Annotated in this window: 57 protein-coding genes and 1 pseudogene (2 of these 58 cut by a window edge); 18 read left to right on the forward strand and 40 right to left on the reverse strand. The window is 64.6% G+C overall.

The genetic code is table 11. The features are described 5' to 3' along the window. Positions 1-925, forward strand: the 3' portion of a protein-coding gene (locus CDQ92_RS04190) for a phytoene desaturase family protein (protein WP_088440100.1). Its footprint begins 695 nt before the window's first position; 925 of the gene's 1,620 nt are visible here — the last part of the coding sequence; the start codon falls outside the window, past its left edge; its stop codon occupies positions 923-925. On the opposite strand, the gene CDQ92_RS04195 is transcribed toward CDQ92_RS04190, so the two are convergent. From CDQ92_RS04195 to CDQ92_RS04220, 6 genes are all read right to left on the reverse strand, one after another. Continuing rightward, the gene (locus tag CDQ92_RS04195; RefSeq protein ID WP_088440101.1) at positions 887-2,221 is read right to left on the reverse strand and encodes an APC family permease; all 1,335 of its coding nucleotides are present in this window, start codon (positions 2,219-2,221) and stop codon (positions 887-889) included. The genes CDQ92_RS04190 and CDQ92_RS04195 overlap by 39 nt on opposite strands. A gap of 16 nt (positions 2,222-2,237) precedes the next feature. Beyond that, the gene (locus CDQ92_RS04200; protein WP_088440102.1) at positions 2,238-4,625 is read right to left on the reverse strand and encodes a TonB-dependent receptor; all 2,388 of its coding nucleotides are present in this window, start codon (positions 4,623-4,625) and stop codon (positions 2,238-2,240) included. A gap of 103 nt (positions 4,626-4,728) precedes the next feature. Then, positions 4,729-6,582 (reverse strand): tetratricopeptide repeat-containing sulfotransferase family protein, encoded by a 1,854-nt coding sequence (locus tag CDQ92_RS04205; protein ID WP_088440559.1) that lies wholly within the window; start codon positions 6,580-6,582, stop codon positions 4,729-4,731. A gap of 10 nt (positions 6,583-6,592) precedes the next feature. Further along, positions 6,593-8,203: a DsbA family protein gene (locus CDQ92_RS04210; RefSeq protein ID WP_088440103.1), complete on the reverse strand. Its 1,611-nt coding sequence runs from the start codon at positions 8,201-8,203 to the stop codon at positions 6,593-6,595. Positions 8,204-8,256: 53 nt separating this feature from the next. Next, complete coding sequence (locus CDQ92_RS04215; RefSeq protein ID WP_188682408.1) at positions 8,257-9,660, reverse strand: M48 family metalloprotease; 1,404 nt, start codon at positions 9,658-9,660, stop codon at positions 8,257-8,259. 160 nt (positions 9,661-9,820) lie between these two features. After that, positions 9,821-12,511, reverse strand: coding sequence for an Rne/Rng family ribonuclease (locus tag CDQ92_RS04220; RefSeq protein ID WP_188682399.1), 2,691 nt, complete (start codon positions 12,509-12,511; stop codon positions 9,821-9,823). Between the two features lie 661 nt (positions 12,512-13,172). On the opposite strand from CDQ92_RS04220, the gene CDQ92_RS04225 reads away from it, so the two are divergent. The 4 genes from CDQ92_RS04225 to CDQ92_RS04240 all read left to right on the forward strand — a co-directional run bounded on the left by CDQ92_RS04225 (position 13,173) and on the right by CDQ92_RS04240 (position 17,504). Further along, entirely contained in the window at positions 13,173-14,381 is a 1,209-nt protein-coding gene (locus CDQ92_RS04225; protein WP_229667471.1) for an N-acetylmuramoyl-L-alanine amidase, read from the forward strand. Positions 14,382-14,452: 71 nt separating this feature from the next. Further along, positions 14,453-15,706, forward strand: a complete 1,254-nt coding sequence (locus CDQ92_RS04230) for a D-arabinono-1,4-lactone oxidase (RefSeq protein WP_088440106.1) — start codon at positions 14,453-14,455, stop codon at positions 15,704-15,706. Next, on the forward strand, positions 15,703-16,851 hold the full coding sequence (locus CDQ92_RS04235; RefSeq protein WP_088440107.1) for a DSD1 family PLP-dependent enzyme: 1,149 nt from the start codon (positions 15,703-15,705) through the stop codon (positions 16,849-16,851). Before CDQ92_RS04230 ends, CDQ92_RS04235 begins: the two co-directional genes overlap by 4 nt. Continuing rightward, entirely contained in the window at positions 16,848-17,504 is a 657-nt protein-coding gene (locus tag CDQ92_RS04240; RefSeq protein ID WP_088440108.1) for a TetR/AcrR family transcriptional regulator, read from the forward strand. The genes CDQ92_RS04235 and CDQ92_RS04240 overlap by 4 nt, the downstream gene beginning before the upstream one ends. Positions 17,505-17,615: 111 nt before the next feature. Here the strand turns inward: CDQ92_RS04240 and CDQ92_RS04245 are convergent, their stop codons facing one another. Continuing rightward, positions 17,616-18,761, reverse strand: a complete 1,146-nt coding sequence (locus CDQ92_RS04245) for an ISAs1 family transposase (protein ID WP_088440109.1) — start codon at positions 18,759-18,761, stop codon at positions 17,616-17,618. A 143-nt stretch (positions 18,762-18,904) separates the two neighbouring features. Between CDQ92_RS04245 and CDQ92_RS04250 the strand changes: the two genes are divergently transcribed. The 3 genes from CDQ92_RS04250 (at position 18,905) to CDQ92_RS04260 (ending at position 23,340) form a co-directional block, all read left to right on the forward strand. After that, complete coding sequence (locus tag CDQ92_RS04250; protein ID WP_088440110.1) at positions 18,905-21,421, forward strand: penicillin-binding protein 1A; 2,517 nt, start codon at positions 18,905-18,907, stop codon at positions 21,419-21,421. Positions 21,422-21,493: 72 nt separating this feature from the next. Next, a complete protein-coding gene (gene prfB, locus CDQ92_RS04255) occupies positions 21,494-22,621 on the forward strand; it encodes a peptide chain release factor 2 (RefSeq protein ID WP_088440111.1) in 1,128 nt (375 codons plus the stop codon). Next, a complete protein-coding gene (locus CDQ92_RS04260; RefSeq protein WP_088440112.1) occupies positions 22,621-23,340 on the forward strand; it encodes a class I SAM-dependent methyltransferase in 720 nt (239 codons plus the stop codon). Before prfB ends, CDQ92_RS04260 begins: the two co-directional genes overlap by 1 nt. A gap of 95 nt (positions 23,341-23,435) precedes the next feature. On the opposite strand, the gene CDQ92_RS04265 is transcribed toward CDQ92_RS04260, so the two are convergent. The 8 genes from CDQ92_RS04265 to CDQ92_RS04300 are packed head-to-tail and all read right to left on the reverse strand — an operon-like array spanning position 23,436 to position 29,197. Next, a complete protein-coding gene (locus tag CDQ92_RS04265) occupies positions 23,436-23,801 on the reverse strand; it encodes a DsrE family protein (protein WP_088440113.1) in 366 nt (121 codons plus the stop codon). Next, positions 23,789-24,538, reverse strand: coding sequence for a HesA/MoeB/ThiF family protein (locus CDQ92_RS04270; protein WP_088440114.1), 750 nt, complete (start codon positions 24,536-24,538; stop codon positions 23,789-23,791). The genes CDQ92_RS04265 and CDQ92_RS04270 overlap by 13 nt, the downstream gene beginning before the upstream one ends. Before the next feature lies 1 nt (position 24,539). Continuing rightward, positions 24,540-25,079, reverse strand: a complete 540-nt coding sequence (gene dut, locus CDQ92_RS04275) for a dUTP diphosphatase (protein ID WP_088440115.1) — start codon at positions 25,077-25,079, stop codon at positions 24,540-24,542. Then, on the reverse strand, positions 25,051-26,313 hold the full coding sequence (coaBC, locus tag CDQ92_RS04280; protein WP_088440116.1) for a bifunctional phosphopantothenoylcysteine decarboxylase/phosphopantothenate--cysteine ligase CoaBC: 1,263 nt from the start codon (positions 26,311-26,313) through the stop codon (positions 25,051-25,053). The genes dut and coaBC overlap by 29 nt, the downstream gene beginning before the upstream one ends. Before the next feature lie 4 nt (positions 26,314-26,317). Continuing rightward, positions 26,318-26,614 carry a CcdB family protein gene (locus CDQ92_RS04285; RefSeq protein ID WP_088440117.1) on the reverse strand — a complete coding sequence of 99 codons (297 nt, stop codon included), beginning with the start codon at positions 26,612-26,614 and terminating at the stop codon, positions 26,318-26,320. Beyond that, on the reverse strand, positions 26,614-26,874 hold the full coding sequence (locus CDQ92_RS04290) for a type II toxin-antitoxin system CcdA family antitoxin (protein ID WP_088440561.1): 261 nt from the start codon (positions 26,872-26,874) through the stop codon (positions 26,614-26,616). The genes CDQ92_RS04285 and CDQ92_RS04290 overlap by 1 nt, the downstream gene beginning before the upstream one ends. Positions 26,875-26,918: 44 nt before the next feature. Beyond that, positions 26,919-28,463 carry a 2-polyprenylphenol 6-hydroxylase gene (gene ubiB, locus CDQ92_RS04295; RefSeq protein ID WP_088440118.1) on the reverse strand — a complete coding sequence of 515 codons (1,545 nt, stop codon included), beginning with the start codon at positions 28,461-28,463 and terminating at the stop codon, positions 26,919-26,921. Continuing rightward, a complete protein-coding gene (locus CDQ92_RS04300; RefSeq protein WP_088440119.1) occupies positions 28,460-29,197 on the reverse strand; it encodes a class I SAM-dependent methyltransferase in 738 nt (245 codons plus the stop codon). Before CDQ92_RS04300 ends, ubiB begins: the two co-directional genes overlap by 4 nt. Positions 29,198-29,291: 94 nt before the next feature. Here CDQ92_RS04300 and mutM point away from each other — a divergent pair, with 94 nt between their 5' ends. The 3 genes from mutM (at position 29,292) to dnaA (ending at position 32,418) form a co-directional block, all read left to right on the forward strand. Continuing rightward, positions 29,292-30,104: a bifunctional DNA-formamidopyrimidine glycosylase/DNA-(apurinic or apyrimidinic site) lyase gene (mutM, locus tag CDQ92_RS04305; RefSeq protein ID WP_088440562.1), complete on the forward strand. Its 813-nt coding sequence runs from the start codon at positions 29,292-29,294 to the stop codon at positions 30,102-30,104. Between the two features lie 188 nt (positions 30,105-30,292). Continuing rightward, positions 30,293-30,556 carry a 30S ribosomal protein S20 gene (gene rpsT / locus CDQ92_RS04310; protein WP_088440120.1) on the forward strand — a complete coding sequence of 88 codons (264 nt, stop codon included), beginning with the start codon at positions 30,293-30,295 and terminating at the stop codon, positions 30,554-30,556. Positions 30,557-31,059: 503 nt separating this feature from the next. Continuing rightward, positions 31,060-32,418, forward strand: coding sequence for a chromosomal replication initiator protein DnaA (dnaA, locus tag CDQ92_RS04315; RefSeq protein WP_088440121.1), 1,359 nt, complete (start codon positions 31,060-31,062; stop codon positions 32,416-32,418). Positions 32,419-32,670: 252 nt separating this feature from the next. Here the strand turns inward: dnaA and CDQ92_RS04320 are convergent, their stop codons facing one another. The 4 genes from CDQ92_RS04320 to secB form a co-directional block, all read right to left on the reverse strand. Further along, positions 32,671-33,366, reverse strand: a complete 696-nt coding sequence (locus CDQ92_RS04320) for a DUF4136 domain-containing protein (protein ID WP_088440563.1) — start codon at positions 33,364-33,366, stop codon at positions 32,671-32,673. A gap of 164 nt (positions 33,367-33,530) precedes the next feature. Next, the gene (trpS, locus tag CDQ92_RS04325; protein ID WP_088440564.1) at positions 33,531-34,529 is read right to left on the reverse strand and encodes a tryptophan--tRNA ligase; all 999 of its coding nucleotides are present in this window, start codon (positions 34,527-34,529) and stop codon (positions 33,531-33,533) included. A 13-nt stretch (positions 34,530-34,542) separates the two neighbouring features. Then, positions 34,543-36,120, reverse strand: coding sequence for a murein biosynthesis integral membrane protein MurJ (gene murJ / locus CDQ92_RS04330; RefSeq protein ID WP_088440122.1), 1,578 nt, complete (start codon positions 36,118-36,120; stop codon positions 34,543-34,545). 27 nt (positions 36,121-36,147) lie between these two features. Continuing rightward, positions 36,148-36,666, reverse strand: a complete 519-nt coding sequence (gene secB, locus CDQ92_RS04335; protein WP_088440123.1) for a protein-export chaperone SecB — start codon at positions 36,664-36,666, stop codon at positions 36,148-36,150. Between the two features lie 274 nt (positions 36,667-36,940). Between secB and CDQ92_RS04340 the strand changes: the two genes are divergently transcribed. The 3 genes from CDQ92_RS04340 to CDQ92_RS04350 are packed head-to-tail and all read left to right on the forward strand — an operon-like array spanning position 36,941 to position 39,496. Next, positions 36,941-37,576, forward strand: a complete 636-nt coding sequence (locus tag CDQ92_RS04340; protein ID WP_088440565.1) for a Tim44/TimA family putative adaptor protein — start codon at positions 36,941-36,943, stop codon at positions 37,574-37,576. 5 nt (positions 37,577-37,581) lie between these two features. After that, positions 37,582-38,910, forward strand: coding sequence for a murein transglycosylase A (gene mltA / locus CDQ92_RS04345; protein WP_229666993.1), 1,329 nt, complete (start codon positions 37,582-37,584; stop codon positions 38,908-38,910). Positions 38,911-38,917: 7 nt separating this feature from the next. Then, complete coding sequence (locus tag CDQ92_RS04350) at positions 38,918-39,496, forward strand: Smr/MutS family protein (RefSeq protein ID WP_088440124.1); 579 nt, start codon at positions 38,918-38,920, stop codon at positions 39,494-39,496. Between the two features lie 215 nt (positions 39,497-39,711). On the opposite strand, the gene dapE is transcribed toward CDQ92_RS04350, so the two are convergent. Beyond that, on the reverse strand, positions 39,712-40,854 hold the full coding sequence (gene dapE / locus CDQ92_RS04355) for a succinyl-diaminopimelate desuccinylase (protein WP_088440125.1): 1,143 nt from the start codon (positions 40,852-40,854) through the stop codon (positions 39,712-39,714). A 258-nt stretch (positions 40,855-41,112) separates the two neighbouring features. Here dapE and CDQ92_RS04360 point away from each other — a divergent pair, with 258 nt between their 5' ends. Next, positions 41,113-41,580 carry a cupin domain-containing protein gene (locus CDQ92_RS04360; protein WP_088440126.1) on the forward strand — a complete coding sequence of 156 codons (468 nt, stop codon included), beginning with the start codon at positions 41,113-41,115 and terminating at the stop codon, positions 41,578-41,580. After that, a complete protein-coding gene (locus CDQ92_RS04365) occupies positions 41,577-42,197 on the forward strand; it encodes a LysE family translocator (protein ID WP_088440127.1) in 621 nt (206 codons plus the stop codon). Before CDQ92_RS04360 ends, CDQ92_RS04365 begins: the two co-directional genes overlap by 4 nt. On the opposite strand, the gene CDQ92_RS04370 is transcribed toward CDQ92_RS04365, so the two are convergent. The 19 genes from CDQ92_RS04370 to CDQ92_RS04455 all read right to left on the reverse strand — a co-directional run bounded on the left by CDQ92_RS04370 (position 42,194) and on the right by CDQ92_RS04455 (position 54,159). Then, positions 42,194-42,865, reverse strand: coding sequence for a glutathione S-transferase family protein (locus CDQ92_RS04370; RefSeq protein WP_088440128.1), 672 nt, complete (start codon positions 42,863-42,865; stop codon positions 42,194-42,196). The two genes, CDQ92_RS04365 and CDQ92_RS04370, sit on opposite strands and share 4 nt — an antisense overlap. 182 nt (positions 42,866-43,047) lie before the next feature. After that, positions 43,048-43,707, reverse strand: coding sequence for a ribosome biogenesis GTP-binding protein YihA/YsxC (gene yihA / locus CDQ92_RS04375; RefSeq protein ID WP_088440567.1), 660 nt, complete (start codon positions 43,705-43,707; stop codon positions 43,048-43,050). Then, positions 43,704-45,458 carry a membrane protein insertase YidC gene (gene yidC / locus CDQ92_RS04380; RefSeq protein WP_088440129.1) on the reverse strand — a complete coding sequence of 585 codons (1,755 nt, stop codon included), beginning with the start codon at positions 45,456-45,458 and terminating at the stop codon, positions 43,704-43,706. The genes yihA and yidC overlap by 4 nt, the downstream gene beginning before the upstream one ends. Positions 45,459-45,503: 45 nt before the next feature. Beyond that, a complete protein-coding gene (gene yidD / locus CDQ92_RS04385) occupies positions 45,504-45,716 on the reverse strand; it encodes a membrane protein insertion efficiency factor YidD (RefSeq protein WP_088440130.1) in 213 nt (70 codons plus the stop codon). Positions 45,717-45,827: 111 nt separating this feature from the next. Next, positions 45,828-46,175: a ribonuclease P protein component gene (gene rnpA / locus CDQ92_RS04390; protein ID WP_308423568.1), complete on the reverse strand. Its 348-nt coding sequence runs from the start codon at positions 46,173-46,175 to the stop codon at positions 45,828-45,830. A gap of 20 nt (positions 46,176-46,195) precedes the next feature. Next, the gene (gene rpmH / locus CDQ92_RS04395) at positions 46,196-46,330 is read right to left on the reverse strand and encodes a 50S ribosomal protein L34 (RefSeq protein WP_039570342.1); all 135 of its coding nucleotides are present in this window, start codon (positions 46,328-46,330) and stop codon (positions 46,196-46,198) included. 101 nt (positions 46,331-46,431) lie between these two features. Then, positions 46,432-46,767, reverse strand: a complete 336-nt coding sequence (locus tag CDQ92_RS04400; protein ID WP_088440131.1) for a hypothetical protein — start codon at positions 46,765-46,767, stop codon at positions 46,432-46,434. Between the two features lie 121 nt (positions 46,768-46,888). Next, a complete protein-coding gene (locus CDQ92_RS04405) occupies positions 46,889-47,668 on the reverse strand; it encodes an alpha/beta hydrolase (protein WP_088440132.1) in 780 nt (259 codons plus the stop codon). 87 nt (positions 47,669-47,755) lie between these two features. After that, positions 47,756-48,409: a glutathione S-transferase family protein gene (locus tag CDQ92_RS04410; RefSeq protein WP_188682200.1), complete on the reverse strand. Its 654-nt coding sequence runs from the start codon at positions 48,407-48,409 to the stop codon at positions 47,756-47,758. A gap of 3 nt (positions 48,410-48,412) precedes the next feature. Beyond that, positions 48,413-48,895, reverse strand: coding sequence for a VOC family protein (locus CDQ92_RS04415; protein ID WP_088440133.1), 483 nt, complete (start codon positions 48,893-48,895; stop codon positions 48,413-48,415). Positions 48,896-48,923: 28 nt separating this feature from the next. Continuing rightward, on the reverse strand, positions 48,924-49,721 hold the full coding sequence (locus CDQ92_RS04420; RefSeq protein WP_088440134.1) for a VOC family protein: 798 nt from the start codon (positions 49,719-49,721) through the stop codon (positions 48,924-48,926). Between the two features lie 34 nt (positions 49,722-49,755). After that, positions 49,756-50,055 carry a DUF6958 family protein gene (locus CDQ92_RS04425; protein WP_201792026.1) on the reverse strand — a complete coding sequence of 100 codons (300 nt, stop codon included), beginning with the start codon at positions 50,053-50,055 and terminating at the stop codon, positions 49,756-49,758. Positions 50,056-50,209: 154 nt separating this feature from the next. Further along, positions 50,210-50,929, reverse strand: coding sequence for a DUF1428 domain-containing protein (locus CDQ92_RS22030; protein ID WP_088440135.1), 720 nt, complete (start codon positions 50,927-50,929; stop codon positions 50,210-50,212). A 29-nt stretch (positions 50,930-50,958) separates the two neighbouring features. Next, entirely contained in the window at positions 50,959-51,627 is a 669-nt protein-coding gene (locus CDQ92_RS04435) for a glutathione S-transferase family protein (RefSeq protein ID WP_088440136.1), read from the reverse strand. 26 nt (positions 51,628-51,653) lie between these two features. Beyond that, positions 51,654-51,797 (reverse strand): hypothetical protein, encoded by a 144-nt coding sequence (locus tag CDQ92_RS21050; protein ID WP_158213761.1) that lies wholly within the window; start codon positions 51,795-51,797, stop codon positions 51,654-51,656. Further along, positions 51,794-52,636, reverse strand: coding sequence for an alpha/beta fold hydrolase (locus CDQ92_RS04440; protein ID WP_088440137.1), 843 nt, complete (start codon positions 52,634-52,636; stop codon positions 51,794-51,796). The genes CDQ92_RS21050 and CDQ92_RS04440 overlap by 4 nt, the downstream gene beginning before the upstream one ends. 28 nt (positions 52,637-52,664) lie before the next feature. After that, on the reverse strand, positions 52,665-52,883 hold the full coding sequence (locus CDQ92_RS04445) for a DUF4287 domain-containing protein (RefSeq protein WP_088440138.1): 219 nt from the start codon (positions 52,881-52,883) through the stop codon (positions 52,665-52,667). Positions 52,884-52,954: 71 nt separating this feature from the next. Continuing rightward, a complete protein-coding gene (locus CDQ92_RS04450; RefSeq protein WP_088440139.1) occupies positions 52,955-53,392 on the reverse strand; it encodes a VOC family protein in 438 nt (145 codons plus the stop codon). A 71-nt stretch (positions 53,393-53,463) separates the two neighbouring features. Next, the gene (locus CDQ92_RS04455) at positions 53,464-54,159 is read right to left on the reverse strand and encodes a TetR/AcrR family transcriptional regulator (protein ID WP_088440140.1); all 696 of its coding nucleotides are present in this window, start codon (positions 54,157-54,159) and stop codon (positions 53,464-53,466) included. A 246-nt stretch (positions 54,160-54,405) separates the two neighbouring features. Here CDQ92_RS04455 and CDQ92_RS04460 point away from each other — a divergent pair. Together CDQ92_RS04460 and CDQ92_RS04465 are read left to right on the forward strand one after the other, a co-directional pair. Beyond that, positions 54,406-54,780, forward strand: a pseudogene (locus CDQ92_RS04460) (magnesium chelatase subunit ChlI family protein); the annotation flags it as partial. Further along, positions 54,780-55,076: a DUF1905 domain-containing protein gene (locus tag CDQ92_RS04465; RefSeq protein WP_088440141.1), complete on the forward strand. Its 297-nt coding sequence runs from the start codon at positions 54,780-54,782 to the stop codon at positions 55,074-55,076. The pseudogene CDQ92_RS04460 and the gene CDQ92_RS04465, both read left to right, overlap by 1 nt. Here the strand turns inward: CDQ92_RS04465 and CDQ92_RS04470 are convergent. Further along, on the reverse strand, positions 55,063-55,133 hold the final stretch of the coding sequence (locus tag CDQ92_RS04470) for a hypervirulence associated TUDOR domain-containing protein (protein ID WP_088440142.1). It continues 151 nt past the right edge of the window; the window shows 71 of its 222 coding nt (coding positions 152-222); the start codon falls outside the window, past its right edge — the gene reads right to left on this strand; the stop codon is at positions 55,063-55,065. The genes CDQ92_RS04465 and CDQ92_RS04470 overlap by 14 nt on opposite strands.

Below are 55,133 nucleotides of genomic sequence, written 5' to 3' on the forward strand. Positions count from 1 at the left end.
GAAAGGCGCGTGGGGCCACAGTATCGGCGGCATGGGCGCGATCACCCAGATGATGGCGAAGGTCTGCACCCAGCTCGGCGTCGAGATCAGCCTCGAAGCCCCGGTGTCGCGGGTGCTCGTCGACGGCGGCAAGGCCGTAGGGGTCAAGCTGGTCAGCGGCGAGGAAATCGCCGCCGCGCGCGTCATCGCCAATGTCGGGCCGAAATTGCTCTATGAACGGATGTTCGACGACGGCGACATCGCGACCGAGTTTAAGCGCCGGATCAAGGCGTTCAAGGCGGGCAGCGGGACGTTCCGGATGAACGTCGCGCTCCGCGAGCTGCCCAAATTCTCCTGCCTTCCGGAACCCGGCGAGCATCATCAGTCGGGGATCATCCTAGCCCCGACGCTCGATTATATGGACCGCGCCTTCCTCGACGCGAAGCAATATGGCTGGTCGAAAAAGCCGATCGTCGAAATGCTGATCCCGTCGACGATCGACGACAGCCTCGCACCCCCGGGACAGCATGTGGCGAGCCTGTTCTGCCAGCAATTCGCGCCCGAGCTTCCCGCCGATCCTGACGGAAGCGCGCGAGATTGGGATGCCGAGGAAGGCGCCGCCGCCGATTGCATCATCGACACCGTTGAAGCGCATGCGCCTGGCTTCCGCGCCTCGATCGTCGGGCGCCAGATCCTCAGCCCCAAGGGGCTCGAACGCAAATTCGGGCTGGTCGGCGGCGACATCATGCACGGTAATATGAGCCTCGACCAATTGTGGTCGGCGCGCCCGGTGCTTGGCAATGGTGCGTATCGCGGACCGCTGAAGGGGCTTTATATGTGCGGCGCGGGCACGCATCCCGGCGGCGGCGTCACCGGCGCGCCGGGACATAACGCGGCGCAGGTGATTCTACGCGACCGCGGCTTCTTCGCGCCCCGCTGGGCCTGATCGCCGCATCGCAAGATAGATTGGCAGCCCGGCGGCCGTCAGCCCGATGCTCCACAGGCTGGCGTCCAACCCGGCGCCGTAAAAGGCCCAGCAGCTGTACAAGAAGCCGACGATGGTCAGCGTCACAAAGGCTGGCGACGCCTTGATCGTACCATCATGCTCGAGCTTGAGCGCCGCGAGCGCGCCGACGATGTAAAAGATGATCGCGGTCGACGTCGTCACCAGCACCATGAATTTGAACAATTCGGCAAGGCCGCGCGAGTAATTGGCATAGACGACCAGGCTGGCGAGCGCACTCGACACGATCTGGGTCACCCATGGCACTGCGAAGCGGTTGTCTTTCGCAAAAGCTGCGGGCAGAAGCCCGCGATGCGCGAGATCGCGCGGGATTTCGCCCTGCAGCAGAACGAAGCCGTTGAGCGCACCGAGCGCGGCAACCGCGGCGAACAGCGCGACCGCTTGCCCCGCCGACGGACTGATCAGCGTGCCGAAAAAGGTCGCATAGGCGGCGTTCGATGCCTCGAGCGTTGCCAGCGGCAGCAGCAAGGTCACCGTCGTGCACGACAGCAGATAGAGCAGCCCGGTCGCCGCCGCAGCGATCAGCGTCGCGCGCGGGACAGTCCGTTCGGGGTCGCGCACCCGGTCGCCAACGACGCAGGCGCTCTCAAAGCCGAGCAGCGCGAACAACGTCAGCGTCGCAGCGGTGCCGATGCTGTCGAAGCTGACCGGCTTTGTGCCGGCCATCGTCGGGGTTGGCGCGTCGCCGGTGCCGAGCAGCCACAGCGCGACGAGCACAGCGCCGACGACGGGAATCAGCTTGAGCCCGAGGGTGAGTAATTGCGCCCCGCCCGCGCGGCGCACCCCCATCAGGTTGACGAGGGTGAAGAGCCAGATGAAAGCGATTGCGATCACCGCCGTCCCTGCCCCGGCATTGCCCAGCGACGGCATCAGGATCGACAAATTGCTGATCGCCGCTACGGCGAGCGTCGCGACGACGGTCCAGCAGCTGATCCAGTAACTCCAGGCGACGATAAAGCCCGTACCGGGGCCAAAGGCCGCGGCGGCATAGGTATAGGTTGCGCTGCCCCCGGGCAGTTTTTTCGCCAGACGCGCGAAAGCGATCGCAAGGCACAAGGTGCCGGCAATCGACACCCCCCAGCCGATGACTGCATTCCAGCCGAGCGGCGCCAGATCGCGCGGGAGCAGGAACACCCCCGACCCGATCATATTGCCCATGCCGAGCGCAACGCACATCAAAAGGCCGAGCTTTTGGCCCGGCCTTTCGTTGTTACTCATCGCGGTTGTCACCCGATCAGAAATCCTTGCTGACCTTGATCCCGATCAGGCGTGGGCGGATGACGGTGTCGTAAAAGACGCCGCCGGTCGCGGTGTCGCCGCCGGCGTCACCGCAGACGGTTTCGACGCATTGCACGCCCGAATTGATCACGCCGTTGCTGTCGAACAAATTGGTCGCGAAGATTTCGGCGCGCCAGCTCTCGGCGGTGATGCCGAAGCTCATGTCGACGGTCGAATAAGACGCGAACTGGCCCTTGATGCCGTTCTGCTCGGTTCGCAAATCGCTACGCCGCTTGCCGACATGATTGGCGGCGAGCTGAAAATGACCGTCATTGCCCATCAGCGGGAATTCATAGCGTGCGACGATATTGCCCTTGAACTTGGGCGTGACGGGCAGGGCGGTTCCGGCAGGCGCAAGCAGCGCGTTGGCCGATCCGTCGGTACCCGGAAGGGCGCAGTCGAACGTCGCATTGGCGATGCGGCAGAAATCTTCGCGGATTTCGGCGTCGTTATAGCTGAAGCCGGCGTTGAGCGAGAAGCCGTCCTGCCGATAGCTGAGGTCCATTTCGACACCACGGATGCGCGCGATCCCCGCGTTGCGGATTTCGGTCAGCCCGTTGGGGCCGAGGAAGGAGAGCTGAATGCCGTTCCAGTCCTCCTGATACACCGCGCCGTTAAAGCGAATCGGCCCGAAGCTGGTTTTCCAGCCGAACTCGTAATTGTCGAGCGTATCGGGTCCGTAGGGTGCGAGCCCGCCGCGCCGGTTAATTCCACCCGGCCGAAATCCGCGCGAGAAGGTACCGTACACGAGCGCATCGTTGCTGATCTTGTACGTCAGGTTCAGCTTGTGGATGAAGTCGCTGTCATTGGTTCGTTCGTCCAGATTGGTACATGGACTGTTCGGCAGCGCGGCGGGAGCGAAGCAGGCGGCTTCGCCGGTCCGGCTGCTGTAACCCGACGAAAAGCCAAAAAAGCCGATGAGGCTGTTGTCGAATTTATAGACGCGCCCGCCACCGGTCAGCGTCAATTTGTCGGTGATGTCGAACGACAGCTCGCCGAACGCGGCATAGTCGCGATCGACGCGCTTTTGCTGGGTCAGCCAGATGTTGCTGTCGGTTCCGGTCACGGTGATCGCGTCGGCAATATCGTCGATGATATAATTTTGTTCGATGTTATGGCTCTGGCGCTGATAAAATACGCCGCCGATAAAGCGGATGCGGGCGTCGGCGGGCGACGCAACGCGCGCTTCGAAGAAATTGCGGCGATAGCGGTCCTTGCCCTGAATATATTGGTTCGGGTTCACCAGATCATCGTTGTTGTCATAGAAATACGAGCCATATCCGGCGATCGCGTCATAGAAATACGCATAGTCCGAATAGTCGCTTTCGGTTACCGTCTGGCGCCGCAAATGGCCGCCGGTAACGGTCAGGTCCCAGTTGCCCAGCTTGCCCTCGATAGTGAGCGCGGCCTGGATCCACTTATCCTCGGCGCTTTCGGGGTTGTATTGCACCGTCTGGAGATCGCCGTTAACCGACGTCGAGCGTTCTTGCGCGAAGCTGCCGTTCGATTTCTGCACCTGGCCCATCACCAGCGGGCGGATCGTCCAGTCATCGTCGAGCTCGATGCCCAGCGCCAAACGCGCGCCATAAGTGTCGACGCCGTTATAATCCTTTTCGACCAGGTCGGCGTTTGACTGGGTGATTCCCGACGAGGCATAGGTGCGGCTGCCCGCAATATTGTCGATATAGCCCGCATCGCGGCGATACCAGCCAACGAGGCGCAGCGCCGCGCGATCGCCGAGCGGGGCGTTGACGAAGCCCTCGGCAATGCCGCCGATGCCGCCATGCGCGACGCTGTTCAGCTGGAAAGACGCCTCGCCATAGGTGCCGCTAGTATCGGGCTTGTTGGTGACGAGTTTCAGCGTTCCCGCCATCGAACTGGCGCCATAAAGCGTACCCTGCGGCCCCGCGAGCGCCTCGACGCGCGCCAGATCATAGGTGTGGATATCGAGTGCGCCCTGGATCGTCGTGACGGGCATTTCATCCAGATAGGTGCCGACGGTCGGCAGCGAGGCCGAGTGGTTGGCGTTTTCGCCCGACGACACGCCGCGGAAATAGACCTGGGCAAAGCCGGGCGCCGCCGACTGGATCGTCACCGAAGGCAGGAATTTGACGACGTCCGAAAACTCGTTGACTTGCAACTGGTCGAGCCGCTCGGTGCCGATCGCGGTGATCGCGAGCGGGACATCCTGCAAATTCTGTTCGCGCTTCGACGCGGTGACGACGATGTCGCGATCGTCGTCGATCGCGGCCTCCTGCGCCAGCGCCGCGCCCGACGTACACAAGATGCTGCTGGCGAGCAGAAAAGCGCTGCTGCGGACCAGACCGGTTGAAAGCTTGACCATGAGACCCCTCTCGAATGACAACTCTGTGACGCGAGGATGACGCAGCGCAGCATAAGCGCAAGCATTGTTGTCGAGGCGACGAGGTTGTTGGTCGAAAATGTCGTCAGCTGTTGCCAAAAGGCAACGAATTTGTCGGCGTTGCCGATTGGGAATGCGCGGGTACGGCGGGATATTCGTCGAGAACCGCCCCCAAAGCGCGCTTGAGTGGGCCGAGCCAAGCGTCATAGGGCCGCCACTGATCGACCCCATCGCGATTGATCGGACGGCGGACCTGCTCGCTCGATGCGGTTCGCACCGCGCGCGCATTGGTGTGGAACGCCATGCAGGCCTCCTCGAACGGCAGTCCAAGATAGCCAAGCATCGCGCGCACCTCGGCCTCAGGATTGTCGAGCAATGCTTCGTGGATCACCCGGTGGACGCGGCCCGGCTGGACTGCGTCGATATGCGCCATCAACCGCACATAATCACGGTAGTAAGTGCCCATGTCGGCCAAGTCGTAGCTGAACGCCTGCCCCTTGGCATAATGTTGGCGGAAATTGGACCAGCAGCAGTCGAGCGGATGCCGCCGCGCGTCGATGATCTTCGCATGGGGCAGGATCAGGCGGATCAGCGGGACATAGCGCCAGTTGTTCGGCAGCTTGTCGATATAGAAAGGCTTGCCGGTCTTGCGCTGGACGGCGGTGCGGCGCAGAAACGCCGCGCCCATTTCGGCCAGCCGTTCGGACGGTGCGTCAGCGAGCGCGGCGACCCAGTGACGGCCTTCGCCCTGCGTTTCGCGCCCCAGACCGAGGGCGAGCGCGGGGATATCGGGTAGCTCCATCGTCCCCTCGACCGCCGAATGGCTGGCGAGAATCTGTTCGATCAACGTCGAACCGGCGCGCGGCATGCCAAGGATGAAGATCGGATCGGGCGCCGGATCGCCCATGTCCATACGCGCGGCAAAAAAATCAGGGGTGCAGGTCGCGATCGCGGCATCGACGATTGTGCGGGTATCGGCAGCGTCATAACAAAGCTGCCCGGCGCGGATCGCATTGCCCGCGGCATAATGGCGAAAGGCGGGTTCGACGTCGCCAGCATCATCATAGGCTTTGCCAAGCGCAAAATGCAGATGCAGCCGGTCGTCGTCGCGCTGTTCGCCAGCGGGTTCGGCGGCGACCAGCGCGGCTTCCATCGCCGCGCGGTCGTCGGCACTGAACCGGATCGTTTTCAGATTGGCGAGGCTCCACCAAAGTTCGCCGAGGCCGGGATCGACGGCAAGCGCGTGGCGATAGGCGGCGATGCTGTCGTCCTGTCGCCCGACCGTCTTGAGCAGATGGCCATAGCTCATCCACAGCTTGGCATGTTCGGGGAAGCGCGCGGTCAGCTGTTCGTAGAGTGCGAGCGCTTCGTCATAGCCACCGATCCGTCCGAGCGCCGCCGCTTTCAAATTGACGTGCGCCGGATTGTCGGGGTCGTCGCCGAGCACCGCATCGAGCGTTTCGGCCGCCTCGGCAAAGCGGTTCTGCTTGTAGAAGACGGTGGCGAGATTGGCGCGGGCCGCCCCGAAACCCGGGGCGAGTTCGAGCGCCCGGTTCAGCAATTTTTCGGCGTCGGCGTAACGTCCGATCCGACCCGCGACCTCGGCCAGCATGCGGATCGCGGCGACATCGGTCGCATCCTCGCGTAGCCGCTGGCGCAACGCGGTTTCGGCGTCGGGCAGGCGGTTTTCGGCGAGTGCCAGCGCGGCATCGACCATGGCTTCATCATGAATTGTGGCGCCGACCGCGGCGAGCGAAGCAGCTTGCGCTTCCGCTTCGCGGTTCAGCGAGCGCAACGCATGCGCGGCAAGCCGGTGCGCGGCCGCGGACGTTGGCACCGCTTCGATGATCGCCTGTGCCTGTGCCAGCGCGGCAGCAGGCTCGGCGGCCAGCAAGCGGCGGGCATTGGCCAGCGCTGCATCGTGGGTGAGCGTCGCTATTGTCACAGGGTCAGCTTTTCGCCGCGCGCGCCTTGGCGACTGCCTGCTTCAACGCGTCATAACCAATTTGCCCCTGGAACAACTGGTCGCCGACGATCCACGTCGGGGTCGCGTTGAGCTGCAACTGGGTGGCGATCGCCAGATTGCTGTCGAGCTCGCGCTGGAACAGCGCTTCGTTTGCGGTTGCATCGGCGGTGCCGTCGGTGACCACACCGACCTTGGCGGCGGCGGCGGCGATCGCTGCCTTGTCGAGCGAGCTGGCGGCGAACATCGCGTGGTGGAACGCGTCATATTTGCCTTGTCGCGCCGCGGCGAGCGCCATTAGCGCGGCATCGCGGCTCTGCGGCGCGATGATCGGCAGCTCGCGGAATACGACCTTCAGTCGCCGATCCTCGCGGATGAGCCGGTCGACGTCGGGCACGCTCGCACGGCAGAAGCCGCAGGCATAATCGGTGAATACCACCAAGGTGACATCGCCATCGGCGTTGCCCGCCCAGGCACCGGCATAGGGCTTTTCGAGCGCCGGGCGGATCGCGCCGATCGCCTTGGCGATTTCGCCATTGCGCTGCGCTTCGAGTGCTTCGGGAATGATCTGCGGGTTCGCCTTGATATAATCGGCGACGATCGTCTCGACTTCGCTCTTGCTCATCCCGCCGCCCATGCGCCCGCCGAGCCAGAAGACCGCGGCGAGCAACAGCAGGCCGCCGAGCGCGATGCCCCAGATACGCGTCGATCCGCTATCCATCCCCATCCCCTTGATTTGCGGCAAGCGCGGCGCCGCCATCGGCTTGGCGGTCACGGGCTTTTTCGGTGGCGCTGCGATCAGTGGCGAGCGGTCGTCGCCCTCGGCTATGGCATCGACGCGCGCGGCGGGGACTGCGGTTCGCGCGGCGTCGCCGGCAAACAGCGGTAGATCGGGCACCGATGGCTCTTTTACGTGCGCCGCGGCTTCCTCGCGCGCGAGCAATTGTTCGAGCCCCGATGGCGGCGGCGCCAGTTCCTCGCGCGGGCTGGGGCGCAGCTTCGTCGCGGCCTCGCCAATACTCCCGCGGATGCTTTCGCTCCCGGCCTTGGCGATTTGGCCGACGCCGGTCTTGGTCCGCTCGGCGACCTCGCCAAGCCCGCGGCCCGCGTCACTCGACAGCTTCCGGGCCTTGTCGCCAAGTGCCAGCTTGTTCCATGCTGCGCCGGTGGCTCTGACGGTGGCGCGGCCTGCATGCGCCGACCCACGCCCGATCGCGCGCGCAGCCTGCGCGGTCAGCGCGCCGGTTCTGGCGGTGAGTTCACCGGTACGGCGCGGGATTTCCAACGCCGCGACGCGCGCCGGAATGTCGGCGCGGTCGCCGACATGGATGGTCCAGTCGGCAAAGGCGTCGGCGCCATCGCGCAACGCCTGCCACACCCCAGCGGCGCCCACCTTCATCTGGTCTGATGTGATCACCGGCTTGCGCGCGGGCTTATCTGCCGCGGAATAGCGCGATACGTCGATACCAACCGGCGGGATGTCGCGCGGCTTTGCCAGACCTTCGGTCGGCGACGCGGGCGGCAGCGGGGCGGCATCCGCCGTCGGCGCGGGATCGCGCAGCCATGGCTGGTAATATTCGTCTTTCTTATCGGTCACTTATTGCCCTTGTGCATCGCTTGATGCGATGCTTTGCCCCTGTTCGCCCGAATCTAGCGCCGTTTGCGCTCGCGTTCCACCTCGGCGCGAGCGACCAGCGAAATATCCTGTGCACGGATCCAGTCGGGCGTGCCTTGGGACAGACCCTGCATCGCCAGTTCGGCATTACGCAGCGCGAGCGATGCCTGTCCACCCTGCAGGGTATAGCGTTCCGCCGAGGCGAGCGCGGCGCGCGCCTGATCGCCCTTGTTCGCATAGACGATGCCAAGCTGATACCAGGCAAAGGGATTCTGGTTGTCTAGCGCGACCGCGGTTTTCAGCACTTCCTCGGCCTCGGCGAAATTCGCCGGATCTTCGGTCGCGATCAGCGCATGGCCCAGGGTCGCGCTGATCAGCGGCTGCGACCTGGATATCGTCACCGCCTTGCGCAGCGCCGGAATCGCTTCTTTGGGACGTCCCGATTCGAGCAGCACCTGACCTTCAAGCTCAAGGAAATAGGGGTCGCTTGGATCGGTCTTGAGCAAGGCGTCAACCTCGGCCAGCGCCTTTTGCGGATAGGCGCTGCGGTGCCAGGCGTAAGCGCGGGCGTAGCGGGCGGGGATGCTGGTGTTGGTTTCGGGGAATTTGCGCAATGTGCGATCGGGATCGGTCATAAAGCCCGACAGCTTCGCCTTGATGCGCTGAAAGCGTTTTTCGATCGCTGGGTCGGCAGGCTTGGCCCACGCCGGATCGATGACATACACCTCACGCAGCGTCTGGATGCGATCGCCCGACATCGGGTGGGTGCGGCCATAGGCCTGATCGTCGTCCTGCTTGACCGCGTAGCGGAATTCCAGATTCTGCAATTTCTTGAAAAAGGCAAGGCTGCCGCGGCCGCTGATCCCGGCTTTCGACAGATATTGCGCGCCTGCGGCGTCGGCGGTCGATTCCTGCACCCGGCTGAACGCCAGGAATTTGCCAAGCGCGGCCTGCTGCCCAGCCATCATGACCCCCATACCGGCCTCGCCCGCGCCCGCCGCGATCGCGGCGGCGCCAAGCAGCAGGCTGAGCAGCGAGATGCCGGTCGCGGTCTTGGCGCCGTCGTTGACGCGAATCGCATGGCCGCCGATGACATGGCCCAGCTCGTGCGCGAGCACGCCCTGCACTTCTTCGGCGGTATCGGCCGCCTCGATCAGCCCGGCAAAGACATAGACGTCCTGACTGCCCGCGACGAACGCGTTGATGCTGGGATCGCCGAGCAGATGGACGCGCACCTGGCCAGGTTGCAGCCCCGCCGCGACGAGCAGCGGGTCCATCATGTCCTGAAACAGCGCTTCGGTTTCTGCATCGCGCAGGATCGACTGCGCCATCGCCGGGCGAATCGCGACCGCCAGCATCGCGAGTAGGGTCAGGACGATACGGAGCAACGGGCGCCAGGCGCTCGTCCGAAGTATCGATTGGGAGGAGGAGGGCATCATCCTGCCCACCCTCGCGCTGCGCATCTGAACATCGACTGAAGCCATAAAGACTTTGTGGGGGTCAGCGCGTGCGGAGGCAAGGCGAGACTTTATCGGAACGCCATCACTGCTTCCCCTGGCCTTCGCCGGGGAAGCAGTGATGAGACTTGCTCCGTTTGGATCAGCCGAAGGTACGCTGCCACCAGCCGCGGCGTGGTTCGCCGTCGGGACCGACGCCGCCCTCGTCACCATTGGCGGCTTCGGTTTCGGCGTCGCCCGTCGTCGCCGCTTCGGGCGCTGCGTCCGCTGCAACCGCCTTTTTGGCGCGGCTCGCACGCTTCTTCGGTGCGGGCTTGGCGGGTTCGGCGTCAGACTCGGCGGCTTCGGCAACGGGTGCCGCCTCCACCGCTTCCGGCGCCGCCTCTACCACTGCGTCAACGGCTTCCGCTTCGACTGCGGCCTTGGTCTTGCGCGGCGCGCGTTTGCGCTTCGGCTTTTCCTCGGCGGTCGGCGCGTCTTCGACGACCGGTTCGGCGACGTCCGCGGCGACCGGTGCTTCGATAGCATCGGTTGCGGTTTCGTCGGCTGCCTCTGCGGCATCGACCTTGGGCTTGCGACCACGACCGCCACGGCGGCGGCGCGGCTTGGCGTCGGGATCGACCGCTTCGGCCTCGCCATCGCTGGCAGTTTCCGCCGGAGCGGCGTCGCCCTCCTCGGCACCTTCCGCAGCGTTGTCGCGCTCGACTTCGCCGTCGCGTTCTTCACCGTTCTCGACGATTTCATTGCCTTCCTCGTCGCGGCGACCACGGCGACCACGACGACGACGGCGACGGCGCTTGCGGCCCTCGCCGTCGGTGTCGCTCTCGCCGCCCTCGGGCGCGCGCTCGCGCTGGCGTGCGGGACGGGCTTCGGCCTCTTCTTCAGCCTCTTCCGCATCCTCGTCTTCGGGATAATCGTCGTCATCCTCTTCCTCGATCGGCGCGATCGGGGCAAAGCTGCGGCGCTGCGTCGGCGGCGGCCCGGTGACCTCGACCGCCATGCGGGCACCCTCGGTCTCGCCGTCGGGCAGTATTTCGACCGTTACGCCGTACAGCTCCTCGATATCGCGCAGCTCGCGGCGCTTTTCGTTGAGCAGGTAGAAGGTCGCTTCCTGGCTGGCCCGCAGGGTGATCTTGTTGCCCTTGCCGCGTGCCGCTTCCTCCTCGATCAGGCGCAGCGCGCTCAGGCCCGCCGACGATGCGGTGCGGACCAGCCCGGTGCCTTCGCAATGCGGGCAGGGGCGCGTCGACGCTTCGAGCACCCCGGTGCGCAGGCGCTGGCGGCTCATTTCCATCAGGCCAAAGCCCGAAATGCGGCCGACCTGGATGCGCGCGCGGTCGTTTTTCAGCGCATCCTTCATCGCGCGCTCGACCTTGCGGACGTTCGAGCCATGATCCATGTCGATGAAATCGATCACGACCAGCCCGGCCATGTCGCGCAGGCGCAGCTGGCGGGCGATTTCGGCCGCGGCCTCCAGATTGGTGCTGACCGCGGTCTGCTCGATATTATGCTCGCGCGTCGACCGGCCCGAGTTGATGTCGATCGACACCAAAGCTTCGGTCGGGTTGATCACCAGATAACCGCCCGACTTCAGCTGGACAACGGGATTGAGCATCCCCGCCAGCTGGTCCTCGACGCCGTAACGCTGATAGAGCGACACCGGATCGGCATATTGCTTCACCCGCCGCGCGTGGCTGGGCATCAGCAGCTTCATGAACTGCTTGGCCGCCTTATAGCCCTCGTCGCCCTCGACGAGCACTTCCTCAATGTCTTTATGATAAATGTCGCGGATCGCGCGTTTCACCAGATCGCTGTCCGAATGGACCAGCGCCGGGGCGCTCGATTCGAGGGTCTTTTCGCGAATCTCGTCCCACAGGCGGGCGAGATAGTCGAAGTCGCGCTTGATCTCGACCTTAGTGCGGCTCATCCCGGCGGTACGGACAATGCAGCCCATCGTCGGCGGCAGCGCGAGCTCGTCGATCATCGCCTTCAGCTTGCGGCGATCGGCGCCGTTCGAAATCTTGCGGCTGATGCCGCCGCCGTGCATCGTGTTGGGCATCAACACGCAATAACGGCCAGCCAGCGACAGATAGGTGGTCAGCGCCGCGCCCTTGTTGCCGCGTTCTTCCTTGACGACCTGGACCAGCATCACCTGGCGGCGACGGATGACGTCTTGGATCTTGTAGCGGCGGCGGAGCGACATGCGGTTTTCGCTGTCGTCCTCGTCGCGGCGGCTGCTGCGGCCGCGGCCACCGCCCTTGCGGCCATTGCCGCGCCCGCGGCCACGACCCTTACGGTCGCCGCGATCGCCGCGGCCTTCACGGCCTTCTTCGGACTCTTCGCCGCCCTCTTCGCTATCGCCATTTTCGGCGTCGCTCTGGTCGTCGCGGTCATCGTCGTCGCCATCGTTGCGCTCGTCACGATCATCGTCGTCGCGGTCGTGGTGGCTGTCGCCATTGTCGTCCTCGTCATGATATTCGACGTCGGCGACATCGCCTTCCAGCTCGTCGAGGTCTTCCTCGGCGCGCTGTGCGGCGGCGGCGGCATGTTCGGCCTCTTCGCGCAGCAGCGCTTCGCGGTCTTCTTTTGGAATCTGGTAATAATCCGGGTGGATTTCGCTGAACGCCAGGAACCCGTGGCGATTGCCGCCATATTCGATGAACGCTGCCTGCAGCGACGGTTCGACGCGGGTAACTTTGGCCAGATAGATATTGCCCTTGAGCTGCTTGTGCTCGGCGGACTCGAAATCAAACTCCTCGATGCGGTTTCCCTGGGTGACGGCGACCCGGGTTTCTTCCCGGTGCCGCGCGTCGATCAACATGCGCGTAGTCATTAGTTACACTCCAAGCGCGCCGTAGCGCGCCATCAAAAAATCCCGCGACCTTCCTTGACGAAAGATCGCGGCGGGTACGGATGAAACGAAAAAAGACGTTATTGCCGCGGGGAGCCTGCGTCCGATGCTGGACGCGCATGCGGTCTTTGCATCCGGCGACGGCGGCGGCGAAAGCGCCCGCGTCGGGATGAAAAGAGGGCATGGCAAGCCTCATGCGGCATCAACCTGTTACATGGGGTGAGCGGGCGGGCAGGGCGGGCGTCTGGCGATCGCCCCGACTGTCCGGTCAACCGGGTGGACTGACGGCAGGTCGCCGATCCCCGCATATCCGGCGCCAAGGCGGCCATGTTCCGCAGTTTTTGCGGAGCAGGCCTTCCCCTCAAAAGGCCGGACGGCACCGGGAACGACACCGTCAGTGATGGTGTGCTAGCATCGGCACGGGCCGACGGCAACAGCGCCGCCACAGAAAGATGGGACGCCGCCGCGCGTCGGCAACCCCGGTATCGCCGCCAAACATGCTGAATTGTCGGTTAACCTTGCCAGTTGACGGGCGTTTGATGCGCCATGGCTAATGCGGTGTTCACGACATTCAGCCGCTGGGGACCATATGTTTTCGAATAAGCACTGGACCAGCGCGCACGGGCGGCGGCATAAAAGCGTCATGAGCCTGCTGCTTGTACTAATCTCGATGATGATGAACCCACCAGCGGTGCTGGCGGGGCAGATTGGCGCGGTCGAAATCGGCGATTCGGACATCACGCTGCGCTTCGACGATCTGGTCAGCGGTGCGTCGACCTTCCTCCTCGCAGGTCCCGATCGGATCGCGCTCGACATCGCGGGCGCGCAGCCGGGCCGTTCGTCACAAGGCGCCGGACTGGTTCGGGCGGTGCGCCAGGGGCAGAAAGATCCCGGCATGGCGCGTATCGTGCTCGACCTCGCGCAGCCGGCGTTGGTCAGCGGCGCGCGCTTCGCCGCCGACGGCCGCAGCCTGACCTTCCAGCTCCGCCCGGTGTCCGCCGAAGAATTCGCGCGGGTGTCGCGCGGCCCGCGCACCGAATTGGCGCCGCCAGCGAGCTTCCGCGCCAAGCCGCCTGAAAAACGCTACAGCGTCAGCGTTCCGATCGGCAAAGCCAAGCCCAGCGTGGCGCTACCGCGGATCGAAGGGCCGAACAACAGCCGCCTGCCGCTGGTCGTGCTTGACGCGGGACATGGTGGCCACGATCCGGGGGCGATCAGCCCGCACAGCGGCAAACGCGAAAAGGACATCACGCTGGCGCTCGCCCGCGCCATTCGCGACGACCTGCTCGCCTCGGGCCGCGTCCGTGTCGCGCTGACCCGCGGCGACGACCGCTATCTGGTGCTTGAGGAGCGGTTCGGCATCGCGCGGCGGCTCAGGGCCGATTTGTTCATTTCGATTCACGCCGACGCCGCTGAAAATCAGGCCGCCAGCGGCGCGTCGATCTACACCTTGTCCGAAGTCGCGTCCGACCGCGAAGCGGCGCGGCTCGCGGCGCGTGAGAATCAGGCAAATGTCATCAACGGGGTCGATCTGGGTGCGCACAGCGGCGATGTGTCGTCGATCCTGCTCGACCTGACCCAGCGCGAGACGATGAACGTCGCATCCGATTTTGCCCGCCTGCTCCAGCGCGAAGCGAGCGAAGCGGTCAAATTCCGCACCCACGCGCATCGCTTTGCCTCGTTTGTGGTGCTGAAAGCGCCCGACACGCCGTCGATCCTGTTCGAAACCGGCTTCATCTCGAACAAGGACGACGCCGAATTCCTTGCGTCGACGGCAGGCCAGAAAAAGGTCGCGCGCGGGGTGCGCGACGCGGTGCAAATCCATTTCGCACGGCAAATAGCGGCGCGCTGATCTCCATAATATAGTCTTGACTAACTTTCTCCGCGCAGCCAGCCTGCCCTCGCTGGCTGCGGGAGAAGGGCATGAGCTGGAGCAACTGGTCGGGTAGCGTCACCGCCGCGGGCCAAATCGCCCGCCCGCACAGTGAAGACGAACTAGCGATGCTCATTCGCGGCGCAACCAAGCTCCGCGTCACCGGCGCCGGACACAGCTTCATGCCGCTCTGCGAATCGGACGAGCTGATCGTCAATCTCGACGATCTGGCGGGCGAGATGCATGTCGCCGCCGACCGGCAGACCGCGCGCATTCCCGCGGGCTGGAGCATCCGCCGCCTGACCGCGGCGTTGTGGGACGAGGGGCTGGCGCTCGCCAATCAGGGCGACGTCAATCCGCAGTCCCTCGCGGGCGCGATGGCGACCGGGACGCATGGCACCGGGGTCGATCTCGGCTCGCTCGCAACTTTTGCGCGCGGTTTCCGCCTGATCGGCGCTGATGGCGAGGTCCACTGGTGCGATGCGACCACCAACGCCGAATTGTATCAGGCGCAGCGGCTGTCGCTTGGCCTGTTCGGGGTGGCGACCGAAATCGACGTCGCGGTCGTCCCCGCTTTTCACCTCGCAGAACGGATCAAAAAGCGCCGCTGGGCCGAAATCCGCGAGCGCTATGACGAGCTCACGCAGCAGCACCGCCACGTCGAATTCTGGTTCTTTCCGCACAGCGACGATGTGATCCTGAAAACCCTCGACCTGTGCGATCCGTGTGATCCCCCGCCGACCACGACCGATATGGAGGAGGCCAGTTTTCGCCGCATCCTCAACATTTCGGCGCTGCTGCCCTTCCTCACGCCGTCGCTGCAGCGATTGATGATGAAAAGTGGTATTTCGGGCCGCCGCCGCGGTCCTGCGCACAGTATCTTTCCGTCCGATCGCACGGTCCGGTTCGAAGAGATGGAATATGAAATGCCGCGCGCGGTCGGGCTCGACACTCTTGCGGAGGTTGTTGGCTGGATCCGCCGCAAGCGCCTACCCGTCACCTTCCCGTTCGAGTTTCGCACCGTCGCTGCCGACGACATCTGGATGAGCCCGATGAACGCCGGACCCGTCGCCGCGATTTCGATGCATCAATATGCCAAGATGCCCTGGCGCAATCTGTTCGCCGAGGCCGAGACGATTTTTCGCACCCATGGCGGGCGGCCGCACTGGGCCAAGCGTCACACGCTCACGCGCGCCGATGTCGCGGCGCTCTATCCGATGGCAGGGCGCTACAATGCCGTCCGCCGCGCCGCCGATCCGGGCGGAAAATTCCTCAACCCGCATCTCGAAAGCCTGTTCGCATGACCACCGACCGCGACCTTCACGCACATCTGATCGGCCAGCAAGGCTCGCGCGCCGACCTCAATACGCCTGTGCTCGTGCTTGATGTCGAAGTGCTCGACCGCAATATCTCGGCGATGGCAGCGTTGATTGCCGCAAAAGGCATCGCGCTGCGTCCACACGCCAAGACGCACAAGAGTGTGGACATCGCGCTGCGCCAGATCGCGGCCGGGGCGGTTGGGGTGTGCTGCGCCAAGATCGGCGAAGCCGAGGCGCTAAATGAAGGCGGCGTGAAGGGCATCCTGATAACCTCGCCCGTCGCCGCGCCGCGCGCGATTCAGCGGCTTGCAGCGCTGGCAGGCGAAGCCGAAGGGTTGATGGCCGTCATTGACCACCCCGATGTCGCGGCGCGCATCGATGCCGCGCTGGGCGCCGCAAACGCGCGACTCGACGTCATCATCGACATCGACCCCGGCATCGCACGCACCGGCGTCGCGTCGGCCGAGGCCGCGGTCGCGCTCGCGAAGGTCATTTCGGCGTCGCCGAACCTCGAATATCGCGGAGTCCAATTTTACTGCGGGTCGCAGCAGCATATCGAAAGCTATGCCGACCGCCGCGCCGCGATTGTCGAGCGCACCGCCTATCTTCAAAGTGTCATCGCGGCGCTGGCCGACGCGGGTTTCGCGCCTGCAATCGTCACCGGGTCGGGCACCGGCACCCACCGCATCGACCTCGACCTCGCCGTCTTCACCGAATTGCAGGCGGGCAGCTATGTCTTCATGGACAAGCAATATCTCGATTGTGACCTGACTGGCGACGACGGCGAACCGCCATTCGAGGTCTCGCTTTGCGTTGACGCGCGCGTCGTCAGCGCCAATCATGACGGCCTCGTCACCATCGACGCGGGCTATAAGTCGCTGTCGACCGACGGCGGCGTTGCGGTGGTCCAGCGCGGCGCGCCCGAAACGGCCTTTTTCGCCTTCATGGGCGACGAGCATGCGGCGTTGTTCGCGCCCGGCATCGGCGCGCAGCTCGCCCCGGGCGATCCGGTCAGCCTCACCGTGCCGCACTGCGACCCGACGGTGAATCTCTACGACAGCTATCATCTGGTTCAGGACGATACGCTGACCGACATCTGGCCAGTCAGCGCGCGCGGCCGGGCGCGATGATCGCGGCGGGCCGCGCGCTTGCTGTCAAGCGCCCGCCGCAACAGGATCGCGCGCACCAGACCCGCGGCCGCCTGCTCGATGTCGCGGGCGAATTGCTCGCCGAGGTCGGGATCGAGCGGATTTCGACCAATATGATCGCCGCGCGTGCCGGGCTGACTCCGCCCACGCTCTACCGCTATTTCGGCGACAAATATGCGGTGATCGAGGCGCTGGGGCGGCGCCTGATGGACCGGCAGAACGCCGTGCTCGAGGCCTGGCTGGTCCGGCACGCGTCCGTCGGGATCGCGGCGATGGCCGACCATATCGGCGATTTGCTGACCCAAAACGCCGCAGTCACGCGCGCACAACCCGGCGCCGTGTGGATTTTACGCGCGCTCCACGCCTCGCCGCAGCTCGTCCATGTCCGGCTCGAATCGCACCGCCATGTGACCGACCGGTTGGCCGACGCCTGCGCGCTCTATCTAGCGGGGATCGACCGCGAAAAACTATGGTCGCGGCTGCGGCTTGCTGTCGAACTTGGCTTTGCAACAGACGAAATGCTGTACGAGGAAGATCGCATTTCGGCGGACGCCGCGCTGGCCGATGTTGCCGCGATGCTACGCTGTACCATGCTCAACCTGGCCAGTCCCCCTTCCGCTTGCGGGAGGGATTAGGGGAGGGCATGTCGCGGAGCAAGCCGAAGGAAACAAGCCTTCGCCCGCCCCCTCCCGCAAGCGGAAGGGGAGTAGAATAGCGCCCCGCCGCAGGGGAATCGGGTGAACAAGTCATCGTGAGATAATTGCGGCGAGGAAGTCATCATCCCAAGCTGCGACTTTTCTTCTGAGCCGCATCGAGTCTTTTCCCGGAGCGGATCGCAGTAGATTGTGCGCCATGTGCTTTATGGTGGTGAAGTTTGCAGGTGCATGCTCCGTGCGCACCCGGCATTCGTCATCGCGAAAGACCATATCCATAACCCAATGGAGACTGTTTTCGATCGCCCAGTGATGGCGCACGATGGCACCAAGCTGCTCGGCGGGCAGCTGCACCGAGGTTAGGTAGAGGCGGGTTTCGTGGGTGGCTTTGTCGCCTGTCTCGCGGATACTGTCGACGATGACGACGGCCTTCAGGCCGGGCCATCCATGGTCCTTGGGAAGCCAGTCGAGATTGTGGATGACGGTGGTCGCCCTGGTCTCGATGCGGCCATGGTCGCCATCGACCGTCGTGTTTTGGCTGATCTTGCACTCATGGAAGTTGCGCTCTTTCTGCTCGGCTACGAACAGCGCGACATCCTCGTGCAGAGCCGCCTGGTTCCCCTTGAGCGCCAGGACATACTCGGCCTTCTTGTCGAGGATCGTCTGAGCAATCACGCGTTGGCAGCCCATAGCGTCGATTGTCACGACGGCACCCTCGATATCCATCATGGCCAGTAATCGGGGGATAGCAGTGATCTCGTTCGACTTCTCGTCGATCTTGACCTGGCCCAGCACTAACCGTTGGCGAGCGGCAAATGCCGAGACCATATGGATCGCTGCCTTGCCGCCCGCCTTGTCGTGCGAACGACGCGATGTCTTGCCGTCGATTGCAATGACCTCGGCACAGGTCCCGGTGAGCGAGGCGACCCACTTCACAAAGCACTGCTGGAACTGTTCGGCATCGAGCGTCGCGAAGATGTCACCAAGGTGATCGTGCGAGGGCGTGCCGGCAGCAAAGGGACGAAATCGCTGCAGAAAATCCAGCTTTTTCTCTCCAAAGCGGGCGATGTCGACGAATGTCTCCGCACCCGCCAAAACGCCCAGCAGCGCCAAAAGCAATATCTCCTCAAGCGGATACATCACCTTCGCCAGTTGGCGACCATCGACCAACTCACGGAAATGATCCAGAAAAACCACCGCCTCGCCAAGCGCTCCGCTCGACTGATCACCACTGTCCATCACAATATCCCCGCGTCCAAATCTGAGGATTTGCATAGATTCAGCAATTCACGCGTTTGTCGCCTCTTCTTTCACCCGATTGCCCTGCGCCCCGCCGCAACCATGCTTCCCTTTCGGCGATCCACGCTTTAGAGGCAGGCGTCATGGTCGCCGACAGTCCGCCCGATTTCCGCCTGCGCCTGCGCCGCGACAGCAACGCCGTCATCGCCTGGCTGCGCGATATGTGGAAGCGGCGCTGGTTCCGCTGGCTCGGCTATCTGGCGCTGTCGGGCGTGCTGGGGCTGATGCTGATCTGGGCTATCTTCGCGCGCGACCTGCCGTCGGTCGACCAGCTGCGCGATTATGAACCGCCTTTGCCGACGATGGTCCGTGACGGTGAGGGCAAGCCGGTCCACAGCTACGCGCGCGAACGCCGCGTCCAGCTGGACTATAGTGAATATCCGCAGCTTCTGGTGCGCTCGTTCCTGGCCGCCGAAGACAAGACATTCTTCAGTCACGGCGGCATCGATTATCCGGGCATCGCCTCGGCGATCATCACCAATCTGTCGAGCAGCGGCCGGCCCGTCGGCGCCTCGACGATCACCCAGCAGGTCGCCAAGAATCTGCTGCTGACCAACGAGCTCAGCTATCGCCGCAAGGTGCGCGAGGCGATCCTGGCGATGCGGATTGAGGATGCGCTGACCAAGGAACAGATCCTCGAGCTGTATCTCAACGAAATCCCGCTCGGCCGCCGCGCTTTTGGTGTGCAGGCGGCGAGCCGCGCCTATTTCGACAAGGACGTCGACCAGCTCGAGCTCCACGAAATGGCGTTTCTTGCCATCCTGCCCAAGGCGCCCGAAAAATATGGCCGGACGCGCAACGAGGCGGAGGCGTTGGCGCGGCGCAATTTTGTGCTCGGGTCGATGGAGGATAATGGCTGGATCACCGCCGCGCAGCGCGACGCCGCGCGCGCCATGCCGCTGGGCCTGACTAACAGTGGCAACACTGCGATTGCTCAGGTCGGCGGCTATTATATGGAAGAGGTGCGGCGCCAGCTGATCGCCCAGTTCGGCGAAACCGCCGACGACGGCCCGCTCAGCGTCTATGCCGGCGGGCTGTGGGTTCGCACCCCCTATGACGGCAAGATGCAGACCGCGGCGACGATGGCGCTGCGCAAGGGGCTCCAGCGCTACGATGCGGGAAAGGGCTGGTCGGGACCGATCGCGACGATTGAGGCCGACGATCAGTGGCAGAGCCGCCTCGCTTCGAGCTTTATCGGAATCGATTACGACAGCTGGCGCGTCGCCGCGGTGCTCTCGAAATCCGCCGGCGCGGCACAGATCGGCTTTGCCAATGGTGACACCGGAACGCTGCCCGCCAGCGCTGCGACGATGGGTTATCGCAAGACCGGCGGCAGCGCTTTTTCGGCGATGCGCCCCGGCGACCTAATTGTCGTCAAATCGACCGGCGGCAGCAGCTACGCCTTGCGCAATATTCCCGAAGTGTCGGGCGGCATGGTGATCGAAAGCCCGCATTCGGGTCGCATTTATGCGATGCAAGGCGGCTTTGACGTGCGTCTCTCGCCCTTCAACCGCGCCACGCAAGCACAGCGTCAGCCGGGATCGACGATCAAGCCTTTTGTTTACGCCGCGGCACTCGACAATGGCCTGACCCCCGCGTCGATGATCGTCGACGGGCCGTTCTGCGTCTATCAGGGCGCGGCGCTGGGCAACAAATGCTTCCGCAACTTCGGCAATTCGGGGGGCAGCGGCGAACATACCATGCGCTGGGGGCTCGAACAGTCGCGTAACCTAATGACGGTGCGCGCGGCGAGCCAGGTCGGCATGGAGCCGGTCGTCGAAACGATCGCGGCGATGGGCATCGGTAAGCACGAACCCTACCTCTCGACCGCGCTCGGCGCCGGATCGACGACCGTGGAAAAGATCACCAACGCCTATGCCATGCTCGCCAACCACGGCCGCGAGCTGAAACCGCGGGTGATCGACTATGCGCAGGACCGCCGCGGCAAGGTGATCTTCCCCGCCAATTGGAAACCCTGCGATGGCTGCAACAAAAAGGATTGGGACGGGCGCCCGATGCCGCGCTTTGCTAAATCGGGCAAGCAGCTGATGGACCCGATGACCGCATATCAGGTCGTCCACATGCTCGAAGGCGTCGTCCAGCGCGGCACCGCGGTGCGGCTGCGCGACCTGAATGTGCCGCTGTTCGGCAAGACCGGCACGACCACGGGGCCGAACGATGTGTGGTTCGTCGGCGGCACCCCCGATGTGATTGCTGGCATGTATATCGGATTCGACCAGCCGCGTAGCATGGGCGGCTATGCACAAGGTAGCAGCTATGCGGCGCCGATCTTCAAAGATTTCGCGCTCGCCGCGCTTGCCGACCGCCAACCGATCCCCTTTGCGGCGCCAAAGGGGGTACGGATGGTGCGCATCGACCGCCGGTCGGGCCGCCGCGTCTATGGCAGCTGGCCGGGGACCGACCCCAAGGCGTCGATCATCTGGGAAGCGTTCAAGCCCGAAAGCGAACCGCGCCGCACGATCCGCGAAGAGGAAATCCAGCCGGTAAAAACGCCGCGGCGCCAGGACGCGCCGGTAGAGCAGGGTAATGGCCGCCGCAGCGACAGCGATTTTCTGGAGGATCGCGGCGGTATCATCTGACGCGGCGTGCATGCTTCCCCTGCGGCCGCAGACGCCGTAAGGGCGGGTTCAACATATTTCAGGAGCAAGGACATGCGCGCCGAAGCGCAGGATCATATCGACAAGATTGGCGCCGCGCTGGCGCTGCTGCGGCGCTTCCTCGACTGGGACCGAGCGGTGCGGCGGCTCGACGAGCTCAATGCCAAGGTTGAGGATCCGACCCTGTGGGACAGTCCCAAGGCGGCGCAGGAAGTGATGCGCGAGCGGCAGCGGCTGGACGCGGCGATCGCCGCAACGCGCGCGATCGAAACGGAATGCGCCGACACCACCGAACTGATCGAACTCGCCGAAATGGAAGGCGACGAGGCGATGGTCGACGAGGCGGTTGCCTCGCTGGCAACGCTTGCGGCGCGCGCCGAGGAAGACAAGATCCGGGCGTTGCTCGCGGGCGAAGCCGACGCCAACGACGCCTATGTCGAAGTCCACGCCGGCGCCGGCGGCACCGAAAGCCAGGACTGGGCCGAAATGCTCCAGCGCATGTACAGCCGCTGGGCGGAAAAGCGCGGGTTCAAGGTCGAGCTGGTCGAATATCAGGCGGGCGAACAGGCGGGGATCAAATCGGCGACGATGCTGGTCAAGGGCGAGAATGCCTATGGCTATGCTAAGACCGAAAGCGGCGTCCACCGCTTGGTTCGGATCTCGCCCTACGACAGCTCGGCGCGCCGCCACACCAGCTTTTCCAGCGTCTGGGTCTATCCGGTGATCGACGACAATATCGACATCGAGATCAACGAAGGCGACCTCAAGATTGACACCTACCGCGCCTCGGGCGCGGGCGGCCAGCACGTCAACACGACCGATTCGGCCGTGCGTATCACCCACATTCCGACCGGCATCGTTGTCGCCAGCCAGAATGACCGGTCGCAGCACAAGAATCGCGCGACCGCGATGGGCATGCTGAAGGCACGCATGTACGAGGCCGAGCTGCAAAAGCGCGAGGCCGCGGCGTCGGGCGAATATCAGGCGAAGACCGAAATCGGCTGGGGCCACCAGATCCGCTCCTACGTCCTCCAGCCCTATCAGCTCGTCAAGGATCTGCGCACCGGCGTCACTTCGACCGCGCCGGGCGACGTGCTCGACGGGGCGCTCGACCCGTTCATGGCCGCGGCGTTGTCGCAGAAGGTGACCGGCGAAAAGGTCGAGGTCGAGGATATCGATTGATGAAGCGATCCGCCGCCGCCTTGCTCGCGTTGCTCCCGCTGCTTGGCAGCTGCGACGCGCCATGGGATGACAGCGGCGACCGCGCAGCCACCGCCCGCGAATTTCCGCCCGCCGACCGGCCGGTGGCGCCGACCGTCTCGACGAAATGGTCGACGGAAGAGGCGCGCGACCGCGTCAACGAAGCCGAGGATGTGATGGACTCGGCCGATGTCCGCCCCGGCATGACCGTCGCCGACATTGGCGCGGGCGACGGCTATTACACCGTGCGCCTCGCGCAGCGGGTCGGCGCGGGCGGGCGCGTGCTTGCGCAGGACATCATCCCCGAAGTGATCGAGCGGCTAGCCGACCGTGTCGCGCGCGAACGGCTCGACAATGTCTCGCTCAAACTCGGCGCGGTCGATGATCCGCGCTTGCCCGCGGCCAGTTTCGACCGCGTGTTCATGGTCCATATGTATCACGAAATCGGCGAGCCCTATGCCTTCCTGTGGCGGCTGCGACCGGCGCTGCGCGCGGGCGGGCAGGTGATTGTTGTCGACGGCGATCGCCCGATCGCCGACCACGGCACGCCGTTCCGCCTCCTTGTGTGCGAGTTTCAGGCGGTGGGATATAAGCTGGTGTCCTACGACGACAAGCAGCATGCCGGGGGCTATCTGGCGCGCTTCGTGCCGAGCGGGAAACGACCCGAGCCCGACGCGATTACGGTGTGCGATAATCCGTGAAATAATCGTCGCCCCCGTGAAGGGGGGCCGCTCGTTTTACTCGGCTTGTACAGGAACGTCCGCTAGGGGCCCCGCCTTCGCGGGGGCGACGCTTTCTAATAAACCACCAACCGGTCCGTATCGCCCATCTCGGCCATAAAGCTCACCAGTCCGCCGCTGCGCGCCTGCGGCACCAGTTCGTTTGCCGTCATCCCGATCAGCGCCATGCCGGACTGACAGACGGTCAGCTTTACATCCATCGCCATCGCCTCGGCGATCAGCGATACCAGATCGGGCTGCCCCGCGCCGCGCCGCGCCGCATCGCCGGCAAAGGCGACGGGAGTGCGCAGCAGCGCCGCCGCGGGTCCTTGCAGGAATATCCGCGCCGCCCGCCCGAGCGCCGCGGCCGCGGCCGCCGTCTCGAGCGCGGCGTAGAAATGCTCGCCATCGGCCGACGCAATGATGATGCTCAGCCCCGGCATATCGGACACTCCGGATCCTTGGCGACGGCAACCTCGCGCCAGCGTCGGTCGAGCATGTCGATGATCGCCAGCCGCCCGGCCAGGGCCAAACCCCAGCCGGTTAGCGCGCGCACCGCCTCCAGCGCCGCCATCGTCCCGATCATCCCCGCGAGCGCGCCCATCACTCCGGTCTCGGCGCAATTGAGCCCCTCTTGGTTGGGATCGTCGCCGACCAGGCAGGCGTAACAGGGGCTGCCCGCGCGCCAGCCCTCATACAGCGCGACCTGTCCCTCGAACGCCCCGATCGCGGCGCTGAGCAGTGGGATCTGCAAGGCTACCGCGGCGCGGTTGACCGCAAGCCGGGTGGCGAAATTGTCGCAGCCATCGAGGATCAGGCTCGCGCCGCCCAGCAAAGCCGAAGCGTTGCCGATATCGAGCCGTTTCGCGACCGCGACCGCCTCGACATGCGGGTTGATCCGCTGCGCGGCATCCGCCGCCACCGCTGCTTTGGATGCGCCGATGTCGGCATCGATGAACAGCGGTTGGCGCTGCAGGTTCGAAAGCTCGACGACATCATCATCGATGATTGTCAGTCGGCCGACCCCCGCCGCCGCCAGATAGGTGATCGCAGGACAGCCGATTCCGCCCGCCCCGACGACGGTGACATGCGCGGCCTTCAGCTTCGCCTGTCCGGCACCGCCAAAAGCGGGCAGAATGATCTGGCGCGCGTAACGGTCGAGTTCGGCGTCGCTGAGCAAGCTACTCGCTCGATCGCCGGGTCCTGATGCCCGACAGCGACGCAAGCCCCTCGGCAGCGGCGGTTTCGTCAACGGGTTCGCTCTCGATACCGGTCGACCCGAACCCACCCGCGCCGCGCGACGTTTCGTCGAGCGTCGTGACCTCGGCAAAGGTCGCACGCTGGACGGGTGCAGGAACCAGCTGCGCGATGCGGTCGCCCCGTTTCACCTCGAAATTATCCTCGCCCAGATTGGCCAGAATCACCTTTACCTCGCCGCGATAATCGCTGTCGATCGTCCCCGGCGTGTTGAGGCACGTGATGCCATGCTTGAGCGCGAGCCCCGATCGCGGGCGCACCTGCACCTCATACCCCGCAGGGATCGCCATCGCGAACCCGGTTGCGACCGCATGGCGCGTGCCGGGGCGGATCGTCAGCGATTCGGCCGCGACCACATCCATCCCCGCCGCGCCTTCGCTGGCATAGGCGGGCAGGGGCAGTCCACCGCCATTGGGCAGGCGCTGGATGCGAATTTCAATCGGACTGGCGGGGGCTACGCGCATCGAGCTCATCGGCGATCTTTTCCATCAATTTGCGGGCGACGGCGGCTTTCGGCAGTCGGTCCCAGCTGTCTATCCCGTCTTTGCTAACGATATGCACCCGGTTGCTCTCGCCGCCCATCGGGTCGGCGGCGACGTCGTTGGCGACGATCCAGTCGCACCCTTTGCGCGCCAGTTTTGCCTCGGCATGCGCGATGACATCGTTGGTTTCGGCGGCAAAGCCGATCAGCAGCGTGGGGCGCTCGGCGCTCGTGGCGACACCGGCAAGGATGTCAGGATTCTCGGCCAGCGCGAGCGGCGGGACGGCGCCGCTGCGGTCCTTCTTGATCTTCTGGCCCGCGGGGTCGGCGGCGCGCCAGTCGGCGACCGCGGCGACCATGATCGCGGCGTCGACGGGCAGGCCTTGCCGCACTTCTTCGGCCATTTCGACTGCGGTCTCGACATCGACGCGGATGACGCCCGGCGGGGTGGGCAGCGGCACGGGTCCGGCGATCAGCAGCACCTCGGCCCCCGCCGCCGCGGCGGCCTCGGCGATCGCAAAACCCTGTTTGCCGCTCGACCGGTTGGCGATGTAGCGCACCGGGTCGATCGGCTCGTGCGTCGGCCCGGCGGTGATCAGAATGCGGCGACCATAGAGCGGACGGTGTTTCGCGGGCGCGAAATCGGGCTGGCCAGCCAGAGGCCGCACCGAGGGGGCAGTTGCCAGCGCGTCCTTGATCGCGTCTTTGATCGCCGCCGGTTCGGGCAGCCGCCCCGGCCCAAATTCCCCGCACGCCATCTCACCCTCGTCCGGTGCCATCACCGTCACCCCGTCACAGCGCAAGGTTGCGACATTGCGCTGTGTCGCGGGGTGCAGCCACATGCGGACATTCATCGCGGGCGCGGCGAGGACGGGCTTGTCGGTCGCGAGCAGTAGTGTGGTGGCCAGGTCGTCGGCGATCCCCGCCGCCATCTTGGCCATCAAGTCGGCGGTCGCGGGCGCCACGACGACCAGATCGGCCTCGCGCGATAGCTGGATATGCCCCATCTCGACCTCGTCCTTCAGGTCGAAGAGATTGGTGTAAACCTTGTTCTCGCTGAGCGCCGCCAGCGTCAACGGCGTGACAAACTGCTCGCCCGCGCGGGTAATGACGCAGCGCACGACATAGCCCGCCTTACGGAGTAGGCGGACAAGCTCGATGCTCTTGTAAGCGGCGATGCCGCCACCGATGATCAGCAGGATGCGGGGTTTGGTCATAGCGTCAATAACCGGCGAGAAGCATGTCGAGGGCGTTCAGGATTTCGTAGCGCTGGTCAGCGAGCGACGCGATTTTAGGTCCCAGATCGTCTATTCCGACGGCGGATGCCAGCGGGGTTGCGAGCAAATGCTGCTCCCCAGAAATCGCGAAAACGGGATGCAGCCGATCCATTTTTGGTTTGCCCTCCGACGGCAAGAGCGGAATGACAAAACGGGTACCGAAATGACCGAAGAGGTCGGCTTGGCAATCAAGCAATAATGCACCGTCGTGCGGACTGCGGTGGACGTCGAACTGTGCCATCAAAACTGCCGATATTTTGCAAGCGGCAGGCCATTTTCTCGGACATAATCGTTCCACCATTCGATCGCAGCGCGATTTTCTTCCTGCCATTCGGCTTCGCGCGCCTTCTTGACCCCGGCGGCGAGCCCCGATTGGCAAGCTTCACTGACATTGATACCAAGTCGCTTGGCTTCTTCGACCAGATCGACGCTGAGCGATACATTGGTGGGCTTTTTCGGGATCGCTCTTTTTACCGCTTCAAAACGTGCTGGACGGCCCATCGCCATTCTCCTTGCGCATAAGATATGCACATTTGGATTTGGATTCAACCCAGCCAGTTGAGCGCCGCAGCCCCCGCCGCGGCGCCCGCTACCGCGGTCAGCGCGTAGCGCCACCATCGCCGCGTTTCGCCCTTCTCCCACATCAGAGGGACATCGGGCAGCGGCGGCGCGGGCGGGGCGGCGCCCTTGCGCGGCAATTGCGCGTCAAGGCGGCGAATGATGTCGGGGATCAGCGCCAGCGTCTTGCCCTGTTCGCGAATACCGTCGGCGAGCGCGGCTTCGGGGCCGAGCTCGTCGCGGATCCATTCCTTCACGAACGGGCCCGACACGTCCCACATATTGATCCGGGGGTTGAGCATCGTCGCGACCCCCTCGACCATCACCATCGTCTTTTGCAGCAGCAGCAAATGCGGCTGCGTTTGCATGTCGAAATCGCGGGTAATCGCGAACAGCCCGTCGAGCATCTGCCCGACCGACAGCTCGCTCACCGGTTTGCCGCGCATCGGCTCGCCCACCGCGCGCAGCGCCGTCGCGAACTCCTCGACGTTGTGATAATCGGGGACGTATTGGGCCTCGAAATGAATCTCGGCGACGCGGCGGTAATTGCCGGTGGTCAGCCCGTAAAGGATTTCGGCGAGCCAATAGCGCGCCTGCCGATTGATCCGCCCCATGATCCCAAAGTCCACCGCGGCGATCGTGCCATCGGCCTTCACGAACAAATTGCCCTGGTGCATGTCGGCGTGGAAAAACCCCTCGGCGATTGCCTGACGCAGAAAGGCGTGGACCAGATTGCCCGCGAGCTTTTCCATGTCATGCCCGGCCGCGATCAGTGCGTCGCGGTTTGAAATCTTGATGCCGTCGATCCAGTCGAGCGTCATCACTTTGCTCGTCGTGCGGTCCCAGTCGATCGCCGGTACTTCATAGGTCGGCACCCCGACCATCGCGTCCTTGAGTTCGGACGCCGACGCAGCCTCGCGGCGCAAGTCGAGCTCGCGCAAGGTCCAGCGCCGGAAATTGGCGATCACCTGGCGCGGCCGCAGCCGCGTCGCTTCGCCGCCCAGCCCCTCGAGATGTGCCGCCGCCCATTCATAGGTTTCGATGTCGCGCGCGAATTGCTTGTCGATGCCGGGGCGGCGGATCTTGACCGCCACTTGGCGGCCCTCGGTGGTGACGGCGCGATGGACCTGCGCGATCGACGCCGACCCGACCGGGACGGGATCGAATTCGCGGTAGAGGCTTTCGAGCGGCACCTCGAACGTCGCCTCTATCTCTTGGCGAATGCGCTCGAAGGCGACGGGCGCGAGCGCGTCCTGCAAACTCAGCAAGTTGCGCGCGGCTTCCTCGCCAACCAGATCGGGGCGCGTCGCGAGCGTTTGTCCCAGCTTGACTGCTGCGGGGCCGATCGCCTGGAAGGCGGCAGCATAGTCGGGGATTTTCGGTTGAACCGTGCCGAACCGCGCGATCCGGCACAGCCGCTTCACCCCCGGCGGAGTCTGCGGTGCGGTCTCGATTCCGCGCAGCGCGCCGTGGCGCGCGAGGATACGGCCCCACTTCAGCAGGCGCAGGATATGGGTGACGGGACGGGTCAAGCTTTCCACCCGCTGTGGATCGCGACCAGCCCGCCCATGATCGGCTCGACCTTCACTGCGGTGAAGCCCGCCGCGCCGATCATCTTCGCAAATTCGGGCATCGGCGGGAAACGGCGGATCGATTCGATCAGATAGCGATAGCTGTCCTCATCCTGCGCGATCAGCTTGCCGAGCTTGGGCACCAGATGATGCGAGTAAGCGTCATAGGCCTGCGCGAAGCCCGGCCATTGGTTGGTCGAAAACTCCAGGCAGAAAAAGCGCCCGCCATAGCGCAGCACTCGGTGGGCTTCTTTCAGCGCCGCGGGAATATCGGTGACGTTGCGGATGCCGAACGCGATCGTATAGGCATCGAAAAACTGGTCGGGGAACGACAGGATCTCGGCATTCTGCTCGCTCCACACCAGCGAATCCACACCGCGCTCCGCCGCTCGTTCCATGCCGACGCCCAGCATGTCGGGGTTGATGTCGGCGACGGTAATGCTGGCGCCGAACGGCTCCATGCGAAACGCGATGTCGCCGGTGCCGCCCGCCATATCGAGAATCGCCTCGCCCGCGCGTGGTTTGACCCGGCGCACAAAGCGGTCCTTCCAGAGCCGGTGCATGCCCCCTGACATCGCATCGTTCATGATGTCATATTTGCGCGCGACGCGGCTGAAAACCTCGCCGACCTTGGCAGTCTTCTCGGTTGCAGGAACCTGTTCATAGCCAAAGCTGACGGTATCGGGAGTGCTCATGGGGTCGCGCCTTGAAGCGGAGAGAAACGAAGTTGCACCGGCCTTTAGCCAAGGGTTGAAGCGCAGGCAAATGGCGCGTAGCCCGATGCGCGATATGCCCGAGCTGCCCGAAGTCGAAACCACCGTCCGCGGCCTGACGCCGCACCTGACCGGCCAGCGGCTGGTGCGTGTCTCGACGCTGCGCCCTGACCTGCGCCGTCCCTTTCCCGTCGACCTTGCGCAGCGGCTCACTGGATCGATCGTCACTGGCCTGTCGCGCCGCGCCAAATATGGCATCATCGCCACTGACCGCGGCGATCATATGATCTTTCACCTCGGCATGTCGGGCAGCTGGCGGATCGGCAATGGCGAGCCCGGCAAACATGATCATTTGCTCATCGACACTACGGCGGGCCAACGGCTGATGTTGCACGATCCGCGCCGCTTCGGCTCGGTTGATCTGGTCGCGGGTGATCCGCTGACCAACTTTCCCGCCTTTGTGACGCTCGGTCCCGAGCCTTTGTCCGATGCTTTTGACGTTTCCTATCTTGCGCGGGTGCTCGCGGGGCGTCGTGCGCCGATCAAAGCGATGTTACTCGACCAGACCGTCGTTGCAGGGCTCGGCAATATCTATGTGTGCGAAGCGCTCAACATGGCGCGCATCGCGCCCACCCGCGCCGCCGGCGATGTGTCGCGGGCCAAGCTCGCGGCGCTCGTCCCCGCGATCAAGGCGGTGCTTGAAGCGTCGATCGCCGCGGGCGGCTCGACCCTGCGCGATTACAAACAACCCGATGGCGAGCTCGGCTATTTCGCCAAGGACTGGCGCGTCTATGGTCGCGAGGGTGAGGGGTGCGAATGCGGCGGGAGGATTGCGCGGATCGTCCAGAGCGGCCGCTCGACCTTCTCTTGCCCGAAATGCCAGCGCTGATGCGGGAGCTTTTCCGCAAAAGCCATTGACCAACCGGGTCAGTCTGGCTATGCGCGCACCCTTCGAGCAGGGTCCGGGTTACCGGAACCGGCCGTATCCGGACATTGATTCGCTGCACTCGCGCGATTCGGCTGCTCCGGTGACGCTGCGCTCCGACTGACTTACACCGTTTGGAAACCGAGGAATTTATGGCCAATACGCCGCAGGCAAAAAAGCGCATCCGCCGCAACACCGCGCGCACCGTCGTGAACAAGAATCGCGTCTCGCGCATCCGTACGCTGGTGAAGAAGGTCGAAAACGCGATCGTCGCGGGTGACAAGGACGCTGCGGCGACCGCGCTGAAGGCCGCTCAGCCCGAAATGGCACGCGGCGTTGCCAAGGGCGTGCTGCACAAGAACACCGTCGCGCGCAAATTCTCGCGCCTGACCAAGAGCGTGAACGCAATCGCCTGATTGCGCTTGTCCCGAAAGGGAACAAAAAAGACCCGCCGGCATCGCGCCCGCGGGTCTTTTTTTGTGCCTCCGATTGTGACCGGACGATGGCAAATGTGTTGCAGCGCGGTAAGTAGCGGATATAGGGCGATTCGTTGATCTGCAACCGGAAGGTCATATATAAGTACTTGAAAACATTGACGAAAACATGGCTATCGCGCAATTCCGCGACCCATGTCGAGTCAAGATTTTTATTTCAGTATTTTTACACCACCGCCCCTTGCTCGACTCGCTTCGCCCTGACTAGACAGGTGCGTCGTCGGCCATCGCCGGTGGCCGCCACATCGACATGATTCGCACTTCTTCGGGCGCTTGATCCCGGAAAGGATGCTTGCGTCTGCGCGCAAGCGACGACTCGGCGTGTGGAGCGGCCACGCGAAGGTTTGAGGACGGGGGATCAGCGGGGGCGGTGTGGCGTGACAGAGAGCGGTAGACTTCATGGTGATGATGCAAGGGATGGAGCGATGAGCGGTGACGCTGCGGCGCTCTGGCCGCGCGTCGCCGAAGGCTTGCGCCGTGACCTCGGCGTGCGCACCTTCGACCATTGGCTAAAGCCCGTGCGCTTTGGCGATTATTGCACGCTGTCGGGGGTGGTGACGCTGGAAACCGCCAGCCGCTTTTCGGCGAACTGGATCAACGAACGCTTTGGCGATCGGCTCGAACTGGCGTGGCGTCAGCTGCTGCCCACGGTGCGCGGCGTCACCGTGCGCGGCGGTACCGGCGCGAGCGACCGCGCGGCCATCCTCGCGAGCCCGCCACTGCCGACCTTCGACACCCCGGCAGCGCCGACCCTGTCGGTTCCGTCGCCCTTCGATCCGCGGCTGTCGTTCGACCGCTTCGTCATCGCGCGCAGCAACATCCTTGCCGCCAACGCCGCGCGCCGCATGGCGATGATCGAAGCGCCGCAGTTCAACCCGCTCTACCTTTGCTCGGGGACCGGGCAGGGCAAGACGCACCTGCTCCAGGCGATCGCGCAGGATTATGCGGCGGCGCACCCGACCGCGACGATCATCTTGATGTCGGCCGAAAAATTCATGCTCGAGTTTGTCGGCGCGATGCGGGGCGGCGACATGATGGCATTCAAGGCGCGGCTGCGCGCCGCCGACCTGCTGCTGCTCGACGATCTGCAATTCGTGATCGGCAAAAATTCGACGCAGGAAGAGTTGCTCCACACGATCGACGACCTGATGACCGCAGGCAAGCGCCTGGTGGTCACCGCCGACCGCCCGCCTTCGATGCTCGACGGGGTCGAGGCGCGGTTGCTGTCGCGGCTGTCGGGCGGGCTGGTTGCCGACATCGAGGCGCCCGAGGATGATCTGCGCGAACGGATCATTCGCCAGCGTCTCGCGCTGATGCCGATGCTCGACGTCCCCGATGATGTCGTCGCTTATCTGGTCAAGCATTTCACGCGCAACATCCGCGAGCTTGAGGGCGCGCTCAACAAGCTGCTCGCCTACGCGGCGCTCACGGGGACGACGGTGGACTTAAGGCTCGCCGAAGACCGGCTCGCCGAAAATGTCCGCACCGCGCGCCCGCGGATCACGATCGACGAGATCCAACGCGCGGTCTGCGCCCACTATCGGCTCGACAAGTCCGAAATGGCGTCTAAGCGCCGCGTCCGCGCGATCGCTCGCCCGCGTCAGGTCGCGATGTATCTGGCGAAAGAACTGACGCCGCGCTCCTATCCTGAAATCGGGCGCCGCTTTGGCGGGCGCGATCATAGTACGGTGATCCACGCGGTGCGCACGGTCGAGGCGCTGCGCGTCGCTGACAGCGAACTTGACGCCGAGATCGCCGCGATCCGGCGCAGTTTAAACAGCTGATCCACCGGGTTATGCCGGGTTTATCCCCGGGTTTATTCACAGCGCTTGGAGCCTCGCGCCTATCGTCGTCCCCGTGCAGGCGGGCGCCGGCAGCGGCCTTTCCCAGCGTCGCCGCGTAAACCGACAGCGACCCCCGCCTGCGCGGGAGCGACGGTTGGTTCGGTCGCACCCTCGACATTGCCCCACGCCCCAAGACAAAAAGACCCGCCTTTCGTTCGAAAGGCAGGCCTTTGTCATCAACTGGCAGCAACCTCACCCCTTCTCGGGCGGTGCCACCGTAATCCGTACCCGCTCGCCCGAATTGCCGGGGAAGCCGGTGAACATCGCCTCGACCAGGTTGGGGACGATCGTTTGCAGATTATTGTCGCGCGACTGCGCCTCGGCATGGCCTTCGAACAGGCGCGAGCCGTCGGCGGCGCGGTTGATCTGCAGATTGAGGCCGCTGGTATAGACGGTATAGCTGCTGACGTCGTTATAGCCGCCGAAGCCGGGCCCGAAACCACCCCACAGGAACGGGTCGCGATAGCCGTAAACATAACGGCGCCCGCCACGACCCGTGACGATCACCGGGCGATAGAAACCGCGGCCATAATAGCCGCCGTAACCGCCATACCAGGGGTCGCCAAAGCCGGGGCTCGACACGACGCGCTCGCGCCCCTTGTCGACGCCATAGTCCATGCGCACGACCAGATCGGCGCTTTCACCGGGGGCTGCGGGGCGATAGCCGTAGCGGGTCAGTTCGCCCGCGACCAGATTGGCATATTGGCTGAACTCTATCCCGCCAGCGAGCGCCGGGTTGCCGGACTCGACGACAAAGCTTTGGCCCTGCGGCGAGGGCAGCTGCGTCTGAAAGCGAGCGACATCGGCCTTGAACGGCGTCGCGCAACCGGCGAGCGCCAGCGCCGCGCCGGTCATGGCGGCGAGGCCCAGGTGGCGAAGGTTGAACATGCTCATCATGGTGGCTCCGTAAATTCGTCGGCGCACAAAGGTCGCGCCCTTATCCCCTAGACTAAGCCGCAACGGCTTAACCTTGGTTGAACCCGGTTTATCGCAGCCTGGTTCCAAAACAAGGTATCGAGTGTCGCCGCCAATTAGCAAGCCCGGTCAGGAATTTAGCGACACAGCCCGAGCGCCGCATAAGCCGCGTCGATCGTCGGGCGCGCCAGCGCCGTCGCACGGGCCGCGCCATCCTCCAGCGCCGCATCGATCGCCGCCGGATCGGCCTTAAGCGCGGTCAGCCGCGTCGCGATCGGCCGCAGGCTTTCGACGAGCAGCTCGCCGAGTGCGGGCTTGAACGCGCCGAAACCCTGCCCGGCAAAGCGGGTCAGCACTTGGTCGACGCTTTCGTCAGTCATCGCGGCATAGATCGACACCAGATTTTTCGCCTCCGCGCGCCCTTCCAGCCCTGCGGCCTCCGACGGCAGCGGTTCGGCATCGGTCTTTGCCTTCCGAATCTTCGCCATAATCGTGTCGGCATCGTCGATCAGATTGATGCGGCTCGCATCGCTCGGGTCCGATTTCGACATTTTGGCATTTCCGTCGCGCAGGCTCATGATCCGCGCCGCGGTCGGCGGGATCGTCGGTTCGGGCAGAGTGAAGGTCTCGGTCCCGGTGTCGAGGTTGAATTTGGTCGCGATGTCGCGCGCCAGCTCGAGATGCTGTTTCTGGTCGTCGCCGACCGGCACATGCGTCGTCTGGTACAGCAGCACATCCGCCGCCTGCAGCACCGGATAGGCATAAAGCCCGACGCTGGCGCCTTCGCGGTTCTTGCCCGACTTTTCCTTGAACTGGGTCATCCGGTTCAGCCAGCCGATCCGCGCGGTGCAGAACAATAGCCAGCCAAGCTCGGCATGCGCGGGGACGCGCGCCTGATTGAACAGGATCGCTTTCGCCGGGTCGATCCCCGCGGCCATCAGCGCCGCCGCCATCTCGCGCGTGTTCGCGGTCAGCTCGGCGGGATCATTATGGACGGTGATCGCGTGCAGGTCGGCCAGGAAATAGAGCTTTTCACCCGGCATCTCGTCCTGCATCCGCACCCAATTGCGGATCGCGCCGAGATAATTGCCTAGGTGCAAATTTCCGGTGGGCTGAATGCCCGATAACGTCCGCATCATATCTATCCCGTTAGAGTTTGCGCCGGCGCAGCTGGCCGATGGTGTCGCGATTGACCACGCCGAACAGCATGGCGCAACCAAAGAATATGAGGCCGCCCAGCCCGACGATCGCGCCGAGCGCGACGATCCGCTCGACCACCCCGCCGACAAAGGCGTTGCCCGCCAGCGGGATCGCAAAAGTGAGCGCTGCCGCCATCGCTGCGGCAGCCAGGACAATGCGTGCGATCCGTCCGGCGACCTGTCCGCTCAGGCGGAACAGCCCGCGGCGATGCAGGATCGTGTAAAGCATCGCGACGTTGCACCACGCCGCAATCGACCCCGCCAGCGCCAGTCCGACGATACCGAGCGGCGGGATCAGCAGCAGGTTGAGACCGATATTGATCAGCAGCGAAATCGCAGCGGTCCACACCGGCGTCCGCGTGTCCTTGCGTGCAAAGAAATTGGGGACCAGCACCTTGACCAGCACATAGGCGGGCAGCCCGACGACCAGACCGCCGACGACCGCGCCGGTCGCCAGCCCATCGGCGACGCTATATTGGCCGCCGACGTAAAAGGCACTGGTGATCGCCGGGCCTGCAATGAACAGCGCGACCGCCGCGGGGACGGTCAGCAGCATCGCAAGCTCGACCGCATTGCTTTGCAACCGCGATGCGCCGTCGCGGTCGTCCAGCGCCACGAACCGCGACAGCGCGGGCAAGATCGCGGTCCCCAGCGCAATGCCGATGATGCCGAGCGGCAGCTGGTTCAGTCGGTCGGCCATCGCCAAATAGGTGATGCTCTTGTCGGGCAGCATCGCGATGAAGAACAGGTCGACGAAGCGGCTGATCTGATAGACCCCGGCGCCGAACACCGCGGGCAGAATCAGCACCGCCATTTCGCGCACGTCGGGGGTCAGCCGGGGGCGGCGAAGCGCGGGGCGAAAGCCCGAACGCCGGACCCAGAACAGCAACCAGATCAGCTGGAACAGTCCCGAAATCGACACCGAGATCGCAAGATACAGGCCTGTGGTGGCCTTCGCGGCTTCACCGCCATCGCCGGTGAACATTCCGATCAGCAGCGCCGCAACCAGACAGATGTTGAGCAGGATCGGCGCCGCTGCCGCGGCGGCAAAGCGCGACAGGCTGTTCAGAATCGCCGCGAACAGCGTCGCGACGCTCATGAACGCTAGATAGGGAAAGGCGATGCGCGCCATGGCGACAGTCAGGTCGAATTTTTCGCGGTCGGCGCGCAATGCCTCGCTCGCGAACACATGCATGATCCACGGCATGATGATCAGCAGCAGTGCCGAAAACACGATCAGGATCGGGATCAGCACCGCCAGCACGGCATCGGCAAAGGCGCGCGCCTCGCTATGGTCGCCCTCCTTTGTCATCCGCTGGTTGAACAACGGAACAAAGGCGGCGGCAAAGGCGCCCTCGGCGAACAGGCGGCGAAAGATGTTGGGCAGCTGGAACGCCAGCTGCCACGCATCGGCCACCCCGCCCGCGCCGAGGATGCGGCTGAGCAGCATGTCGCGTGCGAAACCGAAAATGCGGCTGACCATCGTCAGCCCGCCGATCGTCCCCATGCTTTTGAGCAGGCCGCTCATCGGGTCAGCCCGCCCGCCGGATCGTGGTTACGCCTGGCCAACCGGCGCGACGTTGCCCGCCTGTTCGGCTTCGACCTGCTGAACCTGCTGCATGAACAGGCCGTGGAAATCGATCGGTTCGAGCAGGAGCGGCGCGAAACCGCCGTCGCGCACGGCATCGGCGACGACGCGGCGGGCAAAGGGGAACAGGATGCGCGGCGCTTCGGCCAGGAAGAACGGCTGCAACTGGTCTTCGGGGACGTTGCGGACGCCGAACAGGCCGGCGTATTTCAGCTCGATCACGAACATCGTACCCGCATCGGCTTTCGATGTGACATCGATCTTCAACGACACTTCAAACAGGCTGTCGCCAACGCTGTCGGCGGCGATGTTGAACTGGACGTCGATCTGCGGCGCGTCCTGCCACTGATACACCGCAGGCGCGTTCGGATTTTCGAACGACAGGTCTTTTACATATTGCGAAATCAGGCCGATCGCCGGGCTGGTGTCTTCGCCATTGGGCTGCAGGGCGGGGTTGTTGATGTCGGCGCTGGTCTCGTCAGCCATGGTGCAATGCTTTCGCTCGAAAAGATGAAACAGGTCCGCGCCACGGCCGTGTCGGGTCCGCGGCAGACGGTTGCGGCGGCGCTTAGCAGCGCGCGCCAGCCAGCACAATGGGGGCGCGGCAGGGCTTTCGCCCGGGTGAATCGTTGACCTGCCGCCACGCTGCGGCCATGGCGTTTGAAACTTGGCCGTGCATCGCCTATGTATTGGCTTCTATGTTTCCATTGCCCGCATTGGACTTTTGCCCGTGACTGCTTTTTCGATCGTCTTGCTCGCCATGATTGCCGCGTTCCTCGGCATGCGGCTGTACTCGGTACTTGGCAAGCGCACCGGGCATGAACAGGAACCCGTCCTGCCGCGCCGCGACGAGCGCGGACCGCCTGCGCCGGTGCGTCTGGAGGACGGCGAAACGCCGTCGCCGTCGGTTGGCGCGCCCGACACGTCGGGCCTGGTTTACGAACCCGCCGCCGAAATCGGCCTGCGCCAGCTGCTCGCCAGCGACCGCAATTTTGATGCGGGCCGCTTCATGGAAGGCGCCGAAGCGGCGTATCGCATGATCCTCGAAGCCTATTGGAAGGGCGACCGCGATACGCTGCGCGACCTGTGCGACGACGATAGCTACGAAGCCTTTGTCGAGGCGATCGAGGCGCGCGACGCCCGCGGCGAAAAGCTCGAAAACCGACTGGTCGGCATCGAATCGGCCAAGATCACTGCGGTTGAAATGGACCGCAAGGAAGCGCGCGTCACCGTGCGCTATCAAGCCGACATCAGCGCGATCACCCGCGACGCCGATGGCAAGCTGATTGCCGGGTCGATGAGCGACGCGTCGCGCACCGACGATCTGTGGACCTTCCGCCGCGCCATCGGCAGCGACGATCCCAACTGGCTGCTCGACGAAATCGAAGCAGCCTGACGGCCATGCCCGCGCTTGGCTCGTTCGGTATGCGCCGGACGCGGGTTTTCGGATTCTCCTTTCTCGTTGTGCTGCCACTACTCGCAGGCTGCGCGTCGGTAATCCCCGACTCGGGAAGCCGACCGGCGACCACCGCACCCGCGCCATCGCAGCCGACGACCGCGCCGCGCCCCTATCAGCCGCGCCCTTCCGAAAGCGGCGGCGTCGCAGCCAAGCCGATTCCCGCCACCCCGCGTGCGCCCTTCCCCGCCGCCGCGGTGCCGACCGACGCGACAACGGCCGCGGCCAGCGGCATCCTCGCTGGTCCCGATTTCGCCACGCTCGGGGTGACCGCTGACCAGGCCGCGACCGCGCTCGCGGCGTTCCGCATCAGCTGTCCTTCGGTCCAGCGCCGCGCCGACGTCAGCGGGCTGACGCAGGGCGCCGACTGGGCCGAAAGCTGCAACGCCGCGAAAAACTGGTCCGACAGCGCCGCCGCGGCCTTCTTTACGCGCTATTTCGGCACGGTACAGATCGGCGCGGGAACGGCGTTTGTCACCGGCTATTACGAACCCGAAATCGCCGGATCGCGTGACCGTCGCCCGGGTTATGACATCCCCATCTATCGCCGCCCCGCCGACCTGGTCGACGTCGATCTCGGGCTTTTCTCGGACGAGCTGAAGGACAAGAAAATCCGCGGCCGTGTCGAGGGCAGCAATCTGGTGCAATATTACGACCGCGCCGCGATCGAAAGCGGCGCGCTCGACGGCCGCGGGCTTGAAATCGCTTACGCCGCCGACGCCGCCGAGTTCTTTTTCCTGCAAGTGCAGGGTTCGGGCCGCCTGCGCCTGCCCGACGGCGGCATCATGCGGATTGGTTATGATACGCAGAACGGCCGCGGTTATGTCGGTATCGGCAAGCTGCTGCTCGACCGCGGCGAACTCCAGCGCGGACAGGCGTCGATGCAGGGCATCCTCGATTATCTGCGCGCCGATCCGGTCCGCGGCGCTGCGGTGATGAACGAGAACCCCAGCTGGGTGTTCTTCCGCGAAATCACCGGCCCCGGCCCGCTCGGTGCCATGGGGCTGCCGGTGACCGGCCGCGCCAGCGTTGCCGCCGATCCCAAATATGTGCCGCTCGGCGCCCCCGTTTTCCTCTCGCTCGACCGCGCCGAACCCAATGGCTTGTGGATCGCGCAGGACACCGGCGGCGCGATCAAGGGCGCCAACCGCTTCGACAGCTTCTGGGGAGCGGGCGAGGATGCGCGCGCGATCGCTGGCGGCATGGCGGCACGCGGATCGGCGCTGCTCCTGCTCCCGCGCGCCAGCATCGCGCGGCTGATTCCGGCGCGCTGACGCAGCGATGGCGCGGCGGCTTGATCCCGACGAAAGCGCGCTGTGGAAAAGGGTGGCGGCGACGGTCAAGCCGCTGACGAAGCCGAAAGCGCCGCTCGCGCCCGTCGCCCCGCCGACGATCCGCCCGCCGCAGCCGACCCCGCGCAGCACCGCGCCGCGCGCCGCCGCGCTACCGCGCCCTGCTGCGCCGCTACCGCCGCCACGCCGCACCCACAGTGCCGCGACGCTCGACGGCCATTGGGACCGCCGGCTGCGCAAGGGACTGGTGCGCCCCGACCTTAGCATCGACCTGCACGGGCATACGCTGGCGTCGGCGCAGACGCTGCTCGACGACGCGATCAGCCGCGCGCTGATCCGAGGCGCGCGCGTGTTGCTCGTGGTCGCGGGACGTCTTCGCCCCGGCGCCGACCGCCTGCCGCAGATGCACGGCGACCCGCGTCCGCGCGGCGCGATCCGCGCGTCGTTGCCCGACTGGCTCGCTTATTCGCCCCACGCCGACCAGATCGTCGCGCTGCGCCCCGCGCATATCAGCCATGGCGGCGCGGGCGCGGTCTATTTGATCCTGCGGCGCGCAAAAGAAGATTGATCTCACCCAAAGGGGCGAAGGGCGCGAAGAAGAAAAGAGGGTTTCACACAAAGACACGAAGAAGGCGGGTTACACCCGCGCCGCTAGGTGAGGATGACGCGAAGCGCCTCCAAGAACGCCTGCGGCGACAAGTCTCCGCCGCTACGTCTGCCTGCCCTCTTCGTGTTTTTGGGTGCGATTATTCTTCTTGGCGCCCTTCGCCCCTTTGCGTGAAATCAAATTCTGCCCACCAGCGCCCGCATCAACACGCCACGGTAAATCGCCGTCAGCTTGTACAGATCCGCCACCGCCACCGCTTCATCGAGCTTGTGCATCGTCGCATTGGTCAGTCCGAATTCGACCACGGGACACAGCGCGTGCAGGAAGCGCGCGTCCGATGTACCTCCGGTCGTCGACATCTCCGCCAACACATCGGTCTCGGCATGGATCGCCTCGGCGACCAGCCCCGACAATTCGCCCGGCGGGGTCAGGAATGCTTCGCCCGAAATCTTGCCGAGCACCTTCGCGGCGGGCTCCACGCCATGCGCAATGCGTTCGATCATTACCACCAGATCGGCGCCGCGATGCTGGTCGTTGAAGCGGATCGACAGCCGCGCGCGCGCCGACGCGGGGATGACATTGGTCGCACCGTTGCCGACCTCGATATCGGTAAATTCGATGTTCGACGGCTGGAACCAGTCGTTGCCGGTGTCGAGCACCACCGCATCGATCGCCGCCAAAATCTTGACCAGCTTGGGGATCGGATTGTCGGCCAGGTGCGGATAGGCGACATGCCCCTGTGTCCCCGGCACGTCGATCCAGATATTGACCGACCCGCGCCGCCCGATCTTCACCATGTCGCCCAGTCGGTTCACCGATGTCGGTTCGCCGACGACGATCATGTCGGGCACGATCCCGCGTCCCGCCATATGCACCATCAGCGCGCGGGTGCCGAAAATCGCCGGCCCTTCCTCGTCGCCGGTGATGATCAGGCTGATTGTCCCCGCCTCGACCGGAGTCGCGGCGGCGGCGGCAACGAACGCCGCAATCGACCCCTTCATGTCGACCGCGCCGCGGCCATAGAGCAGATCGCCGCGGATTTCGGGGGCAAAGGCGTCGCCGGTCCAGCCCACACCCGGCGGCACGACGTCGAGATGCCCGGCAAAACCGAAATGCTTTGGTCCTGAGCCGGTCCGCACTGCGAGCAAATTTTCGACCGGCCCATCGGGCTCGATCCCGTCGATAAAGCGCTCAACCGTAAAGCCCAGCGGAATGAGCGCCGCCTCCAGCACGTCGAACACGGCGCCGGTGGCGGGGGTGACGGAGGGCGCAGCGATCAGCTCCTGCGCGAGTTCAACGGGGTCGAAGTGCATGGTCATGGCTGCCCTTTACCCGCCGACGCTGCGCCAAGTCGAGCCGATAGAAAAGGGTTCGCACAAAGTCACAAAGACACGAAGGGGCCGAGCAGTATCGCGGCCTTGGCTTTAGTTCTTGGCGCGCAGCGTATTTTTGATGTCGTCTGCGCTGCCAAACTGCGATCAATGGCCATGGCCTGCCCTCTTCGTGTCTTCGTGTCTTTGTGCGAAACAAAAGACGCTGAATCCGCACCCATCCGCGCCGCAACAGGAACCGACCCCATGCCCAAACTCGACCTCGCCACCATCCCGCAAACCAACACCACCGGCTATCCCGCCCCCTATGACGCGCCGGTGCAGGGCCGCTGGTACCGCCGTCTCGCCCCCGCGACCGGCCTCAGCGATTTCGCCGCCAGCCACGTTGTGCTGAAACCCGGCGCCTGGTCGTCGCAGCGCCACTGGCACGATGGCGAGGACGAGATGCTGGTGATGATTTCGGGCGAAGCGACCCTGATCGAAGACGAGGGCCGCTCGCCGATGCGCCCCGGCGATATCGCGGTGTGGCCCAAGGGCAGCACCAACGGCCATCATCTGATCAATGAATCGGACGCCGACTGCGTGTTTGTCGCGCTCGGTGGCGGCAAGAAGTACGACACCGGCGGCGGCTATTCGGACATCGACATGCTGTTCGGACCGGATGGCTATTTCCACAAGGACGGTACGCCCTATCCGACATCGCGGATTCCATGAGCGCCGCAGACTGGCTTGGTTTCGCGCTGGCGGTTCTGTTGATCGAATTGACCCCCGGTCCGAACATGGCGTGGCTCGCGGCTTTGTCGCTGGGCGAAGGGCGCTGGTCGGGGCTGGCGGCAACAGCGGGGGTTGCCATCGGCCTCTTCGTGAACGCGCTGGCCGCTGCGCTCGGTATCGCTTACATCGTTGCCGAAAGCGTGGCCCTGGCTCAAGCGCTGCGCTGGGGTGGTGCGGTCTTTCTATTGTGGCTGGCCTGGCAAAGCTGGCACGATGCAGGCGAAAATTCGCCCGCGATCCTTGGCGATCCCGGCCGATCGCGACGACATTTCCTGTCGGGCCTGACGGTAAATTTGCTCAATCCAAAAGCGATGCTCTTTTTTGTCGTCGTCATTCCCCAATTCAATGGCGGGGAGATACCGGGCTTCGCGGTGGCCTTCGCACTTGCTCTGGTCAGCATTGTCATCGCCACGGCCGTCCATCTGGCGATTGTCCTTGGTGCCAGTCGGATCGGGGGATGGCTGAGTGATCCGGCGCGCACGCGGACGATCCGTCGCCTGCTGGCGCTCGCGATGGTCGGGATAGCGATCTGGTTCGCGGTGTCGGCGGGGAGTTAGGCTGGCGGCGTGCCCTCGAACTTCTCGATAATCCAGTCCTCGGCTTGCGCGCCGCCGATCCATTCCTGCATGCACGTGTGGCTGATCACTGCCTGCATATAGGCCAGCGCAAAGGGGGGCAGCGGGATCGAGTAAGTGATGAAGCGGGTGACCACCGGAGCGAACATCATGTCGGCGGCCGACCAGTCGCCGAACAGATAATCGCCCTCGCCGCCGAACCGCGCCCGCGCTTCGGCCCAGATTTGCAGGATGCGGACGACATCGGCCTGCACTTCGGGCAGCAGCGGCGCGGCGGGATAGATGCGGCGGATGTTCATGCTGTGATTGCGGCGCAGCGCGGCAAAGCTCGAATGCATTTCGGCCGCCATCGACCGCGCCATCGCGCGCGCCGCCATATTGTCGGGCCAATATCCCTTCGTCCCGCCGGTCTTTTCATTGAGATAGTCGATAATCGCCAGACTGTCCCATACGACGATGTCGTCGCCGTCCCACAGGATCGGCACTTTGCCGCCCGACGGCGCAAATTCGTCACCCTCGCGGCGCTGGTTCCATTCCTCGTCATAGAGCGGGACGGTGATTTCTTCGAACGGGAGGCCGCTATGCTTGGCGGCGAGCCAGCCACGCAGGCTCCAGCTGGAATAGGCCTTGTTGCCGATGAACAGTTTCATGGGGTCTCCCTTTTTCCCTCTCCCTCGGAGCGAGAGGGTTGCGAAGACTTGGCAGCTTGCTGCCTAGTCGAAGCTGGGTGAGGGGGCGACGCTGGCGTCCTTGCCCTCACCAAGTTGCGGTAGGCCCGACTTCGTCGGTCCAACCTTCACTATCCTCTCCCTCAAGGCGAGAGGAGCGAAAGTCAAACCTCCACCGCCTCCAGCACCGCCGTACGCAGCTCGGCAATCCCCAAGCCCTTCTCCGACGACGTCACAATCACCTCGGGATGCGCCGCGGCATGTTTGCGCGCTTCGGCCTCGGTCGCGGCGTGGACCGCGGCCAGCTCGCTGGCTTTGATCTTGTCGGCCTTGGTCAACACGATGCGATAGCTGACCGCGGCGGTGTCGAGCATTTCGAGGAACTCGCGGTCGACATCTTTCAACCCGTGACGGCTGTCGATCAGCACCAAAGTGCGCTTCAACACCGCGCGCCCGCGCAGATAATCGTTGATCAGGTATCGCCATTTCTTGACGACATCCTTCGGCGCCTTGGCAAAACCATAGCCGGGCATATCGACCAGTCGGAACACCAAAGGTTCGCCGACGTCGAAGTAATTGAGCTCCTGCGTCCGCCCCGGGGTCACCGACGTGCGCGCCAGCCCGTTGCGGTTGGTCAGCGCGTTGAGCAGCGACGATTTGCCGACGTTCGATCGCCCCGCAAAGGCAATCTCGGGCATGCTCGGCGGCGGCAGATGTTCGAGCGCCGGCGCCGATTTCAGGAAGGCGATCGGTCCCGAAAACAGTTTGCGCGCGCGTTCCGCCCGTTCCGGATCCGCGCCGGGTTCAAGATCGATATCGCTCACGTCGCCGCCTGCGCCTTCAGCGCCGGGAACTTGCGGTACATCCACTGCTGCTGCGCGATCGACAGGATATTATTGGTGATCCAGTAGAGCAGCAGGCCCGCGGCGAACGGCGCCATGATGAACATGAACAGCCATGGCATGATCTTGAACACCTGCGCCTGCACCGGGTCGGCCGGGGCGGGGTTCAGGCGGAACTGCAACCACATCGTCACGCCCAGGATCACCGCCATCACGCCGATCGCCAGGATCGACGGCGGGGTAAAGGGCAGCAGGCCGAACAGATTGAGGATGTGCAGCGGATCGGGCGCCGACAGATCCTTGATCCACAGGATGAACGGCTGGTGGCGCATTTCGATCGCCAGCATCAGCACCTTGTACAGCGCATAGAAAATCGGGATCTGGATCAGGATCGGCAGACAGCCCGCCAGCGGATTGATTTTTTCGTCCTTATAGAGCTTCATCAGCTCCTGCTGCATCTTGGGCTTGTCGTCCTTGAAGCGTTCCTGCAGCGCTTTCATCTTCGGCTGGACAACGCGCATTTGCGCCATCGACGAGAATTGCCGGTTGGCGATCGGGAACATCAGCAGGCGGATGATCAGCGTCAGCGCCATGATCGCGACGCCGAAATTGCCGACCTGCAGGAACAGCCAGTGCAGCAACTTGAAGATCGGCACCGCGAAAAATTCGAACCAGCCCCAATCGATCGCGTTCGACAGGCGGGTGATGCCCAGCTTGTCCTGATAGCTTTCGAGAACCTCGACTTCCTTGGCACCGGCAAAGATGCGGCTGGTGGTCGTGATCTGCTGGCCCGGGCCGACCTGCGCAAAGTCGCGCGCAAACAGCGTCTGGTAATTGTTTGCGCTCGGCGAACTGATCGCCGCGGTGACGCGCTCGCCCTTCGCCGGAACGATCGCCGCCAGCCAATATTTATCGGTGAAGCCCAGCCAGCCCGCGGCATTGTAGCGCACGGTGCGGTTCGGCGCTTCCTCAAGATCGTCATAATCGGTGTCGAACACAGACTTGCCGTCGAGATAGCCGGTCGGGCCGACGTGGATCGTCCAGCTGTCGACCTCATGCGGGTCGGTCGGTTTGCCCAGCCGGTCGATCAGTGCAAAGCTGCTCGCGCTCACTGGCGCGGCGCCGCTGTTGGCGATCGTCTGTTTGGCGGTGATCAGATAATTGGCGTCGATGCTATATTCGATGCGGAACGTCTGGCCGGTTGTGTTGGCCCAGCTCAGCGTCACCGGCGACGTCGGGGTCAGTTTGCTGCCGGTCGCGGTCCACACGGTGCTCGCATTCGGCACCGCGATGCCCTGCGCCGACCAGCCGATGCTGGCGAAATAGGCCGCCTTGGTGCCGCCCGGCGCAAACAGGCGCACCGGGGGCGAATCCTTTTTGATCGTCTGGCGATATTTGGTCAGCGTGATGTCGTCGATACGCGCGCCGACCAGGTTGATCGATCCGGCCAGCGCGGGGGTTTCGATCGGCACGCGGTTACCCTCGGCCAGCGCGGCCTCGACCGGGCGGATCGCCTGCGTCGCGGGGGCAGCGGGGGCCGTGGCGGTGGGCAGCGCGCTCGGCTGGCCCTGTGCCGCCGGGGTGGTGGCGGGCGTGCCATTGGCGCCGGCGACAGTCGTCGTCACATCGGGCTTGGCCGGGGTCGGGAAAAACTGTGCCGAGACGAAGTTCCAGCCCAGCAGGATGGCCACCGACAACAATATTGCCGCGATCAGATTACGCTTGTCGTCCACGCTCTACGGTCTCTCTTCGTCTCAAAATGTCGGGGAAAACGGCAGCTACGGCACCGGATCATGGCCATGCCCGCCCCAAGGATGGCAGCGCAATAGCCGCTTTGTCGCCAGCCAGCCACCCTTGATCGCACCATAGCGTGACAGCGCGGTGATGGCATAGGCGCTGCACGAGGGCGAATAGCGGCAGGTCGGCGGCAGGATGCGCGACGGCCCGATCTGCCACCCGCGCGCGATCAGGATGAGCAGCCGGGCGATCATACCGGAAGCCCGGAAAACTGCGCAACTTCACCCGCAATTCGCGTTCGGGACGGGGCAGGCGAGGCGGTCATTCCGAAACGGTACACCGGCGAAATAATGCAGGACAGGCCTTCATCGCGCCAATTTCTTCGCGGCGCGCGTCAACGCCGAATCGAGCTGCTCGCCCAGCTCGGCAAAGACGATGTCGTTGCCGCCGGGGCGCCCGATCAGCACATGGTCGGCGCCCGAAATCCCCGATTCGGGCAGCGCCGCACGGCACAGTTCGCGCAGCCGGCGTTTCATCCGGTTGCGGGTGACGGCGTTGCCGACTTTCTTGCTGACGGTATAGCCAATGCCCATTGCGTCGTCGGCGTCGCCGCGCTGGCGGACGAGCAGGACAAAGCCGGGCATGGGAAAGCGAAGGCCGCGGTTGGCGGCCAGAAATTCGCTGCGTTTTGAAAGCGTTCGCACCAGTTTCACTGGCGCAGAAGCGTCAGCGGTCAGGCCGACAGCTTCTTGCGGCCCTGGGCGCGGCGGTTGGCGAGAATCTTGCGACCGCCGACCGTCGCCTTGCGGGCGCGGAAACCGTGGCGACGGGCGCGCACGAGGTTGCTCGGTTGAAAGGTACGCTTCATCGCGGTTATCCCTAAATCTCTTGCAAGGCTCTAACAGAAAAGGGCCGCCAAACGTGGGCGGCCACTGATGGAGGCGCGGATAAGCGAGAGTCGGCGGAAAGTCAATTGGCATCGCGGCGGTTTTCCAGCGCTTCACCATCGGCTGCGATCAGCGCGTCGCGCGCGCGCCGCCGCGCTGCGCTGGTCCGCCGCATCACCCGGTCGGTCCAGGCGGCATAGCGCGGATGGCGTCGTTTGAAGCGGACATAGATGCGCTTCGCCCACGCGCTGTTCTGCAGGCACAGCATCAGCCCGACGGGGAACAGGATCAGAAAGCCGGGGCCGGGGAGCACCCCGATGATTGGCGAAATCAGAATCAGCAGCACGCCCAGAATGAACAGCGCGAGCCGCACCTGCGCGGTCGACCGCAATCGCTGGTAAAGGCTGCGTCTCGCCATGAAGGCCGATGTGGGGAGCAAGGCGGGCGGTTGCAACTATCGCGTCGCCCCTGGAAGGCGGGGCCGCTATCGGCGTAGTACAAGGCGACCAACGGCCCCCGCTTCGTGGGGGCGACGGGCATTAATGCAGCGTGACGAACCTCGCCATGTCGTCGCGGGTCAGGTAGCGTACCTCGTCGAACGGGGTGCTGTTGGTCAGCGCGTAAAAGGCGCGCGCCTTGGCGTCGTCCATCCCCATCTCGCGGTAATAGCCGAGATATTCGGCATGCACCGGGTCGCTGGCGGCGTAATCATTCGCCTCGCGCCCCGTGTCGTCGGCCCAGCTGTGCACCCCGAATTCGGCGTCCGAAGCGGCGCGGCGGGTGCTGCCGGCGAGCCAAAGCTCGACCGCGCCCGACCGCACCGAGCCGCCACTCGGGACGACGGTTTCCATTCCCGCGCGGCGGATCGCGCGCGCCAATATCAGGTTCGCTTCCTCGTCGAGGCTGCCAGGGCAGTCCACCATCTCCAGCCGCTTGAGCCCCGGAAAGGCGGCCAGCATCGCCGCAAACTGGCGCGGCGTCGCCGACGTCACGTCGCCCGCCATGCGCACCGTGGCCGCGTCGATCACGGCAAAGGGACCGTAATGCGCCTTGGCTCGGCCCAGCGTTGCCAAGGCCTCGCTCGGTGCATAGCGCCGCGTCGCCGCCATGTCGGCGTCCTCGGCCAGCGCGTCGTCATCGAACAACGCGGCCTCTTCGTCGAAGACTGCGCCGTGGGCATCGCTGCCGACCTCTTCCCACGTCCAGCTCACCGTCGTGGTGACGGTCAGGCCCTGCTGCGCCTGCACCGGTGCAAACGCCAGCACCGCCGCGCAAAGCGCGACGAATAGGGTGCGGGCGAGGGCGATCGGTGAAGCCATGCCCCCGCTTTCGCGCCCGCGCGCTTGCCAAAACGCAAAGCGGCAACGTCAGCGCCGCGTTAACCCCATTGCGGGACGCTTGCCACGTCAATCGCGGTCGGGGGCGCCGCCGGGAAAATAGTGGCGGTAGGGGCGCGCGCCATCGACCGCGCGCGCGACCGACGGATGCGCGAGCAGCCGCGCGCGATAGGCGCGTAGATTGGCAAAATGCGCCGGGATTTCATGCACCCAGTCGGCGTAGAACAGCGACGGTGCCGCGGCGCAGTCGGCCAGCGTGAAGCCGTCGGGCGTCGCCCAGCCGCCGCCCGCCAATTGCATGTCGAGCCAGCCATAGATGGTATCGAGCGCTGCCCGTGCCTTTTCGACGATCATCGGCGCATGCCCCTCCGGCCCGCGGATGCGGTCGTTCACGATGTCCTGCATCACCGCCATCACATGCAGGTCGAAAATACGGTCCAGCTGCCGCACCCGCAGCGCCGCATCGGGGTCCGCGGGGATCAGCCGCGGTTCGGGCTGCACGCGGTCGAGATATTCGATGATGATCGACGTTTCGAACAGCGTCCGGTCGCCATCGACGAGCAGCGGAAATTTCCCCACCGGCCACAGCGCATGCAGTTGCTTGCTATGCTGCGGAAATTCGGGGTCGACATTGCGATAGTCGAAATCGATACCCTTTTCGTCCAGCGCGATCTGCGCCTTCCAGCTGTAGGATGAAAAGGGGTGGGCATAGAGGGTCAGCATCGCTCAGCCCCGCACCGCGGCTTCGATCGCCGCGATGTCGATCTTTTTCATCGTCATCATCGCGTCGAACGCGCGCTTGGCGACCGCCTTGTCGGAATTGGTCGTCGCTTCGAGCAGGACGCGCGGGGTGATCTGCCACGACACCCCCCATTTATCCTTGCACCACCCGCACACGCTTTCGGTGCCGCCATTGCCGGTGATCGCATCCCACAATCGGTCGGTTTCTTCCTGCGTGTCGGTGTGGACGACGAAAGAAAAGGCTTCGCTATGCTTGAAGATCGGCGGGCCGTTGAGCCCAAGGCAGGGGGCGCCGAGCAGCGTAAATTCGACCGTCAGGACATCGCCTTCCTTGCCACCGGGGGTGTCGGTGGGCGAACGGTGGACCGCTCCGACATGGCTGTCGGCAAAGGTGTTGGCATAGAAACTGGCGGCTTCTTCGGCATCGCCTTCGTACCACAGGCACAGGGTCAGGGGGGTCTTGCTCATCGTCTCTCCTTTACTTTCTTGGGGAGATTCAGGATTTTCGCGGGCCGACAAAGCCGATCGCCGCGCCCTGCGGATCGATCGCGTTCATCGCATATTCGCCGCCCGGAATTGCCATCGGTTCGTTGGTGATGGTGCCGCCGTTCGCGGCCACCGCGGCGCGCGCGCGGTCGATGTCGTCAACGCCGATATAGAAATTCCACACCGGCGCCGGATAACCTTCCATCAGCGGCATCACTGCCCCGATGCCGACTTGGCCACACTGGATGAAGCGGTAGGCGCCGAGTTCACCCATCGGCATTTCGCCCTCCTGTCCCCAGCCGAAATGCTTGGTGTAGAAACGCACTGCAGCGTCGGGGTCCGACGTCGCCAGCTCGTTCCAGCGGATGCGCTGCGGCTCGGTCATCGAAAACACATCGCTTGTCCCCTCCGGCGCGCCCAAGGGCGGGATCGGGTCCATGATGTAAAAGGGCGCGCCTTGCGGGTCGGTGACCATCGCGATGCGCCCGACGGGCAAGTCGGTCGCGGGCATCTGCACCGCACCGCCATCGGCCTTGATCGCGTCGACGGCGGCGTCGACATCGTCGACCTCAAGGTAACCGATCCAGAGCGGCCGTGCGCCACCGGCAAGCATATCGGCGTTCAGCGCGAGCACCCCGCCGGCATTGCCGCCGTCGCTGCGCCCGATCATGCGGTAATCCATTCCCCCGACAGCGGGATCGGCGTGGCTGGCGATCGTCCAGCCAACCACCGCGCCATAAAAGGTGGCGGCGCCGGCGGGATCGGGGGTCATCAGTTCGTACCAGATGATATTGGCGGGCTTGCTCATCGTCTTCCTCCTCAGAAAAAGGGAACCGCGTTCGTCAGATTCTATGCAGCCGCAGCGGCTTCACATTTTCGCGCGCGATGACGCCGCGCGCTTCCAGGTCGAGCTGGACACCCTTCAGCCACCAGCCCGCTTTCGCGCCGCCGGGAAAAAGATCGTCCGGCAGGCGCGGCAGCACGCCGGTCTTGACTTCGGCGACGGTCAGCCCCGGCGCCTGTTGTGGCACGACCGCATGCAGCGCGGCTTTCATCGCGTCATATTTCGCCTTGTCGACGCGCACGACATGGCCGGGGCTTGAAATGCTCAACATTTCGACGCGTTCGATGGTTTTCGTCACCGGACTTCTCCTCTCGATCCTCCTTGCCGCGAAGCGATGGGGAGGGGGACCGCCGCGAAGCGGGGGTGGAGGGGCCGCAACGTCGCGCCATGGCCTCTCCGTTAGCCCTCCGGGCTGTGTCCCCCATGGCTGCGCCACAGGGAGGATCATGGCGTCACGCCTCGACGATCGGCGCGAAGCCGCCATAGATCATGCGCTTGCCGTCGAACGGAACTTCGCTGCCGTCGGGCTGCATTCGTTCGTCGGCCATCACCTTTTCCCAGCCCGCGACGCGCGCTACTTTGCTCGGCCATTCGACCCAGCTGAACACGACGGTCTCGCCGTCCTGCCTGTGCACCGCACGGGCATAATCGGTCACCTTGCCGTCGGGGACATCGTCGCCCCACGCCTCGACGACGCGCGTCGCGCCATGGTCGCGGAACACCTGCGATGCCTTTTCGGCCAGCGCGCGATAGGCGTCCTTGTTGCCGTCGGGAACGGGCACGACATAGCCATCGGCATAACCCATCGCGCCGCTCGCGCGGTCATCGACGATCGCATCAAAGCCGCCGATGATCATCCGTTTCGCGTCGAACGGCATCGCTTCGCCCATGCTCTGCATCCGCGGGTCGCTCATCATCTTTTCGTTCGCCGCGTCGCGGGTGGCCTTGTCGGGATATTCGAACCAGCTGAACACGACGGTTTCGTCATCCTTCGCCTGCACCGCGCCCTTCAGGTCGTTGACCTTGCCGTCGGGCACATCGTCGCCCCACGCCTCGACCATCCGCGCCACGCCGAACTCCTTGAACAGGGGGACGGCGTCGGCGGCATGTTGGCGATACGCTTCCTTGTTGGCGGTCGGCACCGCCACGACAAATCCTTCAACATAGGTCATCTTGTCTCTCCTTAAGGGGGGTAGAAAATTCAGGCCGTAACTGGCTCTTCTTTGAATGATGCCAGCTGCGCATCCATCGCGCGCTGGAACGCCGGACGGCCCGTGCAGCGATCGAGATAGGCGGCCAGCTGCGGATATTCGGCGATCAGTCCCGCCTCGACGCCTTCGCGCAGTACCGTCGCCATCGCGATGTCGGCGATGCTGAAATCGCCGAGCAGATAGGCTTTGTCGCCCAGCGCATCGGACAGGCGGCCAAATCGTGTGCGGATGAAGTCGATTAGGCCGGGACGGCGCAGCTTCGCCCATTCTTCGTCATTCGAAAAAATATCGACATTGCCCAACTCGAACATCATCGGCTCGACGCTGTTCAGCGCCGCGAACACCCAGGCGGTGGCGTCGGCGCGGGCCTGCGCACCGGTCGGCAGCAACCGCGCGTCCTTTGCGGCCAGATGCAGCATGATCGCGCCGCTTTCGAACAAGGTGATGTCGCCGTCGCGCAGCACCGGCACCTGCCCCCAGGGTTGCAGGCGGTAATGATCGGCGGGGCGATCGACCGCGCTGATCAGTTTCTCGGCATAATCGAGTCCCAGCTCCTCGCACGCCCAGCGCGGACGCAGGTCGCGGACGAAGCCGCGCGCGAAGTCGGGAACCCAGTCGAATGCGATGATTTCGATATCGGCGTCGGGATTGACGGGCATATTCTCTCTCCTTGCGGGCCAGGGGGTCAGAAAAAACCGGCGGGCATCGGCGGCGTGGCATCGTCCAGAAAGGGGATCACTTGCGCCGCGATCGTCGGCGCCTCGGCCATGACGCCGATGTGCGATGTCGCGGGCAGGATCGACAGGCGCGCCTTGGGGGCGGCGGTCATGAAACCCTGCGTCGCGGTCGCGATGTCGCCGCCGCCGCGCAGCTTGAACAGCTTGATGCATGGTCAAAGGTGACGCCATCGGCATCGCCCAATATGACCATGGTCCTGCCCGGAATCGCCCGCAACTGGGCGTCGCTAAAGGCAAAGGGCGTGGCATCGATGTGCTTGATCGCCGCGACCAGGTCGGGAAAGGCGTCGGGGGTGGGCGACAGCCTTTTATACTCGGTTTCCATCGGGGTGCCGGCGAACATTTCGGGGGTCATCTGTGCGATGCCCGCCAACACTTCCGGAATCCAGCCGTCGAGGCTGGCGGCGCCCGATATGATGACCTGTTTGCCGACGCGGTCGGGGTGGCGCACCGCCATGGCGATCGCCGTGCTGCCGCCCATCGAATATCCCAGCACATCGGCGCGCTTGATGCCCAGCGACGCCAGCACCGCGACGGCATCGTCGGCCATCTGGTCGTAACTCAGCGCGCCGCGAACCTTGCCGGTGCGGCCGTGGCCGCGCGCGTCGATCGTAATGACGGGGCGCGATGCGGCAAAGGGGGTGACGAACGGCGCCATCGCCTCGCCCGACATGAAGGCACCATGCAGCACCAGCAACGGCGTCTGCTTCGACGCCAGATCGCCATGCACCGCATAATCGAGGCGCAGGCCATTGACCTCGGCATAACCCGTTTTGGCGGCGCTTGCGGACGCTGTCGCAGTGGCAGGCTGCTGGGCGTTCGCGGGCTCGGGAACCGCCGCGACGACCGCGGCGCTGGCCAGCAGGGCAAGTGCAGCGGCGACGCCAGGATGGCGGCGACGGAAAATCTGGAGGGGAGGAAAGGCTATCATAATATGTCCTCTTGGATTGGCGCGGCCTCTAGGTCCGCTTCCCTTTGATAAAGGCGACGATCGACATCGCGTGGCCGTGGCCGAGGTCGAAATCACCCTTGAGCCAGTCTATCACCGCACCGGGCTTGACCCCCGGCGCGAGGCCGCTCTCGTCAGCCAGGCCCCTGTCGATCGCCAGCGCCTTCAGGTCGGCGGCCGACTTGCCGATCTTGGCCTCGACATTGTCGAGATAGGCTTGGAAACTCATCGTCGATCTCCCTTCGGGAGGGGAGCGGCGGCCGTTGCAAGGGTGGCCGTCCGTTCCCCTCCGCGGTTCGGTCAGGCGGAGGCTTCGGCAGGCTCACCGGCGGGGATCGCGGCGGGGTCCATCCACATCACTTCCCAGATATGGCCGTCGGGATCTTCGAAGCTGCGACCGTACATGAAGTCGCCATATTCCTGGGTCGGAGTCGGGTCGGCCTTGCCGCCCGCGGCGGTCGCCTTGGCAACCTGCGCATCGACTTCGGCGCGGCTGTCGGCGGACACGCAGAGCAGCACCTGCGCCGTCCTATGCGCGTCGGGGATCGTCTTTGACGTGAAGGTTGCCCATTTTTCATGCGTCAGCAGCATGACGTGGATCGATCCTTCGGCGACGACCATGCACGCGGCGGTGTCGTCGGTGAAGGCGGGGTTGTTGACCGCGCCGACCGCTTCATAAAAGGCCTGCGACCGGGCAAGGTCGGTCACCGGCAGGTTCACAAAAATCATCTGAGGCATCGTCTCTCTCCTTGGGGGGTAGCTTGGGGCAAGTCAGCGCGGGGGCGCCGTCGGGGCAATTACCTGCCACGTCATGACGCGCCGGGCGGTGCGAACGACATGCCGATATAACGCTTCAGGTGGGTGACGCTTTCCCGCGCAATCGCCGGATCGTTCGTCGTTTTGGCCAGGATGAAGCTACCTTGCAGCACCGCCTGGATATGCTGTGCCAGCCCGAGCGCGGTAACATCTTCGGGGGCGCCATAGCGTGCCATCGTCGCTTCGATGTCGGGGGTCAGCGCCGCGCAATAGGCGTTGATGCTCGCCTCGCACGCGGCGCGAATCGCGTCGCTCGTCGCAAAGGCTTCCTGCACCATCGTGCCGACGAAACAGGTGAACTCCTCGACCGGGCCGTCAAGCATTGCAAAGCGGAAATCGATATGGCCGATCAGCCGCGCGAGGGGATCATCCAGTTTTGTGTGCGGCGGCATTTCGAACATCGGCCGCGCGCGCTCGGTCCACGCCTCGGCCGCGGCGACCGCCAGCGCTTCCTTCGAAGCGAAATGATGGAAAAAGGCGCCCTTGGTCACCCCCGCTGCGGCGCAAATCTGATCGACCGTTGTTGCGGCATAGCCCTGCTTGCGCACCGTGCTGTGCGCCGCCGCAATCAACGCAGCCCGCGCGCTGCCGCGCGGCGCACGTACCGCGGCGATACCGGCCCCGACGCCTGCCACCGCAATGGCGGAGGGGCGGGACTCGGGGGTCGAAGCGGGCTGATTCGGGTTCATGTAAATTGACATACCGACTGGTTGGTATGTTGTCAAACCCCGAAGTGGCCTACGCTACGTGGCACCCTGCCTTGGCGAGGGGGGCTTTCCGCCAACATCCCAACCGGTACAAAAGGCGACTCGACCGCGCCCCACTTTGCGGCCAAAACGCAAAAGTACAAAAAAGGAACATTAATGGTCGCGATCGAATTCACTGTCGCCTGTCTGGGGCTTGAGGCGCGCGGGGTCGAAGCGCAGTGCCGGATCATCTCCGGCCCGCTGCTCGACCGCGTCGACCTCCACGTCGAGGTGCAGGCGGTCAGCGCCGCCGACCTCGTGCTGCCGCCCCCGGCCGAGGGCAGCGCCGAGGCGGCAGCCCGCGTCGCCGCGCGCTACGCCGATCACAAGGCGTGCACGAACGCCGAAATCGACGGCGAATTCATGGAGGCGGTCGCGACCCCCGACGAGACTGGACGCAAATTGCTTGCACAGGCGGCCGAGGCGATACGGCTGTCGGCGCGCGGCTATACGCGAATATTGCGCGTGGCGAGGACGATCGCTGACCTTGCAGGCGCCGCCGACGTCGGGCGCATCCATATCGCCGAAGCACTGAGCTACTGGCGGCAGGCGCCAAGGAACTGATGCTCGCCTTCGAAGCCGACATCATCGAATGGCGCGGCCCGCCGCCCTATCTGTTCGCGCCCATCCCCGATCATCTGGTCGGTGAGGTTCATTATGCCGCGCGCGAAGCGAGCTATGGCTGGGGTATGGTGCCGGTGACGGCGCAGATCGGCACGACCGAATTCACCACCTCGCTGTTTCGACGCGGCGACACCTATGTGCTGCCGATCAAGGTCGCGGTGCAGCGCGCCGAGGGGTTGGGACTCGGTGACCGGATCGGCGTCACGATGCAGATCAGCAGCGTCATCCGCCGCTGAGTTCGCTGCCGAGTTTGAGCACCTCGCGCCCGTCGATCATTTCGATCAGATAGGCGG

This window comes from Sphingopyxis bauzanensis, assembly GCF_002205675.1.
In the GTDB taxonomy this organism is placed as follows: domain Bacteria; phylum Pseudomonadota; class Alphaproteobacteria; order Sphingomonadales; family Sphingomonadaceae; genus Sphingopyxis; species Sphingopyxis bauzanensis.

Coding starts and splice junctions, on each gene's coding strand:
- CDQ92_RS04195 (WP_088440101.1), bottom strand. CDS start 2,221: ATGAGTAACAACGAAAGGCCGGGCCAAAAGCTCGGCCTTTTGATGTGC.
- CDQ92_RS04200 (WP_088440102.1), bottom strand. CDS start 4,625: ATGGTCAAGCTTTCAACCGGTCTGGTCCGCAGCAGCGCTTTTCTGCTC.
- CDQ92_RS04215 (WP_188682408.1), bottom strand. CDS start 9,660: ATGATGCCCTCCTCCTCCCAATCGATACTTCGGACGAGCGCCTGGCGC.
- CDQ92_RS04220 (WP_188682399.1), bottom strand. CDS start 12,511: ATGACTACGCGCATGTTGATCGACGCGCGGCACCGGGAAGAAACCCGG.
- CDQ92_RS04225 (WP_229667471.1), top strand. CDS start 13,173: ATGAGCCTGCTGCTTGTACTAATCTCGATGATGATGAACCCACCAGCG.
- CDQ92_RS04230 (WP_088440106.1), top strand. CDS start 14,453: ATGAGCTGGAGCAACTGGTCGGGTAGCGTCACCGCCGCGGGCCAAATC.
- CDQ92_RS04235 (WP_088440107.1), top strand. CDS start 15,703: ATGACCACCGACCGCGACCTTCACGCACATCTGATCGGCCAGCAAGGC.
- CDQ92_RS04240 (WP_088440108.1), top strand. CDS start 16,848: ATGATCGCGGCGGGCCGCGCGCTTGCTGTCAAGCGCCCGCCGCAACAG.
- CDQ92_RS04245 (WP_088440109.1), bottom strand. CDS start 18,761: ATGGACAGTGGTGATCAGTCGAGCGGAGCGCTTGGCGAGGCGGTGGTT.
- CDQ92_RS04250 (WP_088440110.1), top strand. CDS start 18,905: ATGGTCGCCGACAGTCCGCCCGATTTCCGCCTGCGCCTGCGCCGCGAC.
- prfB (WP_088440111.1), top strand. CDS start 21,494: ATGCGCGCCGAAGCGCAGGATCATATCGACAAGATTGGCGCCGCGCTG.
- CDQ92_RS04260 (WP_088440112.1), top strand. CDS start 22,621: ATGAAGCGATCCGCCGCCGCCTTGCTCGCGTTGCTCCCGCTGCTTGGC.
- CDQ92_RS04265 (WP_088440113.1), bottom strand. CDS start 23,801: ATGCCGGGGCTGAGCATCATCATTGCGTCGGCCGATGGCGAGCATTTC.
- dut (WP_088440115.1), bottom strand. CDS start 25,079: ATGCGCGTAGCCCCCGCCAGTCCGATTGAAATTCGCATCCAGCGCCTG.
- coaBC (WP_088440116.1), bottom strand. CDS start 26,313: ATGACCAAACCCCGCATCCTGCTGATCATCGGTGGCGGCATCGCCGCT.
- CDQ92_RS04285 (WP_088440117.1), bottom strand. CDS start 26,614: ATGGCACAGTTCGACGTCCACCGCAGTCCGCACGACGGTGCATTATTG.
- CDQ92_RS04290 (WP_088440561.1), bottom strand. CDS start 26,874: ATGGGCCGTCCAGCACGTTTTGAAGCGGTAAAAAGAGCGATCCCGAAA.
- CDQ92_RS04300 (WP_088440119.1), bottom strand. CDS start 29,197: ATGAGCACTCCCGATACCGTCAGCTTTGGCTATGAACAGGTTCCTGCA.
- mutM (WP_088440562.1), top strand. CDS start 29,292: ATGCCCGAGCTGCCCGAAGTCGAAACCACCGTCCGCGGCCTGACGCCG.
- rpsT (WP_088440120.1), top strand. CDS start 30,293: ATGGCCAATACGCCGCAGGCAAAAAAGCGCATCCGCCGCAACACCGCG.
- dnaA (WP_088440121.1), top strand. CDS start 31,060: ATGAGCGGTGACGCTGCGGCGCTCTGGCCGCGCGTCGCCGAAGGCTTG.
- CDQ92_RS04320 (WP_088440563.1), bottom strand. CDS start 33,366: ATGTTCAACCTTCGCCACCTGGGCCTCGCCGCCATGACCGGCGCGGCG.
- trpS (WP_088440564.1), bottom strand. CDS start 34,529: ATGCGGACGTTATCGGGCATTCAGCCCACCGGAAATTTGCACCTAGGC.
- murJ (WP_088440122.1), bottom strand. CDS start 36,120: ATGAGCGGCCTGCTCAAAAGCATGGGGACGATCGGCGGGCTGACGATG.
- secB (WP_088440123.1), bottom strand. CDS start 36,666: ATGGCTGACGAGACCAGCGCCGACATCAACAACCCCGCCCTGCAGCCC.
- CDQ92_RS04340 (WP_088440565.1), top strand. CDS start 36,941: ATGATTGCCGCGTTCCTCGGCATGCGGCTGTACTCGGTACTTGGCAAG.
- mltA (WP_229666993.1), top strand. CDS start 37,582: ATGCCCGCGCTTGGCTCGTTCGGTATGCGCCGGACGCGGGTTTTCGGA.
- CDQ92_RS04350 (WP_088440124.1), top strand. CDS start 38,918: ATGGCGCGGCGGCTTGATCCCGACGAAAGCGCGCTGTGGAAAAGGGTG.
- dapE (WP_088440125.1), bottom strand. CDS start 40,854: ATGACCATGCACTTCGACCCCGTTGAACTCGCGCAGGAGCTGATCGCT.
- CDQ92_RS04360 (WP_088440126.1), top strand. CDS start 41,113: ATGCCCAAACTCGACCTCGCCACCATCCCGCAAACCAACACCACCGGC.
- CDQ92_RS04365 (WP_088440127.1), top strand. CDS start 41,577: ATGAGCGCCGCAGACTGGCTTGGTTTCGCGCTGGCGGTTCTGTTGATC.
- CDQ92_RS04370 (WP_088440128.1), bottom strand. CDS start 42,865: ATGAAACTGTTCATCGGCAACAAGGCCTATTCCAGCTGGAGCCTGCGT.
- yidD (WP_088440130.1), bottom strand. CDS start 45,716: ATGATCGCCCGGCTGCTCATCCTGATCGCGCGCGGGTGGCAGATCGGG.
- rpmH (WP_039570342.1), bottom strand. CDS start 46,330: ATGAAGCGTACCTTTCAACCGAGCAACCTCGTGCGCGCCCGTCGCCAC.
- CDQ92_RS04400 (WP_088440131.1), bottom strand. CDS start 46,767: ATGGCGAGACGCAGCCTTTACCAGCGATTGCGGTCGACCGCGCAGGTG.
- CDQ92_RS04405 (WP_088440132.1), bottom strand. CDS start 47,668: ATGGCTTCACCGATCGCCCTCGCCCGCACCCTATTCGTCGCGCTTTGC.
- CDQ92_RS04410 (WP_188682200.1), bottom strand. CDS start 48,409: ATGCTGACCCTCTATGCCCACCCCTTTTCATCCTACAGCTGGAAGGCG.
- CDQ92_RS04415 (WP_088440133.1), bottom strand. CDS start 48,895: ATGAGCAAGACCCCCCTGACCCTGTGCCTGTGGTACGAAGGCGATGCC.
- CDQ92_RS04420 (WP_088440134.1), bottom strand. CDS start 49,721: ATGAGCAAGCCCGCCAATATCATCTGGTACGAACTGATGACCCCCGAT.
- CDQ92_RS22030 (WP_088440135.1), bottom strand. CDS start 50,929: ATGACCTATGTTGAAGGATTTGTCGTGGCGGTGCCGACCGCCAACAAG.
- CDQ92_RS04435 (WP_088440136.1), bottom strand. CDS start 51,627: ATGCCCGTCAATCCCGACGCCGATATCGAAATCATCGCATTCGACTGG.
- CDQ92_RS21050 (WP_158213761.1), bottom strand. CDS start 51,797: ATGACCGCCGCCCCCAAGGCGCGCCTGTCGATCCTGCCCGCGACATCG.
- CDQ92_RS04440 (WP_088440137.1), bottom strand. CDS start 52,636: ATGATAGCCTTTCCTCCCCTCCAGATTTTCCGTCGCCGCCATCCTGGC.
- CDQ92_RS04445 (WP_088440138.1), bottom strand. CDS start 52,883: ATGAGTTTCCAAGCCTATCTCGACAATGTCGAGGCCAAGATCGGCAAG.
- CDQ92_RS04450 (WP_088440139.1), bottom strand. CDS start 53,392: ATGCCTCAGATGATTTTTGTGAACCTGCCGGTGACCGACCTTGCCCGG.
- CDQ92_RS04455 (WP_088440140.1), bottom strand. CDS start 54,159: ATGAACCCGAATCAGCCCGCTTCGACCCCCGAGTCCCGCCCCTCCGCC.
- CDQ92_RS04465 (WP_088440141.1), top strand. CDS start 54,780: ATGCTCGCCTTCGAAGCCGACATCATCGAATGGCGCGGCCCGCCGCCC.